We start from the raw sequence: 46,771 nt of genomic DNA, 5'->3' as shown, positions 1-46,771 counted from the left end.
AACGTTTATGTGTATGGACCGTTGCGTGTCTCACACACGAACCAATCCAAATATAGACAAACTTTGGGTTAATCCGATAATATTCCAAATAAAGCACAAACCCAGCAATGGTCTATACACGGTGTTAGCACACGGTTTATTCTTTCTTCGCTATTATTTTTCTCAAGACAGAATAAAGTCCGACATAATTTTGTTTAGAAATCCAGGTTAAAAATTGCCTCTTAAATTCCGCTGCCATTTTTCGCAATGAGTTTTAAAATAAACTTTTTTCAGATTTGGTAGGGAAGGGCAAAGTTTCGGTTTCGCACTTAAAAAACCAAAAAAAATTTCGGTTCCTTTTCGCGGTTTTTTCAGTTAGATTTGATTTCCGCGTATATCTAAAATAAAATTTTGCCCAAACTTTGGTCAAGCACAGGTTTTTCAAGTGATGCGACTTATTATTGGAAGGCCAAGAAATAAAATTGTTCACACGAGTGATAATTTCGCCGTTTTGGTTTTTCCGTATCTATTTCAATTTCGGTATGGTTTTTCAGTTTCAGCTCTTTAAAAATCAAAAAATTTTCTCGTTTATCTGTGTTATCTTGAGCAGACAACTGTGTGCTAACGTTTATGTATATGAGCTGTGGCGTGTTAAAGCACGAACCTCTCCAAATATAAACTAATTTTGGATATCCATAAATTTTCCAAATACGCATAGACCAAGCCATAGCTTATATACGGTGTTGTAAAACGTACTTTTATCAGACTTCAATTGAAATATTTACTTTTCCGCCAAGACCTTTTTCTACGATGTCAAATAATGTTTTTAAAGTCAGATTACTGCCATTATTTTCCACGCGCGAAATGTAAGTCCGCTTTTTGTCAATCAGTTCGCCAAGTTGTTCTTGAGTCAGATTTTTTTCTACTCGTGCATTTCGTAAGAGTAAACCGATTTTGAATGATTCAAAGTCTCTGTCAAGTTCATCTCTGCGTTCAGTTCCTTTTTTTCCGTAAACAGTGTTCTTTATTTCTTTCCAACTTTTAGTTTCCATTGCCTTTGTTTTTTTCTTCGTAATACTCTTTCATTAATCGGACTGCTTTATCGATTTCTTTTTGTGGTGTTTTCTGGGTCTTTTTAGTAAATCCGTTCAAGAGTATAACTAATTTACCTTTATCGAAGAAGCAAAACACTCGCCAAATATTAGAACCTAATTTTATTCGAGCTTCAAATAATCCTTTCTGGGTTTTCATTGGTGCCAAATATGTTTTCGGCACGTGCTGATAGGTTTCGATAATTTCAATGACCTTAAATATTTTGTCCTGAACCTTTTTCGGTTGAGCAAGCAAAAACTCCTCGAAATAATTTTTGTATTGTATTACTTGCCTAACTTTTTCCATTCGGACAAAGGTAACTTAAAAGTTACTATTTTCAAAATTCCCAATGTTTATTTTCAAGTTCGAGAGTTTCTTTGGGTATGTTTTACAACTTGTATATACAAGCACCAAACATACTAATTACCATCCAATCCGGAGGGATAGGCGTACCTTTTGGTGCTTATTTCACCGAATATAAATCATATATCCATATCATCAAACGGATTTTTTATGTTTTTTAAACTGTGCGTACTGACGTGTGTATAAATCATGGTGGTTTTAGGGCTGTTGTGTCCTAAAATATCTTGAATATATCTGATGTCTGTGCCATTTTCCAATAAATGCGTAGCGTAACTGTGCCTTAACGTGTGCAGTGTAACATGCTTTTTAATCACTGTACTTCTTACGGCCGTACGCAATACCTTTCGGCAGCTTTCTTGAGAATATACTTGGCCAGCAATTCCTTCAAATAGGTAAACCTTTGGTTTGTAGAGTTTATAATAGTGACGCAGTAACACTAAAGTTCTCTCACTTAATGGCACATATCTGTCCTTGGCGCCCTTGGCGTGTTTAATGTGTATAAAACCGCGTCTGCCGTCTATCGCGTCCATTTTTAAGGCCAGTGCCTCACCAATTCGCATCCCACAGGCGTAAACTAAACTCAACATGGTTTTGTGCTTGACGTTTTTGACATTGGTAAGTAATTGTTTCACTTCTTCTAGAGACAGGACTTCTGGCAGTCGTTTGTCTTTGTTTGGTCGTTCAATATGACTGATATCCAGATGGATGTTGCTGTGATGGCTATAAAATAGTTTGAGAGCACTTATAATTTGGTTTTGAAACGTTCTACCATACCCATTACCCAAAATATAATTTTGATTAAATTCCTCAATATCAATTTTTGTGATTGCAAGGATGTCTTTTGCAGTATAGTATCTGAAAAATATGGACAATAAGCCTACATAGTTTTCTATGGTGCTCTGGCTATAGCGTTTTTGGAGCATATAGTTATTAAAGCTGCTCAGAGCATCAAGATGCACTTTTTTGAGGGTTCCCAACGGTCCTGACTTTTTAGCGGGAGCTGTGCTTAACGGAACAAGTGCAGGTGCTTGCAGGGCACTATAATCTACAAAATGGTGCCGCTTGCGCAAGTAGGCATATATTCTTTTCTTATTGTCAGCAGTGTGTTTTAGGTAAAATGTGTTGTGGGTTTTACTCCAATTTACCCCCTCAAATGCAGTGATATAATGTTTTAAATCTTCATTGAATGCAAAGTCTATGGCAATTTGAGAAGTGTTTTTGTGGACAAGCGAAGAGAGGGTTATAGTGGCCATATCAAAAGTTTTTAATATCACTTTAAATATAGTATAATTCTTTGATAGTATCTCACATTCAGTGTGTTACTAATATTTATGAGGTTCGTATTTGTAATATAGAATGCAATCTATGTTTTTTAGAATGGGCGTGATTGCATTGGATCTGGTGAAAATTTAAGTTTTAGACCAAGTTTAGCGAACTAGTCGGAGCTTGGGCCATTTAGTCAACTGAAGAAATTTAATTACTAATTGTTATCTTTTTAAGCGCCTTGCATATTCAGTCTTTTTAGTGGTTCTAAGACCAATTTGATCCAGAATGTTTGATGATAAAATCACACACTTGAATGTGTCAACATAACTGTGATTGTCTTCTATGTCACAACCCATCGAGATCTGCATAAGATTGCCCAAATAGTTTATACTTTTACGTTGTTATTTGACAATGAATGTAACGCAGATGTATAACTTGCCCCATGGCCATAGGAAGGATTGCGTTCCCCATCTTAAGCAAAGGCCTCTAATACTGCGGTCTTAAAGTTTTTAGTTGTAATAGGATCGTTGTTAAAACTTTTAAACCAACTTTTCTTTAAAGAACGCAATGGTACGTGTCCACGCTAATTCGGCTGCATCTTTATCATAACGTGGCGTTGTATTATTGTGAAAGCCATGGTTAACACCATCATAAAAATGAACGGTATAGGCTACATTATTAGCCTTGAGCGCAGTTTCATAATCAGACCATCCTTCATTGACGCGAGTGTCCAGTCCTGCATAATGTATTAAAAGTGGTGCTTTTATTTGTGCTGTTTCTTCGGCTGAAGGTTGTCCGCCATAAAAAGGAATTGCTGCCATCAGATCAGGCACTTTTACAGCCATCATATTGGAAATCCAACCCCCAAAACAAAAACCAACAACGCCTATGTTACCATTACAATCTGGATGTGCTTTTAAATAGCGGTAGGCAGCAATAAAATCTTCAAGCATTTCATTACGATCACGCTTTTTTTGTAATTCTCTACCTTCATCATCGTTTCCTGGGTAACCGCCCAATGGGGTGAGCGCATCTGGAGCCAGACTTATAAATCCATCTAAAGCCGTTCGTCTACCAACATCTTCTATATAAGGGTTGAGCCCTCTGTTTTCATGAACTACAATAACTCCTGGCAATTTACCACTTGCGTCAGTTGGTTTTGAAAGTAATCCTTTTATTGAACCGCCACCCTGAGGAGAATCATAGGTGATATATTCTGAATCTAATCTTGGATGGTCTGCAGGCACCGTAATTGTGTCGATATAATTGGGAGACATAAAACTCATTAGCGATCCAATGGTAATACCACCAACGGCATAAAGCGATAGTTTTTCAACAAACTGGCGCCGCCCAATTTTATCATGCGCATAATCGTCATAAAGTTCAAAAACTTCCTGACTGATATCTTCTTTTTTGAGTGTTTTCATAATTCATTTTTTTCTTAACAAATTAAGAGATTAAAACACGCGCGCCAAAAATGCTTTTATACTTTCCTGATTCGCGCGGATCAATTCATTTCTAGCATTCTCAATATCTGATGGTTTTTTGTCTTGTGAGAGTTTGAACTTGCCTTCCCAATGCTCAATGTCAATCTCAAAACCTCTAACATAGCTTATAAATTGTGCCATTCTCGGATTGTCAGGTTCTAACGTGTAACGGTGTGCTGGGGCTTCCAAAAAGGAAGTCATGTCAATCATGGATGCTTTGATCACTTCAGGATCTGTAATTTCTTTGACCTTTCCGGTAATATGGACCATCACGTAATTCCAGGTCGGGAGTTGTGTGGTGCTATAAATACTGGGGGAAATATAACACTGCGGACCAGAAAATATAACGGTAACCTCGTTATTGTCTTTCAGCACTTCCGCCTGCGGATTGAATTTATCTAAATGTCCAATCAATTTTCCTTCAGAATAAATTAAAGGCAGATGGGAGATTAGCGGCTTGGTCTCCTTTACAGAAACAAGCATGGCTAAAGGATAGGTTTTAATTACGTCAATCATGTGTTCACGATTGTTGTCTTGATGTTGCTGCGGTGGGTAATGTGTCATAGTTGTAATACTGTCGAAATCAGGAATGCTATTAATTTAATTAAAACCTCTGTTAATGTTGCCTTTAGCTAGTATGGAAAACGGTGCCGAAATTTCGGAATCGCCTTGTTGATTTATGAAATTTTATGATATTAGAAGGTAGAAGCTAGAAGCTAGAAACTAGAACCTTCAAACGCCAAACTGTCTCAAATGATGATCCAAATGCTTGTATTGCATTTTGCCCCATTGGTCAGTACTGAATTTACCGAAAACAGGATGTTTAGGCCAATGCATATTTAAAGCTTTATTGTGGAAGTCATCAATGGTCAGTTTTAGTTGATTTCTTTGGGTTTCAAAAACTTGTGGATCAGTGACTTTAAAATCCTTGGTCGTGGCGATGTTCTCTGGCCAAGGTTTGTCATTGTACATGACCGGTTTGTAAAGCTTAAAAATCATTTTTTTTAGCAAGCCCACTTTTTCCGTCAGTTCCATTTTTCCGTTGGCAACCAGAAGCGGCAATTGGCAATGTCTAACCATTTGTGCCACGTCCATTTTTCCCCAGCTAGGCTTAGAGTTTTCCGTCAGGCTATCCACACGTCTCAAAACCTCCTGATGTACCTTTTGATCAAATAAAGTCTGCATACTATCGCAATTAGTTAATTGGTTCTGAAATTTACAATTTTTATCTTTTCTTTGATGATTATTACCTATTTTTTGTAACGAAAATGAAGTCCGTCTCCTTTTATCATTAACTTTATAACCACTTAAAATCTATGTGGCGCTTATGTCAGAAAAACACCCGTCGTTTTCCATAAAAAACTGGTCCCACCTTGACCAACCTCGCGAGAAATTAAGAGATAAAGGAAAATCTGCCTTGAGTGATGCTGAATTGTTGGCCATCCTAATAGGTTCTGGAAGTAGAAATGAAAGTGCTGTAGAACTGTGCAAACGCATTTTAGCAAGTACCAATAATAATTTAAATGCCCTAGGTAAATTATCACTCAAACAGTTAATGGAATTTAAGGGGATTGGTGAAGCCAAAGCACTTACTATTATAGCAGCATTAGAGTTGGGAAGAAGACGCAGGGGAGAAGAAGCCCTACAGTTATATAAAATAGAGTCCAGCCAATCAGTTTTTGAATTGATGCAACCTGTTATTGGTGAACTGCCGCACGAAGAATTTTGGATCATCTATTTAAACAATTCCAATAAAGTACTTCAAAAAATTCAACTGAGCAAAGGTGGGATTACGGGCACCTTGGTTGACGTGCGTTTGGCTCTCAAAACAGCAATAGAACTTGGTGCAGTTGGTATTATTTTGGCACATAACCATCCATCAGGAACGCTAAAACCTAGTGAAGCCGATAAACAAATCACACAAAAATTAAAAATTGCAGGAAACAGTTTGGACGTTAAAGTTTTGGACCATTTGATCATTACCGAAAATGCTTTTTATAGCTTTGCTGATGAAGGTATATTATAATTCAAAATTAAGATCCAATAATCAAGCACCAAATTCCAATCTTTTGGCTATTGATAAAGTGTCCGGATTTTATCAATCATTTTTCCCATATACAAATACATCAGTAAAGTGATTGATTTGGAATTTGGAATTTTTAAATTTGGAATTTACGACTGTTAATGTTACTAGTTTACACACATAAAATAACCCCCAGATTAATATATGCCTTTAAGCATATCAGTCTGCGTATATTAAATGTTCCCGTGAGTTTCACAACCACTGTGGAAGATTTTATAGCGCATGACAGTATGAAAATTTCATATGCCAAACAACCTTTGAGCAATGAATTGTTCGTTAGGAGCAATGAGCTGTTATTTGAGCAAGGTTTGTCTGATTTGGACATCAATGTGCAAGATTGGGGCAGTACCAAATGTTTCTTTTCAACCTCTGAAAAAAGCAGTTTGCCATTTGATATTTTTGCCGCCACGTTTTATTTGTTAAGCAGATATGAAGAATATTTACCGCATGTAAATGATGCCTATGGCCGATTTTTGGCAACGGAAAGTTTGGCGTTCAATAAAGGGTTTCTTCACCAACCTGTAGTAGATATTTGGGCCTATAAATTTAAAGAAATCCTGCAAGCACAGTTTCCTAATTTTGAATTCCCGGTTAGAACTTATAATATTCAGCCAGTGATTGATGTGCCAATGGCCTTTTATTTCAAAGATAAAGGTCTCATGAGAACTATTGGCGGTACTCTCAACGATTTGTTCAGTTTACAAATAAAACGTCTTTACCAACGGTATCAATCTTTGGCTGGTGTGAAAAGAGATCCTTATGATACGTTCAAATGGATTGTGACCAAGCAGAAGAAAACCTCCACTAAATTCATCGTGTTTTTCTTGATAGGCGAATATTCAACGTATGACAAGAATATCAATATCAATAAAAAGAAATTTGTCTCGCTCATAAAATCTGTTGGCGATTATTGCAAAATTGGATTAAAAGTGTCGTATTTGGCATTGGAAGATTTTAGCATGCTCAAGAAGGAGAAGTTAAAAATGGAAGCGACTACCAATTATCCGCTAGAAGCCTCCAGAAATTCGTTTTCTAAATTGAACCTGCCAGAAACTTACCGCAATCTGATAGAGTTGGAGATCAAACAAGATTTTACAATGGGCTACATCAACCATATGGGGTTTAGAGCGGGAACCTGTACACCATTTCAATTTTATGATCTGGACTTTGAAGTGCAAACGCCGTTACAAATTAATCCGTTCCATTGTGTAGATTATGCGTTGTTGAAAAGACAATCATTATTGGATAAAAAGGAAGATTTGCAACGCTTAATAGAATCTGTAAAAGGAGTAAATGGCACGTTTACTCCCGTATTTCATAATTATGCATTTAGCAACTTAGACCGTTGGAAAGGTTTTAAGGAGTTATTTCAACAAGTATTAGACTCAGTAGATGAAAAATAAAGCAATACAACACGTTTTTTTTGATTTAGATCATACCCTTTGGGATTTTGATAAGAACTCAGCATTGACTTTTGATAAGATTTTCAAATTGCATAAGGTTGGGGTCAATTTAGATTCTTTTTTAAAGGTTTATGAACCGGTTAATCTCCAATACTGGAAACGCTACAGAAATGAAGAGATTGATAAAATAGAATTGCGTTATGGGCGACTCCGTGACACTTTTGATGAGATAAATTTTAGTGTGGAAGATGGATTGATCCACAATCTTTCCACTGATTATATTGAACATTTATCCAGTTTTAGCCACCTTTTTGAAGGCACACTCGATGTATTGCAGTACTTGCAACCAAAATATCAATTGCACATTATCACCAATGGTTTTGAGGAAGCGCAGTTGAAGAAGATGGATTCTTCTGCAATTACCTCATTTTTTAAAACCATTACCAATGCAGAGGTAGCAGGCGTCAAGAAACCCAATCCTATCATTTTTGACTATGCCCTGAAAATAGCAAAGGCAGAACCCAATGAGAGCATTATGATAGGCGATAATTATGAAGCTGACATTCTTGGCGCACTAAACGTAGGCTATGATGCCATATTTTTCAATTATAGAAATGACGAGACAGAACCTCATATCAAACAAATCAAACACTTGTCGCAACTCAAACAGTACCTCTAAACATGAGTAGGTTTTTAAGTCTCAAAATTTTATCTTTAACTCAATAAATAATAATAATAATAATAATAATAATAATAAATTCAATGAAATCCATTCTCGCTATAGTTGCCTTTTTAATGTTGTTCAACATTAATGGGTTTGCCCAACAAAATATCAATGCTTACAAATATGTCATTGTACCCAACACGTTTAATTTTTTAAATGAACCTGATCAATACCAAATTAACTCTCTGACCAAGTTTCTATTTAAAAAGTACGGATTTACTGCACTTATGGCAGATGAGGAATATCCTCAAGACTTGACCAACAACCGTTGTTTGGCCTTATTTGCTGATGTAGAAAAACTCAAAGCATTTTTAAATACCAAATTACAAGTCCATTTAAGGGATTGTAATAATAAAATAGTGATCTCTTCAGAGGTTGGAGAATCAAGAGAAAAGGATTACGATAAGGTCTATAATTTGGCTTTGCGTGAGGCCTTCAACAGTTTTGATAAATTAAATTACACGTATCAACCCAATGAGGAAATTGTCTTTAAGGGCAATAAGACAACTACAGAAACGGTTGAAAACAACGACGCAAAAGAAGAAATTCAACGCTTGCAAAGGGAAGTAGAAGAACTCAAAGCAAAACGAGTGCGAGAAGAAATAGCGCTGAGAGCATCTGAAAAAAATAAAACACTTCAAGACATCCAACCAGAAGTCAAGCAAGAGGTAAAGAAAGTTCTAAAAACAGAAGCAAAATCTGATGAAACGCTTCAAACGTTATTCGCTAATCCGGTTGAAAACGGTTACACTATTTCAGATGCCTCTTCTAAAGTTTTGTATCATTTGGTGTTTTCCGGTAAAGAAGATGTGTTTATTGTTAAAGGTCAGGACGCTATTCTTTATAAAATGAACAACACATGGATTGTGGCAAAAGCCAATGACGCAGGCGTGTCCATGAAAACCCTTAATGTAAAGTTCAACTAATTTAATACCCGTATTTAGACTTCCATCGTTGCCTCAAAAACTCACGCTGAGACTGTTCCCTTGCATTGTTTCCAGGATTGTAAAGTGTTGTATTCTTGATGGCATCAGGAAGGAATTCTTGCGGGGCAAAATTGTTTTCGTAGCTATGGGCATATTGGTAATTGTCGCCATAACCTAGTTCTTTCATCAGTTTGGTTGGTGCATTTCTGACCGATAAAGGCACCGATAAATCACCTGTTTCCCTCACCAATTGTTGTGCTTTGCCGATGGCTTCATAAGCGGCATTGCTTTTTGCGGAAGTTGCCAGGTAAGTTGCACATTGGCTTAAAATAATGCGAGATTCTGGATGCCCAATCACGGATACAGCCTGAAACGTGGTGTTGGCCATCACTAAAGCGGTCGGGTTGGCATTGCCAATATCTTCACTGGCCAAAATCAATAACCGGCGGGCAATAAATTTAACATCTTCGCCACCTTCAATCATCCGGGCCAACCAATACACAGCCGCATTAGGATCACTGCCCCTAATTGATTTAATAAATGCTGATATAATATCATAATGCTGCTCCCCAGTTTTGTCATAACGCACCGTATTGCTTTGTACTTTTTGAAGCACGCCTTCATTGGTGATCACAATCTTATCATTTTCATCGTAAGAAGAAATAATGAGTTCAAAAATATTCAGGAGTTTACGGGCATCGCCGCCTGAGAGCCGCAATAAAGCTTCCGTTTCCTTGAGCTCTATGTGGCGTGTAGACAGAATTTCATCTTCAGTTAGGGCACGCTGCAATAAGGCCTCCAAATCTTTTTTGTCAAAAGAATTCAGCACATATACTTGAGCTCGGGAGAGTAGGGCAGGAATGACTTCAAAACTTGGGTTTTCAGTCGTGGCGCCAATGAGGGTGACCCAACCTTTTTCAACAGCTTCCAGCAACGAATCTTGCTGAGATTTGCTAAACCTATGAATTTCATCAATAAACAACAGCGGATTTTTAGCCGTGAACAAACCACCACTGTGTTTAGCCTTGTCAATAACTTCCCTGATATCTTTTACGCCAGAATTGATGGCACTCAGTTTATAGAATGGACGGTTCGATTCGTTTGCAATAATATTCGCCAAGGTCGTTTTTCCGGTTCCTGGAGGGCCCCAAAAAATCATGGAAGGAATCACGCCCTGTTTGATATGCTGCGTCAAAACCCCTTGATCACCAATCAAATGGGACTGGCTTAAATAATCTTTTAAGTATTTAGGACGTAAACGTTCGGCTAATGGTGCATTCATAATGCAAAATTACATGAATTCCTGTGAAATAATTTATTCACGAATACAAAATTGTAAATTAAGAATTTATGAGTAAAACAGAAACCCAACCGCGAAATTTCCACATAGATCTATTTTCAAACATTTTTCATTTTTACCTGCCCTTTGGGGAGGTCGGAATTGATTTTTTTCAATTCTGGGTGGGGCAAAAGTCGTGCTTTCGTAGCTCAATATTTTTGTTTATTTAAAAAAAAAGAGGGATTTCAAACAAACCGCTCCATCACGCATGCAGAAACGGGACAATTTTACATATTTGCAATTAATGGTAACTAATTTGATAAGAAACCTCTAAATTTAGGCATGAGCAATCAACAACATTTCAGGTATTCAACAGGCGTTGTGGCGTACCCCATCTTTTTTTTGATGCTCATTTGGGTGGTGTTCTGGCTACAGGTCCGGTTTTTTCCCGTCATCAAAACTTGGGGGATTATCCCAGATACATTGGTCGGTCTGCGTGGGGTAGTTTTAAGTCCGTTCATTCATGGAGATATTGAACACATTTACCACAACAGTGTTCCGTTAGTGGTGCTCAGCATGGCGTTGTTCTATTTTTATAGACCAATCGCGTGGAAAGTGTTGGTGTATGGTATTTTGTTATCAGGCTTGATCACCTGGTTTATCGGTAGGCCAGCAAACCATATTGGCGCCAGTGGCTTAATTTACGTATTGGTTAGTTTTATTTTTTTTAAAGGGATTTTTGCCAAACATTTTCGATTGATAGCATTATCCCTCATTATTATTTTTCTATACGGAAGCATGATCTGGTATGTCTTTCCTATTAAGGAAGGCATGTCTTGGGAAGGGCATTTGGGCGGACTCATCACGGGCTTTGTGTTTGCTATTATCTTTAGAAAGGCAATTGCCAAACCAGAGCGTTACCTTTGGCAAGAGCCACATTACAATGAAGATGATGACCCATTTTTAAGACATTTTGATGAACATGGAAACTTCATTGAGAATTTAGAACCTGAAGATGAAATTGAAATTGAAGTTGAAGATGAATTTGAAGATGAAGTTGAAGATGAACTTAAAGATGAAAATGACATAAAAGATGAAGTCCAAAAGAACACACCTAAATACAATTATATTTACAAGGAGAATCCTAAGAGTTAATTAAGAATTTTTGGGTACTTGTTCTTCGGGAAATTACAATTCTAAAAAAACTAGAATGAAGAGAATTCCTTAGGCATCATTCAAGATTAATCTTCAAATTCAACATCTGCTATCTCTGAGAAAAATAAGTCTTCGATTTTAAGTTAAATAGGTCGCAGACCTTAAAAATTAAACATGGAATTTTTACTTTTCTAGCATCTAGCATCTAGCATCTAGCATCTAGCATCTAGCATCTAGCATCTAGCATCTAGCATCTAGCATCTAGCATCTAACATCTAGCATCTAACATCTAACATCTAACATCTAGCATCTAACATCTCAAACCGACATCCTCTGTCTAACCGCTTCATACAAAAACGCACCACAAGCTACAGAAACATTCAAGGATTCAATCTCACCTAAAATTGGTAATTTGGCCTTGTCATCTACCACTTTCAAAATGGACGGATTGATGCCTTTCCCTTCAGACCCCATAATAATGGCGCAAGGCTCAGTAAAGGAAACATCGTAAAGATTTTGATCGGTTTTTTCAGTAGCAGCAATCACTTTAATGCCTGAAGCTTGCATATAAAAAACGGCATCCTTAATATGGTCCACTTTACAGATCGGGATTTTAAAAATGGCCCCAGCACTTGTTTTGATGGTATCTCCATTAACCGGAGCACCACCTTTTTTCTGAATTATAATTCCTGAAACACCAGTACATTCAGCAGTTCTAATGATCGCACCAAAATTACGCACGTCACTCAGCTGATCTAAAAGTAGGAAAAGAGGGGTTTTGCCAGATTCTATAGCGTTGGTTACCAATTCTTCTAAAGGATAGAAACTGATAGGTGCAATTTGTGCCACCACGCCTTGATGGTTCTTAGTGGTGAGTCGGTTAAGTTTTTCAACCGGAACATAAGACGAGTTTAAACGTTCTTTGTGCAAGAGTTGCTCCAGCTCAGTAAACAACTCGCCTCGTAATCCTTTTTGTAAAAATATTTTATCAATGTTTTCTCCAGATTTGATCGCTTCAATGACCGCTCTGATTCCGAAAATAGTAGTTTCGTTTTCCATGACGCAAAGGTATAAAATAAGCTCTTTACAAGAGATAAAATTTATGGTCTGTTTAGCTTTTGATTTATTTGAATAAAAAAACCTCTTAAGGTTTGAAACTTAAGAGGTCTCTTCTATTATGATGATTGAATTTCTAGTCGTTAATGTCCCAGAACAATTGGTTCTCTGCAGTATCTCCACCAATAGCATCAGAAGCCGCATTGTAGCTCGTACCATTTAAAGTTTGCTCTACAATAGGGTAGGTGTATCTGTTTGGATATCCTGATACGGCATCCACAGGTTCAGCCATAATAGGGAAATCTAAAAGGCGGATGGACGTCCAGGCTTCCATACCTCTATTAAATAAAGCCAACCATTTTTGTGTTCCGATGACTTCTTTCCAAGGCATTGTAGCTGTACTTAATGCAATTGCAGAAGCGTAAGCTACTTCAGGTTGCGCTAAATACGCGGTCGCATCTGCAGCAGTTCCGCCCCAGTATAGAATAGATGCCGTAACACCATTGTTATAATGATCTGCTGCCGTTCCTGGTACCGTAAAGTTTCTAGCGGCAGCTTCAGCCAAAATAAATTCAACCTCTGAATAGGAGAAGAGCACTCCTGGCAAGGTGGCACTTTCAAATTTTTCAGAAAAATGCGAGAAATTGGCATATGTTGATTCTTGGCCAATAACACCTCCTACATAAGCACCATTAATTTGTGTAAAGTATAATGGTCTTCTGGGGTCATCCAACGCATTCATAATGTCGATCACTGTCTTTCCTGCAACGTAATCCAATCTTCCACTTAAAACTAGTGAAGCGTAGACAGGGTTTGTATTTGGATCAGCACCATAATAGGTAAACGTTGCGTTATCAGCAGCACTTGTGATAACTCCACTTGTTAGCGCTTCTGTCATAGCTGTTTGAGCCAAAGCTGGTTCAATGTCAGAAAGTGTATTTGCCATTCTCAATTTAAGACTATTTGCAAATTTTTTCCATTGACTAACATCGCCTTGATAAAGGTTATCTGCCTTGCCATAGCTTTCTACAGATGTGTCTAAACCGTTTATGGCAGTTGTTAACCTTGAAAGCAAGTCTTTGTAAATAGTTAGGCCATCATCATATTTTGGTTGCAAATTGTCCTCAATGTTCAAAGCTTCAGTATAAGGCACATCACCAAAGGTTTCCACCAAATTACTGTAGGCATACACCGTTAAGATTTCATTGATTAACAACTTATTTGGTTTTAAAGCATTCAATGCGTCTGTTGTATAGGTAGTTGCCTCAATCACTTTGGTTGATTCATCCAAATCCTTTAAAACATCTTTATACATTGCATCCCAGTGACTTTGCGGAATGGTTCGTGTCACCTGATCGTAGTTGCTTTCATCAGTATAAGTGGCTTCCTGTAAAAATTGCGACCACAGTTGTGTATTGTTGAGGTTCACATTGATTTCTACAATTTGATCCACTAAGCTCTTTTGAGCACTAGTAAATAAGGATTCACCAGGAACTTCAGCAGGATCTTTTATATTCTGATTTAAATTCTCTAAATCAGTAGAGCAAGAATATATGGCGACTGCGCCTATTAATAGAATTATTATTTTTTTCATTTTCAGTAGTTTTTAAAATTTCAATTTAACATTAAAGGCAAAGTCTCTTGTTGTTGGAAGTGAACCTACAGAATATCCTTGCAGGTTTCCAGAACCTAATCCACTTTCAGGATCGGCATGCGGTAGACTTTTATCAATGATCCAAAGGTTTGAACCAATGACGCTAAATGTTACTTCTTTGAACAATGACTGACCGATCAATTTTTGGGGCAAACTATAAGATAAGGCCACCTCTCTCAATTTCACGAATCCTGCATCGTATACGAACGCTTTGTCTGGTAAACCTCTACGGTAACCAAATGCGCCAAATCTATCAGCTCTAATACGCGTTGTGTTTTCAGAACCATCGGCATTAACGCCTGGATTGATAAACCCGCCGCCATCGGCCAAAGTATTTCTTACCGGGTTGCCCAGGTCATTGATAAATGATGTTTCAGCATATAGTCCCGTTGCAAGACCGTAATAGTTATCCAAAGAGAAAATACTACCACCTTTCTGAACGTCAATCAAGACACTTAAGGCAAGGTTTTTGTAGGTAAGTTTATTTGAGAAACCTGCTGACCATTCTGGATTGATGTCCCCAATAACCTTGTCTGAGGTAGATGTTTTAATATATTCTCCAGAGGTTGCATCCACAACACGTTGACCGTCTACATACGTGTAATCAGTACCGTTGATCACGCCATATGGTTGGCCCACTCTTGCGTTAAGGGTGATTCCGCCTTGAAAATTACCCAATTGAAGGTTATCAATACCGTCAGCTAGAGCGATAACTTTATTCTCGTTTTTGGACCAGTTGATATTCATGTCCCAAGAAAAATTCTCATTTCTGATTGGGGCTGCGAAAATTGTGATCTCCACACCTTTATTTTCGATTTCACCTGCATTTAAGATTTTTGAAGAATATCCTGTTGCGGTTGAAACTGGCACACCATAAATTTGATCCACAGAGTTAGTTTTATAAACGGCAACGTCTAACCCTAATCTACTTTTAAGAAAACGCATTTCTAAACCAAGTTCTATACTTTCCGTATTTTCTGGTTTCAGGTTTGGGTTTTTCTTAACATTATCTACAGATGTGCTTGAAGATCCAGGAGGAATGTTAACGTTATAGGTGTCATAAAGAAAGTCAAATGGAGCACTGTTACCTACCTCTGCGTAACTGGCTCTTAATTTACCAAAAGAAATCACATCAGAGTCAATCAAATTTGAAAATACAAAACTGGTCGCAATAGAAGGGTAATAAAACGTACTGTTGTTTTTAGGTAATGTAGAAGAGTGATCTCTTCTTATAGTAGCATCCACAAATATGGTACTGTCAAAGCCAAGTGAAGCACTTGCATAAATACCATCAACGCCTACACGTTCATCCTGCTCATTAGGTAGAGGCAGAGGCCCTACACTGTTTTGTAAGGAATATAATTTTGGAACACTTAGCCCACCACTAGTAGCGGCATAGATAGATTGAAATTCATTTCTTCTAATATTGGCACCTAAAATTCCTTTAAGGTTGAATTTCTCTCCAAAATCCTTATCGAAATTTAACATCAAATCATAATTGGTTTCTGTATTGGCAATATTTCTTCTTCCATAACCAGAATCAACATTACCTCTGACACCATTACTATCAGGAACACCAAATGATGTTGGTACACTACCGTTTGCTCTACGTTCTTCTTGCAATTCAGAGTAGGTGTCAGTAGCAATTCTACCGGTAATATTTAACCAATCTGTCAATTCATAATTTAAGGACATATTACCAATAAAACGACTTCTTGAATCATTTTGATAATTTTCATAACGTTGAAAGTATGGGTTATCCCAGAATAAAGGCGCCGATCCGGGTGCCGTAGTCTGAGGATTCCAAGTTACATTTCTTCCTGTTGCAAAATAGATATCTTTTAATTCTTTTAGGTCAACATTGGTTTGCCACCATTGCTTAAAATTAGAAATGATATTGTCGTTATAACCTGTAGAGTTACGTCCTAATCCATCGGATTTGAGAAAATTGGCATACCCTGTCGCAGTTAATTTCTCGTTCAACTTATAAGTTCCACTGATAGAAAAATTATGTTTTGTGATATTACTGTTTGGCAAAAGTCCATCTTGTTCAAATCGCGTGTAACCTAATCTGTAAGATCCATTGTCCATACCATTTTCTATGGAAACAGAATTGGTGGTTGTAATAGGAGTCTCAAAAAATGTAATAGGACCGTTGGCAGCATTTTCCCAAGGTGTTGCTGTTAAATAATTTGGCGAATCTGGGTCAAATGAATTCCATTGATAAATTAATAAATTGGAATCAAAAGCTAGACCATAAGATCCGTCTTCAGTAAATGGCACAGAAATGTCATTTACACCATCACCGTCAACATCAATATTATCATTATAATATAGACATTCACATGCCCCATAATAAGGACCATAACCTGCACCATAATCTTTTTGATATTTTATGAAAGTGCTTTTGTCAACAGATCCGAAGGTGACACCCGAATTGATTGTAACGCCCAAACCTTTGCTCTTTTTGCCAGTTTTGGTTGTGATCATAATTACTCCATTTGCCGCTCTTGATCCATAGAGTGCGGATGCTGCAGCACCTTTTAAGATGTTTACAGATTCAATGTCATCAGGATTAATGTCAGACGCTGTGTTGCCGTAGTCATAATACCCACCAGATGCTTGTGCTTGCCCGGCAGAGTTGGTGTTTGTATTATTGATAGGCACACCATCAATAACAAATAAAGCCTGGTTGCTACCAGTTAAAGACGCATTTCCTCTAATGACTACGTTAGTAGATCCACCAAGGTTATTGTTTCTTTTAATTTGTACTCCTGATGCCCTACCAGACAGCGCGTTGACGAAGTTTCCACTTTTAACAGTGCTGAGTTCATCGCCTTCCACTTCTTGGGTCGAATACCCAAGCGATTTTTTCTCTCTCGAAATACCCAAAGCAGTTACCACAACTTCGTCAAGCACAGAAGCGTCTTCCGTCATGGTGACGTTGAGGGTATTTGAAGTTCCTACAGTAATTTCTTGAGCTTTGAGCCCAACATAGGTGAAGGAAAGAATATCACCTGTACTCGCGTCAATGGTATAATTTCCATCAAAGTCAGATTGGGTTCCGTTTGTGGTGCCCTTTACAATAATGTTAACTCCAGGAAGAGGCAAACCAGATTGGTCTGATATCGTACCAGAAATTACTTTGTCCTGCGCATACGACGTATGCACTACTAGCGCTAGTAATAGCGTTAGAATTACACTAAACTGTGTTTTCATATTTTAAATTAATTTGAATTAGCCTGGCGTAAAAGTGCTAATAAAAAGTTAAAAAAGCAACATTAATTGAAAAGAATTAGGTTTCTCAAACAAATAAATTTTTATTTCAACTAGAGTTTAAAGAGGTGTAAACTTTCAATATGCTGATGGTTAATGAGTTATTAAAATTTCTGCTTTTTGAGGTCTGTTTGTTGGGCTTCAGATAGAAAGACAGAGAGTGTTTGGAAGAAAAAGATGGGAAATGTTTTTTTTTGATTTGAAAAACTTGAGGTGGTGCTGTACATTAGAAATATATTTTTCAGAATCTGAGCCTTACCATGTTTATAACCCTGTTTAAAATGTCGCTGACAAACTTATATGGATTTTAGAATTGGATAGTTTGATAGTTTGGTTTTCTGAACTTCCATTGCTGTAATTTAATTTAAAAAGGCCCGCCTGTGTGAGCACTCCAAAACCAAAACCTAAGCCTAAAAGTTTGTTTTTGGTGGTGATGATTTGATTTTCATAGTAAGCCAAATCAATAATTGAGTTGATGTATAGGCCATTGGTTACCTTGTAGCGGTATTCTGTATTAAAAACTGCAAATACATTGGCTATTAAGCTATTTTCTTCAAAACCTCTAATGGAATTGATGCCCCCAAACCGAAACAATTCATTCTCTAGAAAATTTTCAGAATTCAAAATGGCGGCACTGACATTACCGTAAATGCTATTCCGGATATTTAAGTTTACTATTTTAAAAGTGTTCAGTTCAAATTTGCTTTGGAATTGATCATTTCTGTCAATTGTCTTCTTGCCCGAGCCTGCTGAAATATCGAACAGGAAATTAATAGGGAACAGCTTATCAAGCCGCTGCGGTTTAATATAATGATAACTTATGGTGTTAAACCTTGATTTAAAGTCATTAATAGTTGCGGTAGGGTTATCTAACAGATTTGACGAGTTTAAAATGTTTACGCCCAATGCTACACTATTTTGTGGATTGATCTGGTAGTCAACTTTGGCAAATTGTGAGGTGGTTACAAATGAGGAATCTTTTTTGAATATGTTGAGTCCTACTTGTGCGCCAATAGGGGTGCCAAATAAATAGGGCAGTTTTATTTTAACGTCAAATGTCTTTTGCTCACTTTCGTCACTTTTATAGAGTAGCCTAAAGGATTCTCCATAATTTAAATTATTGATGAGGTTGAGATTGAGGTACCCATCAAATTCAATTTTCCTTGTTTCAGTGTTAGACCCAAAACCCAAAAAGCCGTCAAAAGTGTTGCTTTTTTGTTTTTCTACATATATATATAGTAAAGTGGAGTCTTTGGTAAAAAGAACTTCCGGATTTTTTATTTGGGAGGCAAATTGTAAATTCTCAAGAGCTTCTGTTTTTTGGGTGATGGTTTTTAAGTTGAAGGGCCGCTTGGGTTTTATTTTTAGATAGCGTTTTATATAGGATTTTGGAAATTTGTCATAGCCCTTTACAATAATAGTGTCAATAGTTCTTTGTTGCGCTTCCTCAACATTTAGATCGGCATATAAAATAGCGTTGCTTTTTTTTATATTAATAAGTTGAAGCGTTGAAAAAGGATCGCCATTATTGGAGATCTCTGCGTTTAAAATGTCGAGTGCCGTTTCCAATTTAGACACGTCAACTTCAAAGTAATTGTCCGTAATGGTATTAGAAACCAATTTCAAAATTTTTCTATTCAACCCAGCGTTAAAATGGATTCGAGCTTTTTTGTAAAGTGTTCCTATTTTATATGTGGCGATAAAAGAGGAATCGTTATCTTTTTGAAGATTAATAAATTCACTTTCCAAATACCCTAGATGGGAGAGGGTTTTTTGGATATTTTCGGCTTCAGCTTCAAGCGACTTAAAATCCTCAAATAACATCTTATAAGCCAAGGAATCAAGAAGTCTGGTTTCATCTTCAGTTTCTCCAACAGCACTAAGATGCAACGATTGGGCTGATAGGGTTAGAGGTGAGACCCATCCAAAGCAAAACAGAAAGGAGAATATTTTTAAAGCCATGTAAAACTTAATGATGTTCAAAGCTAACGGAAAAAATTATCTAAAAACATGTGCAATGTTAAATAATATAGCAAAGATTTGAAAATTAATCCTTTTACTTTTGAAAAAGTAAATTTATTTTCTACCTTTGCAGCCCTCAAAAGCGAGGAGTAAAATAAATTTATATAGAAATATATGCCAACAATTTCACAATTAGTACGAAAAGGAAGAACCAAAATAACCAAGAAGAGTAAATCGGTTGCCCTTGATTCGTGTCCACAAAGACGTGGTGTGTGTACTCGTGTTTACACGACGACACCTAAGAAACCTAACTCAGCAATGCGTAAGGTAGCAAGGGTTCGTTTGACAAACGGAAACGAGGTTAATGCATACATTGGCGGCGAAGGTCACAATCTACAGGAGCACTCGATAGTATTGGTTAGAGGTGGAAGGGTAAAAGATTTGCCAGGAGTTAGATATCACATCGTTCGTGGGGCTTTAGACACCGCAGGTGTTTCAGGTAGAACACAACGTAGATCTAAGTATGGTACAAAACGCCCTAAGAAGTAAAACAAGTTATAAGTTAGGAGTTAGGAGTTAGGAGTTTGAAAAAAACAAATAGCAATTAACTAATGGCCAATAACAATTAACTCAAAAAGAAGACATGAGAAAAAGAGCAGCAAAAAAGAGACCGCTTTTACCAGATCCACGTTTCAACGATCAGTTAGTAACTCGTTTCGTTAACATGATGATGTGGGATGGAAAGAAGTCCGTAGCTTTTAAAGTATTCTATGATGCTATTGACATTGTTGAATCAAAGAAAACTGATGAAGAAAAATCAGCCTTGGAAACATGGAAAGATGCTTTATCTAACGTAATGCCTCACGTAGAAGTACGTAGTCGTCGTGTTGGAGGTGCAACCTTCCAAATCCCAATGCAAATTCGTCCAGACCGTAAAGTATCTACAGCCATGAAATGGTTGATCAGCTACTCACGTAAAAGAAATGAAAAATCCATGCCGGCAAAACTTGCTGCTGAAATTTTGGCTGCTGCCAAAGAAGAAGGTGCTGCGGTTAAGAAGCGTTTGGATACACATAAAATGGCAGAAGCCAATAAAGCATTCTCACACTTTAGATTTTAATTTAAGATGGCAAGAGATTTAAGATATACAAGAAATATAGGTATTGCTGCGCATATTGACGCAGGAAAAACAACGACCACAGAACGTATTTTGTTCTATACCGGTGTGTCTCACAAAATTGGTGAGGTTCATGACGGTGCAGCAACAATGGACTGGATGGAGCAAGAACAGGAAAGAGGTATTACAATTACGTCTGCCGCTACAACTTGTGAGTGGGTTTTTCCTCGTTTGAATGGAGAGCCAACACCTGAGTCTAAAGATTATCATTTCAATATTATTGATACTCCAGGCCACGTTGATTTTACGGTTGAAGTAAACCGTTCATTACGTGTATTGGATGGATTGGTATTCTTGTTTAGTGCTGTTGATGGTGTTGAGCCTCAATCAGAAACTAACTGGAGATTGGCTGATAATTACAAAGTGCCAAGAATTGGTTTCGTAAATAAAATGGACCGTCAAGGTTCTGACTTTATGATGGTCAACAAGCAGGTAAAAGAAATGTTAGGTTCTAATGCAGTGCCTATTGTTTTGCCTATTGGCGATGAAATCGATTTCAAAGGTGTCGTTGATTTAGTGAAAAATCGTGCTATTATATGGCATGAAGATACTTTAGGAGCAACTTTCGATATCGTTGAAATTCCTGAAGAATTAAAAGCTGAAGCCAAAGAATACAGAGCAAAATTGATCGAGGAAGTAGCAAGTTATGATGAAAATCTTCTTGAAAAATTCATGGAAGATGAAGAATCGATCACTGAAGATGAAATTCACACTGCATTAAGAGCTGCCGTTATGGATATGGCTATCATACCTATGATTTGTGGTTCTTCGTTCAAAAATAAAGGTGTTCAATTTTTATTGGATGCTGTTTGTAGATACTTACCTTCTCCAATGGATAGAGAAAGTGTTATAGGGTATAACCCAGATACAGACAAAGAAGAAAGACGTAAGCCAGATGTTAATGAGCCTTTTGCTGCATTGGCATTTAAGATTGCAACGGATCCTTTTGTTGGTCGTTTGGCATTCTTTAGAGTTTATTCAGGACGTTTGGACGCAGGTTCTTATATCTTGAACAACCGTTCAGCAAAAAAAGAGCGTATTTCACGTATCTATCAAATGCATGCTAATAAACAAAATGCTATCGATTTTATTGAGGCAGGTGATATTGGAGCGGCAGTTGGGTTTAAAGACATCAAGACTGGTGATACCATGTCTGACGAAAAACATCCGATTGTTTTAGAATCTATGAACTTCCCTGATCCTGTTATTGGTATTGCGGTTGAGCCTAAAACAAAAGCAGATGTTGATAAACTAGGTATGGCTTTGTCCAAGTTGGCAGAGGAAGATCCTACGTTTACAGCGCGTACAGATGAAGCTTCAGGACAGACTATCATTTCTGGAATGGGAGAGCTTCACTTGGATATCATTGTAGATCGTTTACGTCGTGAGTTCAAAGTTGAAGTCAATCAAGGTGCACCACAAGTAGAATATAAAGAATCTATCACTAGAGCAGCACAACATAGGGAAGTTTACAAAAAACAATCTGGTGGTCGTGGTAAATTTGCTGACATCCAATTTACATTGGAACCAGCTGAGGAAGGTAAAATTGGTTTAGAGTTCGTTTCCGCAATTAAAGGTGGTAACGTTCCTAAGGAATTTATTCCTTCAATTGAAAAAGGCTTTAAAATGGCTATGGTTAATGGTCCATTGGCTGGATATGAAGTTGATGCTATGAAAGTAACATTGACGGATGGTTCTTACCATGACGTGGATTCTGATGCTTTATCATTTGAATTAGCGGCTAAAATTGGATTTAAAAATGCTGCAAAAGCGGCCAAAGCTGTTATCATGGAGCCAATTATGAAAATTGAGGTGATCACACCAGAAGAAAACATGGGTGATATTGTTGGTGACCTTAACCGTCGTAGAGGACAAATGAGTGATATGGGTGACAGAGCTGGAGCAAAAACAGTAAAGGCTACAGTGCCGTTATCAGAAATGTTTGGTTATGTTACCACATTAAGAACGTTGTCTTCAGGTCGTGCAACATCAACTATGGAATTTTCACATTATGCTGAAACACCTTCTAATATATCTGAAGAAGTAATTAAGGCAGCTAAAGGCGTTGAAGCTTAAATTTTAAGAAAATGAGTCAAAAAATCAGAATAAAACTAAAATCTTACGATCATATGTTGGTGGACAAATCTGCGGACAAGATTGTTAAAACGGTAAAAAGTACTGGCGCAGTTGTAACTGGTCCGATCCCTTTACCAACAAATAAAAAAATCTTTACGGTTTTACGTTCTCCACACGTTAACAAGAAAGCTAGAGAGCAGTTCCAATTAAGTTCTTACAAAAGACTTTTGGATATCTATAGTTCTTCATCAAAAACTATTGATGCTTTGATGAAGCTTGAGTTGCCAAGTGGTGTAGAAGTAGAAATCAAGGTATAGAGCGCAAAATATTGCGTCTGCGCAAAATATTGCGTCTGCGCAAGATATTGCGTCTCATAGGGAGGCGATATCTTGCATCTCACAAAGACGCAATATCTTGCGTCTGTCCAACATGTCCTTAACGATGGTTAAGGAAAAACGGTAAAAATACATTCAGGGCTGAAGTATTTTCGGCCCTGAATATTTTAAATAGTGTAGGTAAGTCGCGAATTGCCTGTAAAAAAACAAAAGCGGACAAGTCGTGAATTGTCCATAACAAACAAATTAATATTTATGTCTGGGTTAATTGGAAAAAAAATCGGTATGACCAGTATCTACGACGAGAACGGAAAGAATATTCCGTGTACCGTTATTGAAGCAGGTCCATGTATCGTCACCCAAGTCAGAACCGAAGAGGTTGACGGGTATAGTGCTCTTCAACTTGGTTTCGATGACAAGACAGAGAAAAGTTCCACTAAAGCTGAGGCAGGTCATGCCAAGAAAGCCGGTACTTCTGTTAAAAGAAAAGTCGTTGAATTCCAAGGATTTGGAGAAGATTACAAATTAGGTGATGCCATCACTGTAGCACATTTCATCGAGGGTGAATTTGTGGATATTGCTGGTACATCTAAAGGAAAAGGATTTCAAGGGGTTGTAAAACGTCATGGTTTTGCTGGAGTTGGTCAAGCTACGCATGGTCAACATAACCGTTTAAGAGCTCCAGGTTCTATTGGTGCCGCTTCATATCCTGCAAGAGTATTTAAAGGAATGAAAATGGCCGGAAGAATGGGCGGCGAAAGAGTGAATGTTGAAAATTTAAGAGTTTACAAAGTAGTTCCTGAAAAGAACTTATTGGTGGTTAAAGGATGTGTTCCTGGTCATAAAAACTCTTATGTAATTATTCAGAAATAATGAAAGTAGCAGTTGTAGATATAAACGGAAAAAACACAGGTAGAGAGGTTGAACTTTCTGCAGATGTGTTTGCTATTGAGCCTAATAACCATGCAGTTTACTTAGATGTTAAGCAATATCTTGCTAACCAACGTCAAGGAACTCATAAGAGTAAGGAAAGAGCAGAAATCTCAGGAAGTACACGTAAGATCAAGAAACAAAAAGGTACCGGTACTGCACGTGCAGGAAGTATCAAATCTGGTATCTTTAAAGGAGGTGGACGTATGTTTGGTCCAAGACCAAGAAACTATAGTTTTAAATTGAACAAAGGCGTTAAACGTTTAGCACGTAAATCAGCCTTGACAATGAAAGCTAATGACTCAGCAATTGTGGTTATGGAAGACTTTAATTTTGATTCTCCAAAAACCAAAAACTTCACTAACGTCTTGAAAGCGTTGGGTGTTGAGAATAAAAAATCTTTGTTTGTGTTGGGTGCTACAAATAATAATGTATATTTGTCGTCACGTAATTTAAAGGGTTCTGATGTTATAATGAACTCAGAATTAAGCACTTACAAGATTTTAAACGCAAATAAATTAGTTCTTTTAGAGAGTTCTTTAGAAGGAATTGAATCGAATTTAAGTAAATAAGGAAACATGAGCATCTTAATTAAACCTATAATCACTGAAAAAGCGACAGCTAATAGCGAGTTGAACAACTGCTATAGCTTCCAAGTGAATACGAAGGCGAACAAGGTTGAAATAAAAAAAGCGGTGGAAGCTGCTTATGGCGTTTCCGTTGAAAAAGTTCGTACTATAAATGTCCGTCCAGATAGAAAAACCCGTCACACAAAGACTGGTATTCAGAATGGTAAAACAAATGCTGTCAAAAAAGCAATTGTACAACTGGCGGAAGGTGAATCTATTGATTTATACACTAACATGTAATTAAAGACAAATGTCAGTAAGAAAATTAAAACCGATCACATCAGCGCAGCGATTTAGAGTAGTAAATGGATTTGACGCCATTACTACTGATAAGCCGGAAAAGAGTTTACTCGTTCCGAACAAGCGATCTGGTGGTAGAAACAGTCAAGGAAAAATGACCATGCGCTATATTGGTGGTGGTCATAAAAGAAAGTATCGTATCATCGATTTCAAACGTAACAAAACTGGTATTCCAGCTGAGGTTGCGTCTATTGAGTACGATCCAAACAGAACAGCATTTATCGCTCTATTGAATTATCAGGATGGTGAAAAACGTTACATTATTGCTCCAAACGGTTTACAAGTTGGACAGAGTGTAGTTTCTGGTACAGAAGGTGTGGCTCCAGAAATTGGAAATTCAATGACCTTGGCTCAAGTGCCATTAGGTACTATCATCTCATGTATTGAGTTGCGTCCTGGTCAAGGAGCTATCATGGCAAGAAGTGCTGGTGCATTCGCTCAATTAATGGCGAGAGATGGCAAATTTGCATCCGTGAAATTGCCTTCTGGTGAAACACGTTTAATACTTGTAGAATGTATGGCGACTATTGGGGTTGTATCTAACTCTGATCACCAATTGACCGTATCCGGTAAAGCTGGTAGATCAAGATGGTTAGGAAGACGTCCACGTACAAGACCAGTAGTGATGAACCCTGTCGATCACCCAATGGGTGGTGGTGAAGGTAAATCTTCAGGTGGTCACCCACGTTCTAGAAATGGTATACCTGCAAAAGGTTATAGAACCCGTTCTAAAACAAAAGCGAGTAATAAATATATTGTAGAACGTAGAAAGAAATAATTGAGATAATATGGCACGTTCATTAAAAAAAGGACCTTACATCCATTATAAATTGAGTAAAAAAGTTGAAGAGAATGTTGCTTCAAACAAAAAAACGGTAATCAAAACGTGGTCTAGAGCCTCTATGATTTCACCTGATTTTGTTGGACAGACAATAGCTGTTCACAATGGTCGTCAATTTGTACCAGTTTATGTAACTGAAAATATGGTAGGTCACAAATTAGGAGAATTTTCACCAACACGATCTTTTAGAGGTCATTCCGGTGCTAAAAATAAAGGTAAAAAATAAGTAGAGCTATGGGAAGTCGTAAAAAACAAATGGCAGACGCTATTAAGGAAGAAAAGAAGCACATCGCTTTTGCAAAGCTTAATAACTGTCCTACATCACCTAGAAAAATGCGCTTGGTTGCGGATTTGGTTAGAGGACAAAAAGCTGAAATGGCTCTTAATATCTTAAGATTTAGCCCTAAAGAAGCATCTCGTCGTTTAGAGAAGTTGGTGCTTTCAGCAATTGCCAATTGGCAAGCAAAAAACGAAGATGCAAGCATTGAAGATGCTGACTTATTCGTAAAAGAGATCAGAGTAGATGGTGGCGCAATGTTGAAAAGATTACGTCCAGCACCTCAAGGTCGTGCACACAGAATAAGAAAACGTTCCAACCACGTTACTGTGGTTATTGGAGCTAACAATAACACACAAGCTTAAATAGAGATATGGGACAAAAGACAAATCCAATCGGAAATCGTTTAGGAATTATCAGAGGATGGGAATCTAACTGGTATGGTGGTAAAGATTATGGAGATAAACTTGCTGAAGACGATAAGATTAGAAAATATGTTCACGCTCGTTTATCTAAAGCAAGTGTGTCGAGAGTAATTATTGAGCGTACGCTTAAACTTGTAACCGTTACTATCACCACTGCAAGACCTGGTATCATTATTGGGAAAGGCGGTCAAGAGGTAGACAAGTTAAAAGAAGAGCTTAAGAAAATTACAGATAAGGAAGTTCAATTGAACATCTTCGAGATCAAGAGACCAGAATTGGATGCATTTTTAGTCGCATCTAGCGTTGCTCGTCAAATCGAGAATCGTATTTCTTACAGACGTGCCATCAAAATGGCTATTGCTGCAACAATGCGAATGAACGCTGAAGGTATCAAGATTCAAATTAGTGGTCGTTTAAACGGTGCTGAAATGGCACGTTCTGAGCACTACAAAGAAGGAAGAATTCCATTATCGACGTTTAGAGCCGATATTGACTATGCTTTAGTTGAGGCACATACTACTTATGGTAGATTGGGTGTTAAAGTGTGGATCATGAAGGGTGAAGTGTATGGTAAAAGAGACCTTTCGCCGTTGGTTGGTTTATCCAAAAAACAAGGAGGCAAAGGAGGATCTGATGCGCCAAGACGTGGTGGGAACGCTAATAAGCCTCGCCGTAGAAAGTAATTTTTAAAGGAAAAGAAAAATGTTACAACCTAGAAAGACAAAATTCCGTAAGCAGCAAAAAGGCCGCATGAAAGGAAATTCCGGTAGAGGACACGAACTTTCAAATGGAATGTTCGGTATAAAATCGGTACACGAAACGGGAATGTTTTTAACATCTCGTCAAATTGAGGCAGCTCGTATTGCAGCTACACGTTTTATGAAAAGAGAAGGGCAACTTTGGATCAAAGTATTTCCAGACAAGCCTATCACCAAGAAACCTCTTGAAGTACGTATGGGTAAAGGTAAGGGTGCTGTAGAATATTGGGTAGCTGTAGTAAAACCAGGTAGAATTATGTTTGAAGTAGGTGGTGTGCCATTAGACGTTGCAAAAGAAGCATTACGTTTGGCGGCTCAAAAATTGCCTGTAAAAACCAAATTCTTAATCGCTAGAGATTACCAAGCTTAACATATAGATATTATGAAGCAATCAGAAATTAAACAGCTTTCTACAGCTGAATTACAAGATAAGTTAGGTGAAACTAAAAAGAGTTATGCTGACCTGAAAATGGCTCACGCTATCTCTCCTTTAGAAAATCCAATTCAATTACGCAACGTAAGACGTTCTGTAGCAAGAATTGCAACCGAATTAACTAAAAGAGAAGTACAATAATTTGTATTCCGCGGAAAGATGGAAAAAAGAAATTTAAGAAAAGAACGTATAGGGATTGTTACAAGTAACAAAATGATGAAATCAATCGTGGTTTCTGAAGTTAAGAAAGTAAAGCACCCTATGTATGGAAAATTCGTGTTAAAAACGAAAAAATACGTTGCACACGATGAAACAAACGACTGTAACATTGGAGATACAGTAAAGATCATGGAAACACGACCTTTAAGTAAATCTAAATGTTGGAGATTAGTAGAAATAATTGAAAGAGCCAAGTAATTATGTTACAACAAGAATCAAGATTAAAAGTAGCTGATAACACTGGAGCTAAGGAAGTATTGACTATCCGTGTTCTAGGTGGTACTAAAAGAAGATATGCTTCTGTAGGTGACAAGATAGTTGTTTCTGTAAAAGATGCAACGCCTAACGGTAACATCAAAAAGGGAGCTGTTTCTACAGCTGTGGTTGTACGTACCAAAAAGGAAGTAAGACGTCCTGATGGATCTTATATCAGATTTGATGACAACGCCTGTGTCCTTTTAAATCCGCAAGGAGAAATGAGAGGCACCCGTGTTTTTGGACCTGTTGCAAGAGAACTTCGTGATAAACAATTCATGAAAATTGTATCATTGGCACCTGAAGTGCTGTAAAAACGCAGCCTATTGCGTTTCAACAGCTAAAGTTGCAAAATAAAATAAAGATGACGACAAAGTTTAAAATAAAATCGGGAGATACAGTACAAGTAATTGCTGGAGACCATAAAGGTACTGAAGGTAAGGTTGTAAAGATCTTAAAAGATAAAAACAAAGCAATCATTGAAGGTGTGAACATGGTTAAGAAACATACTAAACCAAGTGCACAAAGTCCTCAAGGTGGCATTGTAGAGAAAGAAGCGCCTATTCATATTTCCAACCTGTCACTTTTGAATAAAAAGGGTGAAACAACACGTATTGGGTATAGAATGGAAGGCGATAAAAAAGTGAGATTTTCTAAAAAATCAAATGAAGTAATTTAGTTATGGCTTATATTCCAAGATTAAAACAAGAGTACAAGGACAAAATAGTTTCTGCTCTTACAGAAGAATTCGGATATAACAACGTAATGCAAGTTCCTAAACTTCAAAAGATAGTAATATCTAAGGGTGTAGGTGCTGCAGTTGCCGATAAGAAATTAGTAGACCATGCTGTGGATGAGTTGACCAAAATTTCTGGTCAAAAAGCCGTAGCTACGTTGTCTAAAAAAGATATCGCAACGTTCAAGTTACGTAAAGGTATGCCAATTGGTGCAAGAGTTACATTACGCGGTGAGCAAATGTATGAGTTCTTAGACCGTTTGGTAACTTCAGCTTTACCACGTGTAAGAGATTTTAACGGTATTAAAGCCAAAGGCTTTGACGGTAGAGGTAATTACAACTTAGGTATTGTTGAACAAATTATCTTTCCGGAAATTGATATTGATAAAGTGAACAATATTTCAGGAATGGATATTACCTTTGTCACTTCGGCTGCTACAGATAAAGAAGCAAAATCGCTATTAACAGAATTAGGTTTACCTTTTCAAAAGAACTAAGATATGGCTAAAGAATCAATGAAAGCCCGTGAGGTGAAAAGACAAAAAATGGTGGATAAGTATGCTGACAAACGTAAAGCTTTGAAAGAGGCTGGAGATTACGAAGCATTACAAAAATTACCAAGAAATGCATCACCAGTACGTTTGCACAACCGTTGTAAATTAACCGGAAGACCAAGAGGATACGTACGTATCTTTGGAATCTCTCGTGTTATGTTGCGCGAAATGGCAAACCAAGGCTTGATCCCAGGAGTTAGAAAAGCATCCTGGTAAAAACGCAATACCTTGCGTCTCGTATGAAATGTGATTCATTACATTTTCATACAGAAGTAAGAGGATGCAACAAAAAGTATGAACTGGACATAGGTTTGGGGAGAACCAAAAACCACGTCCGCAATTTAATGTAAATGAATACAGATCCAATCGCAGATTATCTAACACGAGTTAGAAATGCAGTAAAGGCCAACCACAGAGTTGTTGAGATCCCTGCATCTAATCTAAAAAAAGAAATTACTAAAATATTATTCGACCAAGGATATATTTTAAGTTACAAGTTTGATGACTCTTCAGTACAAGGCACTATCAAGATAGCCCTTAAGTACAACAAAGAGACTAAAGAGCCTGTAATCAGAAAAATTCAGAGATTAAGTAAACCAGGTTTACGTAAATACGCAAGCTCTAGCGAGATGCCAAGAATCCTTAACGGGCTTGGAATTGCAATTGTTTCTACTTCTCACGGGGTAATGACAGGAAAGCAAGCGCATAGAGAAAATGTTGGTGGTGAATTATTGTGCTACGTTTACTAAAAAAGGAGAGATATGTCAAGAATAGGAAATAATCCAGTAGCAATCCCACAAGGGGTTACAATAGACGTCAAAGATAACGTAGTTACCGTAAAAGGTAAGTTAGGTGAACTGAGTCAAAAATTTGAAAGCGTTGAAATTACTGTAGGAGATGGTGAAGTGTCAGTGGCACGCCCATCAGATAGTAAAGAAGCAAGAACTAACCACGGTCTATACAGATCATTGGTAAAAAATATGGTAGAAGGAGTGTCTCAAGGCTGGACCAAACAATTAGAATTGGTTGGTGTAGGTTATAGAGCTTCAAACCAAGGACAAAAATTAGATTTGGCTTTAGGGTTTTCCCACAATATCGTGATGGACATCGCTCCTGAAGTTAAAGTGGAAACGATTTCTGAAAAAGGAAAGAATCCAGTCATAAAGCTAACTTCACATGACAAACAATTGGTAGGACAGGTTGCAGCGAAGATTCGCGGCTATAGAAAACCAGAGCCTTACAAAGGAAAAGGAGTTAAGTTTGTAGGAGAAGTATTAAGAAGAAAAGCAGGTAAATCAGCATAATCGTTTAGTTATGGCATTGACAAAAAATCAAAAAAGATTAAGAATAAAAAGCAGGATCCGTAAGGTTGTTTCTGGAACAGAAGCAAGACCTCGTTTAGCTGTATTTAGAAGCAATAAAGAAATTTATGCTCAAATTATTGACGATGTTACTGGTAAAACTATTAGTGCTGCATCTTCAAGAGACAAAGACATTAGTTCTACCAAAGGCACCAAAACAGATATTGCAACCTTGGTTGGTAAAGCTGTTGGTGAAAGAGCTTTGAAAGCTGGCGTTGAGACCATTTCTTTTGACAGAGGTGGGTATCAATATCACGGTAGAGTAAAATCATTAGCAGATGGTGCTAGAGAAGCAGGACTAAAATTTTAAGACATTATGTATCAAAAATATAAAAACGTAGAATTAGTAAAGCCAAGTGGTTTAGACCTTAAAGATCATCTTATAGGTGTACAAAGGGTTACTAAAGTTACTAAAGGTGGTAGAGCATTCGGTTTTTCTGCTATTGTAGTAGTTGGAGATGAAGCGGGTGTTGTAGGACATGGTTTAGGGAAATCTAAAGATGTTGCAACTGCAATTGCCAAAGGCATTGAAGACGCTAAGAAAAACTTAGTAAGAATTCCAATTCTTAAAAAAACATTGCCACACGAGCAAAAAGGTAAGTATGGTGGTGCAAGAGTAAATATCATTCCAGCTGCTGAAGGAACTGGAGTTATAGCCGGTGGTGCTGTTAGAACGGTTTTAGAGGCTGTTGGAGTACATGATGTATTGTCAAAATCTCAAGGCTCTTCAAATCCTCACAACGTAGTAAAAGCAACTTTTGATGCTTTGTTGCAATTAAGAGATGCAGGATCTGTGGCGAAAGACAGAGGAATTACACTTCAAAAAGTATTTAACGGTTAATCTATAGAATAATGGCAAAGATTAAAGTGAAAAAAGTAAAAAGTGCTATCAACCGTACGCAAACTCAAAAGAGAATATTAGAATCTCTAGGCTTGCGTAAAATGAATCAGGTTGTTGAGCATGATGACACGCCAAGTATCCTTGGAATGATTAATAAAGTTCAACATTTAGTTTCTGTAGAAGGAACAAAATAATACAGCAGAATAATGGATTTAAGTAATTTAAAACCGGCTGAAGGGTCAGTTAAAAATCAAGGCAAAAGAATAGGTCGTGGACAAGGTTCTGGAAAAGGTGGTACCGCAACTCGTGGTCACAAAGGAGCTAAGTCACGTTCAGGGTATTCTAAGAAAGTAGGATTTGAAGGTGGGCAAATGCCACTTCAAAGACGTGTGCCTAAGTTTGGATTTACAAATATCAATCGTGTAGAGTATCAAGGTGTCAATCTTGATAAATTACAAGAATTGGTAGATGATCAAGTCATTAAGGATACTGTTGATTTTGTGACGTTATTAGAGCTAGGCATTGTTAACAAGAATGATCTTGTTAAAATCTTAGGTCGTGGCGAATTGAAATCAAAACTAAAAGTGACTGCTCATAAATTTACTGCTTCAGCAAAAGCTGCTATTGAAGCCGCAGGAGGAGAAGCCGTAACTTTATAAGACCGTTTAGAGGATGAAATTTATAGAGACTTTAAAAAATGTTTGGAAAATAACAGAACTGAAGGATAGAATCATGCTTACGCTTGGTCTTCTTTTAGTTTATCGTTTTGGTGCTCAAGTGGTTTTACCAGGTATTGACGCAAGTCAATTAGGTGCTTTGGCTGATAACACAGATCAAGGTATTCTAGGACTTCTTAATGCTTTCACCGGCGGTGCTTTTGCAAACGCTTCAGTATTTGCTTTAGGGATCATGCCTTACATCTCCGCTTCCATTGTGGTACAATTAATGGGTATTGCAATTCCTTACCTTCAAAAGTTACAGAAGGATGGTGAGAGTGGACGTAAAAAGATAAACCAAATCACGCGTTGGTTGACTATTGGTATCTGTTTGGTGCAAGCACCAGGATATTTGGCAAGTTTACCAGCTTTAGGTATTCCATCATCAGCATTTTTATTGGGTACAGGAACTATGTTTTATGTGTCTTCAGTAATTATATTGGTAACAGGAACTGTATTTGCAATGTGGTTGGGTGAAAAGATTACAGATAAAGGTATCGGTAATGGTATTTCACTGTTGATCATGGTGGGTATTATTGCCCGTATGCCAGTATCTTTTATTCAAAACTATGCTTCTAGATTAGAAGGTGGTGGAAACGGTGGTTTAATGATGGTGCTTATTGAATTGGTCATTTGGTTTGTGATTATCTTACTATCAATCATGTTAGTCATGGGTGTCCGTAAGATTGCTGTGCAATATGCACGACGCACTGCTTCTGGTGGTTACGAAAAGAATGTGTTTGGATCAAGACAATTTTTACCTTTAAAGTTAAATGCCTCTGGTGTAATGCCTATCATCTTTGCTCAAGCAATTATGTTTGTACCAACGTTAATTGGTAAAGGTTTAGGTGAAGGTGCCGTTGGACAATGGTTACAGACTAATTTTGCTGATATTTTTGGTCTTTGGTATAATGTAGTGTTTGCGTTGTTGATAATCGTGTTTACGTACTTCTACACCGCTATTACAGTACCAACCAATAAGATGGCAGATGATTTAAAACGTAGTGGTGGTTTCATACCAGGCATTAGACCAGGAACTGAAACTTCGGAGTATTTAGACAGAATTATGTCTCAAATAACCTTACCAGGATCTATCTTTTTGGCAATGATTGCTGTGTTCCCAGCGGTTGTAGTTCAATTGATGGGCGTACAGCCAGGTTGGGCATTGTTTTTTGGAGGTACATCGTTACTGATTATGGTAGGTGTGGCAATTGATACCATGCAGCAGGTCAATTCATACTTGTTGAACAAACACTATGATGGCTTAATGAAAACCGGGAAAAATAGAAAAGCAGTAGCTTAATATTATTATGGCAAAACAAGCAGCAATAGAACAAGACGGATCAATTATTGAGGCATTATCCAATGCCATGTTCCGTGTTGAATTAGAGAATGGACACATTGTAACAGCGCACATTTCTGGTAAAATGCGCATGCACTACATTAAATTATTACCAGGAGACAAAGTAAAATTAGAAATGAGTCCTTATGATTTGTCTAAGGCTCGCATAACTTATAGGTACTAATTAGGGTAAAGTCAAAAGATTTTATCTATCAGTATAAAACTAATAACAAAAAAACAGATGAAAGTTAGAGCATCAGTTAAAAAAAGAAGCGCCGACTGTAAACTAGTGCGCAGAAAAGGTAGACTTTACGTCATTAACAAAAAGAATCCTAGATTCAAACAAAGACAAGGTTAATTATGGCAAGAATTGCAGGTGTTGATATACCAAAACAGAAAAGAGGAGTAATCTCCCTAACTTACATCTACGGGATAGGTGCAAGCAGAGCAAAAGAAATTTTAGCACAGGCTAAAGTTGATGAAAACACAAAAGTTCAAGACTGGACAGATGACGAAATAAGTAATATTCGTGAGGCTGTAGGTGCTTTTACTATTGAAGGTGAGTTGCGTTCAGAAATCCAATTAAGCATCAAACGTTTAATGGATATTGGATGTTACAGAGGTATTCGTCATAGAGCTGGACTTCCATTAAGAGGACAACGTACTAAAAACAACTCTAGAACGAGAAAAGGTAGAAGAAAAACTGTTGCTAACAAGAAAAAGGCAACTAAATAATAACAAGACATTAGTCATTAGTAATTAGAGCGTTAGATGAATCTGTCTGAAATGTAAAAGTCTAGGATTCTAACAACTAAAAGCTAACAACTAGAAACTAAAAATTATGGCAAAGTCAAGTACAAAGGTTAAAAAACGTAAAGTTATTGTTGAAGCTAATGGAGAAGCACACATTGCGGCTTCATTCAACAATATCATTATTTCTTTGACAAACAAAAAAGGTGATGTCGTTTCTTGGTCATCAGCTGGTAAGATGGGCTTTAGAGGTTCTAAAAAGAACACTCCGTATGCTGCCCAAATGGCCGCTGAAGATGCTGCTGGTGTAGCAAAAGAAGCAGGACTGAAAAAAGTGAAAGTATATGTTAAAGGACCAGGTAACGGTAGAGAATCTGCTATCCGTTCTATCCATAATGCAGGTATTGAAGTAACAGAAATTATTGATGTTACGCCATTGCCACATAATGGATGTCGTCCTCCAAAACGTAGACGTGTATAATTTACAAAACGTATAGAATTAATATCAACTGTTTTAAATGGTTGATATTAATTTTTTATGTGTAAATTTGCAAACTGAAAAAAATTAACAAACAAGTATTAACGGGAGATCAACGTTTATCGAAGGATAAGATTAAGACCTTAATTCATAAACACTCTCATAATTTAATTAAGAAATGGCAAGATATACTGGTCCTAAAACTAAAATAGCCCGAAAATTCGGTGAAGCTATTTTTGGAGATGATAAAGCTTTCGAGAAAAGAAACTATCCTCCAGGTCAACACGGTGCAAACAAGCGTCGTGGAAAAAAATCTGAATACGCTATCCAGTTAATGGAGAAGCAAAAAGCAAAATATACTTACGGTATATTAGAGAAGCAATTCAGAAACATGTTTAAAAAAGCAACTGCTGCCAAAGGAATTACTGGTGAAGTATTGTTACAATTGTGTGAGTCACGTTTAGATAATGTGGTTTTCAGATTAGGATTGTCTCCATCACGAAGTGGTGCACGTCAATTGGTTTCTCACAGACACATTACCGTCAATGGAGAAATCGTGAACATTCCTTCTTACCAGTTAAAAGCGGGTGATGTTGTTGCCGTTAGAGAAAAATCTAAATCTCTTGACGCTATTCAAAATTCATTGTCTAACTCTAACAACGTTTATGAGTGGATGACATGGAACAGCGAAACTAAACAAGGAACTTATGTTTCAATTCCTGCGAGAGTTCAAATTCCAGAAAATATCAACGAACAATTTATCGTTGAATTATACTCTAAATAATAAATTAATCATATTGGTATTTAGCCAAAGGGTTTATTGGTCTTCTTCAAACTTATATACCGCGCAACTAAATAACAATTAAAACGAAGAATTATATGGCAATATTAAATTTTCAGAAGCCCGACAAAGTCATCATGATTGATTCAACTCCTTTTGAAGGAAAGTTTGAATTCAGACCTTTAGAACCTGGCTATGGATTAACTGTAGGTAATGCTTTAAGAAGAGTTTTGTTGTCTTCTTTGGAAGGATTTGCTATTACATCTGTTAGAATTGAAGGTGTTGATCACGAATTTTCTACAATAGCTGGCGTAGTGGAAGATGTTACTGAAATTATATTGAACTTAAAGCAAGTTAACTTTAAGCGTCAAATTGATGAAATCGATAACGAAACTGTTACCATTTCTATCTCAGGACAAGACCAAATTACTGCTGGTGATTTCCAAAAGTTCATCTCAGGATTTCAAGTGCTTAACAAAGATTTGGTAATCTGTAATTTAGATTCCAAAGTGAGCATTAATATGGAGTTGACTATTGAAAAGGGTAGAGGATATGTTCCTGCTGAAGAAAACAAAAAAGCTTCTGCACCAATTGGCACTATCTTTACAGATTCAATTTATACGCCAATAAAAAATGTGAAGTACAGTATTGAAAACTTCCGTGTTGAGCAAAAAACAGATTACGAGAAACTGGTTTTTGAAATCATCACTGATGGTTCAATCAATCCTAAAGATGCGTTAACTGAAGCGGCCAAGATTTTAATCCACCATTTCATGTTATTCTCTGATGAGCGTATCACATTAGAAGCTGATGAAATTGCACAAACTGAGACTTATGATGAAGAATCACTTCACATGAGACAACTATTGAAGACCAAATTGGTTGATATGGATCTTTCCGTACGTGCACTTAATTGTTTAAAAGCTGCAGAGGTTGATACCTTAGGAGACTTGGTGTCTTTCAATAAAAATGATTTAATGAAATTCAGAAACTTCGGTAAAAAGTCATTAACAGAACTAGAAGAACTAGTAAACGTTAAAGGTTTGAACTTCGGAATGGATTTAAGCAAATACAAATTAGATAAAGATTAGAGTATTTACGATTGTAGATTTTAGATTTACGATTGACAAGTTCTGATTTTTTCAAAATAAAGATTATTAACGACTCATAATTTGCTCTCCGGATGGATATAGAAGCAAGATGATGTCAAATTTAAAATGTCATGAGACACGGAAAAAAAATAAACCATTTAGGTCGTAAAACCGCACACAGAAAATCAATGTTGGCAAACATGGCTTGTTCTCTAATTGAGCATAAGCGTATCAACACTACAGTTGCAAAAGCGAAAGCTTTAAAGCAATTTGTTGAGCCAATGATTACAAAGTCAAAAGAAGATACTACACATAACAGACGAATTGTGTATGCCAGATTGAGACAGAAAGAAGCGGTAGCTGAATTGTTTAGAGATGTTGCACCAAAAGTTGGCGATCGTCCAGGAGGATACACACGTATCATCAGATTAGGAAATCGTTTAGGTGATAACGCTGATATGGCAATGATCGAATTAGTTGATTTCAACGAAATTTACAATGTTGACAAGCAGCCTAAGAAAAAAACAACTCGTAGAGGTCGTTCTAAAAAATCTGATGCTACTGACGCAACTGTTGCAACTGCCGCTGCCGGTACTGCTGCTGCTGCTGCTGCACCAGTAGTTGATAAGAAAGCAACCAACGAGGAAGAAGAATAAATGGTTTTACATTTATAAATATAAAAAGGATAAACGTTTTAGTTTATCCTTTTTTTTATGCAATTTTGCGAAATTCATTCCGGCGTAGGCAGGAATCTCATTAAGCAGTATGCAACAACCTTTAGGAGCTTTGGTTCAGCCGAATAAACAATGGGGTGTTAAATCAGATCTTATGAAAAAACAAAACTAATCAGATGAAATACAACAAAAGACAAAAGGCCATCATTCTACTTTCAGATGGCACTATTTTCCACGGTAAATCAGTAGGTAAACAAGGTTCAGCCTTTGGAGAAGTTTGTTTTAATACGGGAACCACTGGGTATCAAGAGATTTTTACAGATCCTTCATATTACGGACAATTAATGGTCGCGACCAATGCACATATTGGTAACTATGGAACGCATGCAGAAGAAGTGGAATCTGATTCTATTAAGATTGCAGGCTTAATTTGCAAAAATTTTAGCTATAATTATTCCAGACCTGCAGCTGATGCCTCTCTTGAAGAGTTTTTTGAAAAGAATAATCTTTTGGCCATCTCAGATGTTGATACGCGAGCGCTTGTAACTTATATAAGAGAAAATGGCGCCATGAATGCGGTCATTTCAACGGAAGTGGAAAATATTGAAGGATTGAAGAAACAGTTGGCTGAAGTGCCTGATATGAACGGTCTTGAATTGGCATCAAAAGTCAGTACCAAGGAGCCCTATTTTGCAGGTGATGAAAATGCCACCTATCGCATTGCAGCACTCGATTTGGGCATCAAGAAAAATATTCTTAGAAATTTGGCCAAAAGAGATGCGTATATCAAGGTGTTTCCATATGATGCTACCTTTGAAGAAATGAATGCTTTTGAACCTGATGGATTTTTTCTTTCTAACGGACCTGGAGATCCAGAACCTTTAGAAAACGCCATTTCTTTGGCGCAAGAAATTATCAAGCGCAACTTGCCGCTCTTTGGGATCTGTCTTGGACATCAAATAATTGGTTTGGCCAATGGCATTTCAACCTATAAAATGCACAATGGCCATAGAGGGATCAACCATCCAGTAATGAATTTGCTGACTGGAAAAGGGGAAATTACCTCTCAAAACCACGGGTTCTCTATCAATAAGGAAGAAACGGAACAACATCCAGATGTTGAAATTACACACACACACTTAAACGATCATACAGTGGCAGGAATGCGCATGAAGTCGAAAAATTGTTTCTCGGTACAATACCATCCCGAAGCAAGTCCGGGTCCGCATGATGCGTCTTACTTGTTTGATCAATTTATAGAAAATATTCAAAACAAATAGTACTAAAACCTACAAAAAAACGTCAGATTTTTTGAGGTTTTCTTATAGCGCAATCATTATCGCTTATTTTAAATGGAATTCTCAAAGCGTGTTGGGACTTTGGGGCAACTATTTCGTAAATTAGCAATAACATGGCGGCACAGATTGGCTTCGGTTTTTCGGTGTCTCATCATATCAAATAAACAATAACACTAAATAATAGAACACAATGAGCATCATCATCAACATTCATGCAAGACAAATTTTTGATTCACGTGGTAATCCAACAGTAGAAGTAGATGTCGTAACAGAAAACGGAATCATGGGACGCGCTGCGGTACCTTCAGGAGCCTCAACAGGAGAACATGAAGCTGTGGAGCTGAGAGATGGTGGCAAAGCATACATGGGCAAAGGTGTCTTGAATGCTGTTGAAAATGTCAATACCGTAATTGCTCAGGAACTTTTGGGGACTTCGGTGTTCGAACAAAATAAAGTAGACCAGATGATGATTGATCTGGACGGTACCAAAAACAAATCAAAATTGGGTGCCAATGCTATTCTGGGAGTTTCCCTGGCAGTTGCCAAAGCAGCAGCAGGAGAGTTAGGCATGCCATTATATAGGTATGTTGGCGGTGTTTCAGCCAATACACTTCCAGTACCTATGATGAACATCATTAATGGTGGCTCACATTCTGACGCGCCTATTGCATTCCAGGAGTTTATGATTATGCCTGTCAAGGCTAAAAGTTTTACGCATGCCATGCAGATGGGGACTGAAATTTTTCATAATCTAAAAAGTGTATTGCACGATAGAGGTTTGAGTACAGCTGTAGGTGATGAAGGCGGATTTGCACCAACTCTGGAAGGTGGTACGGAAGATGCTTTGGATACCATCAAAAAAGCAGTTGACAAAGCGGGTTACACGTTAGGAGACGATGTTATGATTGCTTTAGATTGCGCTGCCGCAGAATTTTATGTGGATGGCAAGTATGATTATACCAAATTTGAAGGCACTTCAGGAAAAATAAGATCAAGTATAGAACAAGCCGATTATTTGGCTGAATTGGCCTCTAAATATCCAATCATCTCTATTGAAGATGGGATGGATGAAAACGATTGGGAAGGTTGGAAATATCTAACAGAAAAGATTGGTCATAAAGTTCAGTTGGTGGGTGACGATTTGTTTGTGACCAATGTAGAACGTTTGTCAAGAGGTATTGAAAATGGCATTGCCAATTCAATTTTGATCAAAGTGAACCAAATTGGAACCTTGACTGAAACTATTGCTGCTGTAAACATGGCACATAATGCAGGCTACACGTCGGTAATGTCTCATCGTTCAGGTGAAACGGAAGATAACACTATTGCTGATTTGGCAGTGGCTTTAAACACCGGTCAAATTAAAACGGGTTCAGCATCGCGTAGTGATCGTATGGCCAAATACAACCAATTGTTGCGTATTGAGGAAGAATTGGAGAATGTAGCCTACTTTCCACAAGACAAAGCCTTTAAACTAAAATAAACTTAAGGTTTAAAACGTAAATAAAAGCCCATTCGTTAATTCGTATTGGGCTTTTGGTATTGTAATCACGGGATAAGCATCAAAATTGTAGATGAAGGTGGTTTTGAAGGCAAGGTTCTCCCAAATTTTGAATAAGATGCTTGTGGTGCTAGAAAGTCGGTAATCTTTTAAGGCATCCACCCGTGGTTGGTAATAGCTGGTGCTGATGATTCCAATACTTTCTGTAGGATAAATACTGAAAGAGACATACGCACTTCCTCGGATATCTTTACGGGTTTTGTTGTCTTCAACTTCTGAAGCTTGTTCATACTCATACATGATAAGCGTCCCCAAATAAAAACGATAATCTTCGTTGGAGGATAGTTTAAAACGTGGTCCCGTGCCAATCAATCCCCTGAAATCTATTTCTGATATAGCATCATATTGGGCTTGTACAAAGGCTTCCATTTTTATGGTTTCCGTTACGCTATGGTTGTAGCGCAAGTGTTGGGTGCCTTTATTGACGAAAGATTCTCCCGCTGCTTTTTCAAACTTCAGGTCATTTATGAAAAGCCATAGCTCCTTTTTATTGTTATACTGCACATCAGCTGTATTGGCAATCTTGAAGATGCTATTTTTGTTTTTGATCAAGCTGGCGTCTAAACTCACAGACCCCGTCCATTTTGCGGAATCCGTTTTCTTCCGTAAGGTTTCAACGTTAATGACTTGTGATTGGGCATAACCATATATGAGTAAGAAAAACAAAAAAATAATTTGTTTCATGAAAAGAAATTCAAATTTAAATAATTGAGTTTTAACATTCCATAAGAAGAATGAAATTAATTTAAGGACAAAATTAAAAAACTTATGTGAAAAGAGGCCTTTGAGCGGTTGTTTTAAATAGATTTTGCAAATTTAAAAAGTGTTAAAATGCTTGTTAAGGTGCTTTAGAAATTGTGATAAATTTTGTAAATTCGTGATTATCTTTTCAGAAACACAAATTCAAAATAAACTTACAAATACATATGTCAGATAAAGCTACGTTAGAAATAAACGGTAAAAAATACGAATTCCCATTGGTTGTGGGAACTGAGAAAGAAGTTGCCATTGATATCAGCAGTTTAAGAAGTACTACAGATAGTGTTATTACACTAGACCCAGGTTACAAAAACACAGGTTCTTGTGAGAGTGCCATTACATTTTTGGACGGGGAAAAGGGAATCTTGAGATACCGAGGATATTCCATTGAAGAATTAGCCGAAAAGGCCGATTTTCTTGAAGTAGCCTTCTTGCTTATTTTTGGTGAATTGCCAACTACTGAGCAATTGCAAAAGTTCCATTCAGATATCAAGGCACAATCAGTTGTGGATGAAGATATTCGAAAAATAGTAGATGCATTTCCAAAATCTGCACATCCAATGGGTGTTCTTGCATCGCTTACGAGTGCATTAACAGCTTTCAACCCGTCTTCAGTCAATGTCAATTCTGAAGAAGATATGTATAAAGCCATCGTAAAAATTTTAGGTAAATTTCCTGTTTTGGTAGCTTGGACCTTCCGTAAGAAAAACGGATTGCCATTAGATTATGGCGATAAAAATTTGGGTTATGTAGAGAACATTTTGAAAATGATGTTCAAACAACCTAATGAGGATTATAAAATGAATCCAATTGTCTTAAATGCATTAGACAAATTATTGATCCTTCATGCTGATCATGAGCAAAACTGTTCTACCTCTACGGTAAGAATTGCAGGCTCATCTCATGTTGGTTTGTTCGCATCACTTTCTACAGGTATTTCCGCACTTTGGGGACCACTTCACGGTGGGGCCAATCAAGCCGTGTTGGAAATGTTGGAAAGTATTAATGCTGATGGTGGAGACACTGACAAATACATGGCAAAAGCTAAAGATAAAGAGGATCCGTTCCGATTGATGGGCTTTGGACATCGTGTTTACAAAAACTTTGATCCAAGAGCTAAAATCATCAAAAAAGCAGCTGATGAAGTATTGAACGACTTGGGTGTTGAGGACAAGATTTTGGAGATTGCCAAAGCTTTAGAAAAAGAGGCTTTACAAGATCCTTATTTCGTAGATCGTAAGCTGTATCCCAATGTTGATTTCTATTCAGGAATCATCTACAGAGCGATGGGCATCCCAACGGATATGTTTACCGTAATGTTTGCATTAGGCCGTTTACCAGGTTGGATTGCACAATGGCGTGAAATGAGATTAAATAAAGAACCAATAGGAAGACCGAGACAAGTTTATGTTGGTGAAACCTTAAGGTCATTTAGAGCGATAGATAAACGTTAGAATAAAACTATTAATGCTAAAAAGCTTCATTTTTATAGATGGGGCTTTTTTTTATACTTTAGAGCATGCTAAAATTAAATATTAAAAACGAAACTTCTCGGTTGAGAGCTGTCGTTTTGGGAACAGCTATTAGTAATGGACCAACGCCTAAGATGGAAGAGGCCTATGATCCAAAATCTTTAGAGCATATCAAAGCGGGCACGTATCCTGTAGAAACAGATATGGTGAAAGAAATGGAAGCTGTGGCCAAAGTTTTTGAAAAATATGATGTAAAGGTCTACCGGCCTGAACAAGTTGCTGACTATAATCAAATTTTTACAAGAGATATCGCTTTTGTTATTGATGATATTTTCGTTAAGGCCAATATCTTACCTGATAGAGAAAAAGAATTGGATGCCATTCAATATGTTATTGATCAAATCAACCCAGAAAAAGTGATCCGTCCTCCAGAAGAAGTCCATATTGAAGGTGGTGATGTGATGCTCTGGAATGACCATATTTTTATAGGCACCTATAAAGGCGGTGATTATAAAGATTATATTACAGCGCGCACTAATATTGAAGGTGTTGCTTACATCAAAGAGTTGTTCCCCAATAAAATCGTTAAGGAATTTGATCTCGTGAAATCAAGAATTGAACCACGGGATAATGCGCTGCATCTAGATTGTTGTTTTCAACCTGTAGGAAAAAATAAAGGGATTATTTATAAGAGTGGTTTTAGGGAAGAAAGTGACTATATGTACTTGGTCAATTTATTTGGAAACGAAAACCTCTTTCACATCACCCGTGAGGAGATGTACCATATGAACAGTAACGTGTTTTCCATATCAGAAGATGTTGTGATTTCAGAACGGAATTTTACACGTTTAAATACATGGCTTCGCACTAATGGTTTTACGGTGGAAGAAGTGCCTTACGCAGAAATCTCAAAGCAAGAAGGCTTGTTGCGTTGTAGTACGATGCCTTTGATAAGGGATTAAATAAAGATCTGGGGTAAGAAAGAATATTTATTCCAGTTTTTTATGGGTTTGAGTCAAGATTTAGAGACTACTTGCAGCAGAAATCAAAATAGTTGCACAACATGTCAATAGAAAATTGTAGCTCACATTTTCGGTAAAATAGAAATAAAATAAGAAGGCTAGATTTGTAAGCCCATAAATAAAAATTGCGGTGTGAAGAAATACCCAGTCATCCATGTACGCAGCTAGAGCTGTAAGTGCAATTACATTACTAACGATGTAATATGAAAGTGCAACCAGAATTTTCTTTTTAATGGGGAATTTTACAAAGTCATTTCCTATAAATTAATTTTATGGGAAAAAAATAAATGCTCACCATTAGAGCAATAATTAGGTTGACAAAAGGTGGAATTATATTTTTTATTGTGAAAAAATACATTACACTCATTAAAAGCACTAAAATATAATCCCTTTTAAAAATTCTTGTAGATGTCATATCAATGGTTAATGAGTTAGCTGTAATTAATACAAGATAAGCTGAGTTTTAACAACTTCTACTCTTATGATCCCAGACTTATTACTTCCCATACAAAAAATAGTTGTTTACCAAATCAATATAAATACGTTTGGCCTCATCAGGTGAGACACTGCTTACTTGAAATAGCGCATTGGTTTTAAAAGCATTGATCATTGGTTTTTTTCCTCTCGGGGTTGAATAGTCATTAGTGGCCTTTTTGTAATACGCATAAAGACGAAGTAACAAATCGGCAGGGAAAGGTTCACCATAGCTGTTGATGCGCTCTACAGCCTCTTCAAATTCAATATCTAAGCTATTTGAAGTCATTTTGTTTCGGCAATCACAGTAACACCACCTTTTACTTTCTGATTGAGCGCCACTTTTATATCTGAATCTAATGGTAAAAATAAATCAACTCGTGATCCAAATTTAATAAATCCTGAGTCTGCGCCTTGTTGCACCTTAGCGTCTACTTTGGCATAATTGATAATACGTTTGGCCAAAGCACCGGCAATTTGACGGTACAAAACCTGTCCGAAGGTATTATTTTCAACTACAACAGTGGTACGTTCATTTTCCTCACTCGATTTTGGATGCCACGCTACCAAAAATTTCCCGGGATGATACTTGCTAAAAATAACCTTACCACCAATTGGGTAGCGTGTGACATGTACGTTAATAGGCGACATAAAAACAGACACCTGTAGGCGCTTGTCTTTAAAAAATTCTTTCTCAAAAACTTCTTCAATCACCACAACTTTTCCGTCAACTGGCGATAAAACATGCTGGTCATGAAGGGCGCCTATACGTTTTGGGTTTCTAAAAAACTGAAGGATAATGATAAAAAATGCAACAATAATTAGCATTAACGTGGTTCTTAACCACGATAATGTGACAAAGTAATCAATGCTCATGATGGCAATTACTACTAGAGCAATAGAAATCATGACTATTTTATGGCCTTCTTTATGAAACATAGGGGAACAATCTTAAAAATAAATATAAAAATGGTGCTGCAAAAATAATACTATCTAACCGATCTAACAAACCGCCATGTCCTGGCATAATCACACCACTGTCTTTAACATCGGCTTGTCTTTTGAACTTAGACTCTATCAAGTCACCTAAAGTACCAAAAACGCTTGCAATAATACTCAATATTAACCAATTTGTAAAATCTAATGTGCCGGTGAGCCAAGCAATGAAATAACTGGCAATACAGGCAAAAAACAAACCGCCCAAAAAGCCTTCAACAGTTTTCTTTGGAGAGACACTCGGAAACAGTTTTTGTCTCCCAAAATTCTTTCCTACAATATAGGCACCTGTGTCATTGACCCAGATCAGTACAAACACACCCAATAATAATAGAGGTGTAAACTCTTTATTGTTATTGGCAATCAGTATTAAAAATATAAACGCACTAGTCAAATAAAAGGTAGTCAATATAAAGCGCTTGGACTCAAACAGCGGAATAGTTTTTTCTGAAAACAAATCCTTGATCAAGAATAACTGGACAAAAATGGTAATGACATGCAGTATTTTGATGGCTTCATTAAATCCGGCATCCGTTTCTGGGATAATGCACCAAACACTAAAACCAAGATACATCAATGTAAAGACGATATATGGAGCTTTACTTTCTAATTGGATGAGTTTTTTAAACTCGGCCATACAAATAAGTCCAAAGATTAGAAAGAGCAACACCAGAACGTATTGCCAATAAATTGACAGTATAAGCAATGAGATATAGATGGCGCCAGAAACGGCCCTTGTGCTAAGTTCTTTCATCTACATTTTAGGTTGTTATGAATGATAGATGGCACATTATAAATAAACTTTTGAATATAAAAAACGTAAAAAATTTCATTATAGATCTTCTAGCAGCAGCAAATATAGGTTTTTTGAGCTACTTCCATAAGTAAGAAAGTCTTTATCTTCTAAAGTCTTAAAATGTTTAATGGTTGTAATATTGGTAGGAATTTTATTTCTGTTCTTATTTTTAATGCCTCTCAATCCTTCTCCAATATTTTCAACAAACTGGCTTGTTGTGGCATAGATAATGAAATTTGGAGGCAAATCTCTCAGTTTTTTCTCCGCTATCTGGTTTGAAGAAATCAATAAAGAACCGTCATCTGCAATTAAATACTCACATGTAGAAAAGAAGTATTCACTTTCTGATGACTTTTTTGTGGCTTTGAGGTTAAAATCCTTGAACAGGTCATTAAGCTTGGAATCAAATAAAAATACATTTTTGTCCTCCCAATTGTTTTCTTGAAGAATATTATTTAAGGATTTGTAAATTTCTTCCATATTCTCACAATACAGAAACTTCCCACCGTTGGCCTTGAAATTTATAGTGAATTTTTCGTCTATAGGCAACTTGATTTCAGGCATATATTTGCCTCTCTCTTCGCTTTTTATGTTATCTTCTGGCGTGTTTTTTAGGCCGAAAATTTTACGAAATAGACTCATGTAAGGGTTGCTATTAACCTGATTTTACTAATGGTTACCTCAAATATAAAAAAACTTAAATTAACAT

Annotated in this window: 57 protein-coding genes; 41 read left to right on the top strand and 16 right to left on the bottom strand. The window is 37.1% G+C overall.

The window, feature by feature from the left end; translation table 11 throughout:
- Positions 1–740: 740 nt before the first annotated feature.
- The 6 genes from A9996_RS14240 to A9996_RS14215 form a co-directional block, all read right to left on the bottom strand.
- A complete protein-coding gene (locus A9996_RS14240; RefSeq protein WP_066436432.1) occupies positions 741–1,031 on the bottom strand; it encodes a helix-turn-helix domain-containing protein in 291 nt (96 codons plus the stop codon).
- Positions 1,021–1,377, bottom strand: a complete 357-nt coding sequence (locus A9996_RS14235) for a type II toxin-antitoxin system RelE/ParE family toxin (RefSeq protein WP_066436429.1) — start codon at positions 1,375–1,377, stop codon at positions 1,021–1,023. Before A9996_RS14235 ends, A9996_RS14240 begins: the two co-directional genes overlap by 11 nt.
- Positions 1,378–1,553: 176 nt before the next feature.
- Positions 1,554–2,687, bottom strand: a complete 1,134-nt coding sequence (locus tag A9996_RS14230) for a tyrosine-type recombinase/integrase (protein ID WP_066436426.1) — start codon at positions 2,685–2,687, stop codon at positions 1,554–1,556.
- 552 nt (positions 2,688–3,239) lie between these two features.
- Positions 3,240–4,127 (bottom strand): dienelactone hydrolase family protein, encoded by an 888-nt coding sequence (locus tag A9996_RS14225; protein WP_066436422.1) that lies wholly within the window; start codon positions 4,125–4,127, stop codon positions 3,240–3,242.
- Between the two features lie 30 nt (positions 4,128–4,157).
- The gene (locus A9996_RS14220) at positions 4,158–4,751 is read right to left on the bottom strand and encodes an FMN-binding negative transcriptional regulator (protein WP_066436413.1); all 594 of its coding nucleotides are present in this window, start codon (positions 4,749–4,751) and stop codon (positions 4,158–4,160) included.
- Between the two features lie 168 nt (positions 4,752–4,919).
- Positions 4,920–5,372, bottom strand: a complete 453-nt coding sequence (locus A9996_RS14215; RefSeq protein ID WP_066436408.1) for a DUF1569 domain-containing protein — start codon at positions 5,370–5,372, stop codon at positions 4,920–4,922.
- A 142-nt stretch (positions 5,373–5,514) separates the two neighbouring features.
- On the opposite strand from A9996_RS14215, the gene radC reads away from it, so the two are divergent.
- The 4 genes from radC to A9996_RS14195 all read left to right on the top strand — a co-directional run bounded on the left by radC (position 5,515) and on the right by A9996_RS14195 (position 9,323).
- Positions 5,515–6,213, top strand: coding sequence for a RadC family protein (gene radC / locus A9996_RS14210; protein ID WP_066436405.1), 699 nt, complete (start codon positions 5,515–5,517; stop codon positions 6,211–6,213).
- 158 nt (positions 6,214–6,371) lie between these two features.
- A complete protein-coding gene (locus A9996_RS14205) occupies positions 6,372–7,673 on the top strand; it encodes a polysaccharide deacetylase family protein (RefSeq protein WP_066436403.1) in 1,302 nt (433 codons plus the stop codon).
- The gene (locus tag A9996_RS14200; RefSeq protein WP_066436400.1) at positions 7,663–8,352 is read left to right on the top strand and encodes a YjjG family noncanonical pyrimidine nucleotidase; all 690 of its coding nucleotides are present in this window, start codon (positions 7,663–7,665) and stop codon (positions 8,350–8,352) included. The genes A9996_RS14205 and A9996_RS14200 overlap by 11 nt, the downstream gene beginning before the upstream one ends.
- A gap of 83 nt (positions 8,353–8,435) precedes the next feature.
- A complete protein-coding gene (locus A9996_RS14195; protein WP_146608959.1) occupies positions 8,436–9,323 on the top strand; it encodes a hypothetical protein in 888 nt (295 codons plus the stop codon).
- Between the two features lies 1 nt (position 9,324).
- Here A9996_RS14195 and A9996_RS14190 read toward each other — a convergent pair whose 3' ends face one another.
- Entirely contained in the window at positions 9,325–10,605 is a 1,281-nt protein-coding gene (locus A9996_RS14190; RefSeq protein WP_066436395.1) for a replication-associated recombination protein A, read from the bottom strand.
- Between the two features lie 339 nt (positions 10,606–10,944).
- On the opposite strand from A9996_RS14190, the gene A9996_RS14185 reads away from it, so the two are divergent.
- Complete coding sequence (locus A9996_RS14185) at positions 10,945–11,757, top strand: rhomboid family intramembrane serine protease (protein WP_066436393.1); 813 nt, start codon at positions 10,945–10,947, stop codon at positions 11,755–11,757.
- A 318-nt stretch (positions 11,758–12,075) separates the two neighbouring features.
- On the opposite strand, the gene rlmB is transcribed toward A9996_RS14185, so the two are convergent.
- From rlmB to A9996_RS14165, 4 genes are all read right to left on the bottom strand, one after another.
- A complete protein-coding gene (gene rlmB, locus A9996_RS14180; RefSeq protein ID WP_066436388.1) occupies positions 12,076–12,816 on the bottom strand; it encodes a 23S rRNA (guanosine(2251)-2'-O)-methyltransferase RlmB in 741 nt (246 codons plus the stop codon).
- A gap of 133 nt (positions 12,817–12,949) precedes the next feature.
- Positions 12,950–14,407 (bottom strand): SusD/RagB family nutrient-binding outer membrane lipoprotein, encoded by a 1,458-nt coding sequence (locus A9996_RS14175; RefSeq protein ID WP_066436378.1) that lies wholly within the window; start codon positions 14,405–14,407, stop codon positions 12,950–12,952.
- A 12-nt stretch (positions 14,408–14,419) separates the two neighbouring features.
- On the bottom strand, positions 14,420–17,686 hold the full coding sequence (locus tag A9996_RS14170; RefSeq protein WP_066436376.1) for a SusC/RagA family TonB-linked outer membrane protein: 3,267 nt from the start codon (positions 17,684–17,686) through the stop codon (positions 14,420–14,422).
- 333 nt (positions 17,687–18,019) lie between these two features.
- Positions 18,020–19,705 carry a POTRA domain-containing protein gene (locus A9996_RS14165; RefSeq protein WP_083993967.1) on the bottom strand — a complete coding sequence of 562 codons (1,686 nt, stop codon included), beginning with the start codon at positions 19,703–19,705 and terminating at the stop codon, positions 18,020–18,022.
- Between the two features lie 174 nt (positions 19,706–19,879).
- Here A9996_RS14165 and rpsL point away from each other — a divergent pair, with 174 nt between their 5' ends.
- The 34 genes from rpsL (at position 19,880) to eno (ending at position 40,465) form a co-directional block, all read left to right on the top strand.
- On the top strand, positions 19,880–20,254 hold the full coding sequence (rpsL, locus tag A9996_RS14160) for a 30S ribosomal protein S12 (RefSeq protein WP_066436375.1): 375 nt from the start codon (positions 19,880–19,882) through the stop codon (positions 20,252–20,254).
- Positions 20,255–20,348: 94 nt separating this feature from the next.
- Positions 20,349–20,825: a 30S ribosomal protein S7 gene (gene rpsG / locus A9996_RS14155; RefSeq protein ID WP_066436373.1), complete on the top strand. Its 477-nt coding sequence runs from the start codon at positions 20,349–20,351 to the stop codon at positions 20,823–20,825.
- A gap of 6 nt (positions 20,826–20,831) precedes the next feature.
- Positions 20,832–22,958 carry an elongation factor G gene (fusA, locus tag A9996_RS14150; protein WP_066436370.1) on the top strand — a complete coding sequence of 709 codons (2,127 nt, stop codon included), beginning with the start codon at positions 20,832–20,834 and terminating at the stop codon, positions 22,956–22,958.
- An 11-nt stretch (positions 22,959–22,969) separates the two neighbouring features.
- Positions 22,970–23,275 (top strand): 30S ribosomal protein S10, encoded by a 306-nt coding sequence (rpsJ, locus tag A9996_RS14145; RefSeq protein WP_066436369.1) that lies wholly within the window; start codon positions 22,970–22,972, stop codon positions 23,273–23,275.
- A gap of 273 nt (positions 23,276–23,548) precedes the next feature.
- Complete coding sequence (rplC, locus tag A9996_RS14140; protein WP_066436438.1) at positions 23,549–24,166, top strand: 50S ribosomal protein L3; 618 nt, start codon at positions 23,549–23,551, stop codon at positions 24,164–24,166.
- Positions 24,166–24,795 carry a 50S ribosomal protein L4 gene (gene rplD, locus A9996_RS14135; protein WP_066436366.1) on the top strand — a complete coding sequence of 210 codons (630 nt, stop codon included), beginning with the start codon at positions 24,166–24,168 and terminating at the stop codon, positions 24,793–24,795. The genes rplC and rplD overlap by 1 nt, the downstream gene beginning before the upstream one ends.
- 6 nt (positions 24,796–24,801) lie before the next feature.
- Positions 24,802–25,092, top strand: coding sequence for a 50S ribosomal protein L23 (rplW, locus tag A9996_RS14130; protein WP_066436363.1), 291 nt, complete (start codon positions 24,802–24,804; stop codon positions 25,090–25,092).
- Positions 25,093–25,102: 10 nt separating this feature from the next.
- Positions 25,103–25,930: a 50S ribosomal protein L2 gene (rplB, locus tag A9996_RS14125; RefSeq protein ID WP_066436360.1), complete on the top strand. Its 828-nt coding sequence runs from the start codon at positions 25,103–25,105 to the stop codon at positions 25,928–25,930.
- A 10-nt stretch (positions 25,931–25,940) separates the two neighbouring features.
- Entirely contained in the window at positions 25,941–26,219 is a 279-nt protein-coding gene (gene rpsS / locus A9996_RS14120) for a 30S ribosomal protein S19 (RefSeq protein ID WP_066436357.1), read from the top strand.
- A gap of 8 nt (positions 26,220–26,227) precedes the next feature.
- Positions 26,228–26,635 carry a 50S ribosomal protein L22 gene (gene rplV / locus A9996_RS14115; RefSeq protein WP_027126036.1) on the top strand — a complete coding sequence of 136 codons (408 nt, stop codon included), beginning with the start codon at positions 26,228–26,230 and terminating at the stop codon, positions 26,633–26,635.
- Between the two features lie 8 nt (positions 26,636–26,643).
- The gene (gene rpsC / locus A9996_RS14110; RefSeq protein ID WP_066436355.1) at positions 26,644–27,378 is read left to right on the top strand and encodes a 30S ribosomal protein S3; all 735 of its coding nucleotides are present in this window, start codon (positions 26,644–26,646) and stop codon (positions 27,376–27,378) included.
- Positions 27,379–27,397: 19 nt separating this feature from the next.
- Positions 27,398–27,823 (top strand): 50S ribosomal protein L16, encoded by a 426-nt coding sequence (rplP, locus tag A9996_RS14105; RefSeq protein WP_066436352.1) that lies wholly within the window; start codon positions 27,398–27,400, stop codon positions 27,821–27,823.
- 12 nt (positions 27,824–27,835) lie between these two features.
- Positions 27,836–28,027 (top strand): 50S ribosomal protein L29, encoded by a 192-nt coding sequence (gene rpmC, locus A9996_RS14100; RefSeq protein WP_066436349.1) that lies wholly within the window; start codon positions 27,836–27,838, stop codon positions 28,025–28,027.
- An 18-nt stretch (positions 28,028–28,045) separates the two neighbouring features.
- A complete protein-coding gene (rpsQ, locus tag A9996_RS14095; protein WP_066436347.1) occupies positions 28,046–28,303 on the top strand; it encodes a 30S ribosomal protein S17 in 258 nt (85 codons plus the stop codon).
- Positions 28,304–28,305: 2 nt separating this feature from the next.
- A complete protein-coding gene (rplN, locus tag A9996_RS14090; protein ID WP_027126041.1) occupies positions 28,306–28,674 on the top strand; it encodes a 50S ribosomal protein L14 in 369 nt (122 codons plus the stop codon).
- A gap of 50 nt (positions 28,675–28,724) precedes the next feature.
- Positions 28,725–29,039, top strand: coding sequence for a 50S ribosomal protein L24 (gene rplX / locus A9996_RS14085; protein ID WP_066436344.1), 315 nt, complete (start codon positions 28,725–28,727; stop codon positions 29,037–29,039).
- Positions 29,040–29,041: 2 nt separating this feature from the next.
- Positions 29,042–29,593: a 50S ribosomal protein L5 gene (gene rplE / locus A9996_RS14080; protein WP_066436341.1), complete on the top strand. Its 552-nt coding sequence runs from the start codon at positions 29,042–29,044 to the stop codon at positions 29,591–29,593.
- Between the two features lie 3 nt (positions 29,594–29,596).
- Positions 29,597–29,866, top strand: a complete 270-nt coding sequence (rpsN, locus tag A9996_RS14075) for a 30S ribosomal protein S14 (RefSeq protein WP_027126044.1) — start codon at positions 29,597–29,599, stop codon at positions 29,864–29,866.
- Between the two features lie 134 nt (positions 29,867–30,000).
- On the top strand, positions 30,001–30,399 hold the full coding sequence (rpsH, locus tag A9996_RS14070) for a 30S ribosomal protein S8 (RefSeq protein WP_066436339.1): 399 nt from the start codon (positions 30,001–30,003) through the stop codon (positions 30,397–30,399).
- A 12-nt stretch (positions 30,400–30,411) separates the two neighbouring features.
- On the top strand, positions 30,412–30,954 hold the full coding sequence (gene rplF / locus A9996_RS14065; RefSeq protein WP_066436337.1) for a 50S ribosomal protein L6: 543 nt from the start codon (positions 30,412–30,414) through the stop codon (positions 30,952–30,954).
- 10 nt (positions 30,955–30,964) lie between these two features.
- Positions 30,965–31,321 (top strand): 50S ribosomal protein L18, encoded by a 357-nt coding sequence (rplR, locus tag A9996_RS14060; RefSeq protein ID WP_066436329.1) that lies wholly within the window; start codon positions 30,965–30,967, stop codon positions 31,319–31,321.
- Between the two features lie 6 nt (positions 31,322–31,327).
- Positions 31,328–31,852, top strand: coding sequence for a 30S ribosomal protein S5 (rpsE, locus tag A9996_RS14055; protein WP_066436326.1), 525 nt, complete (start codon positions 31,328–31,330; stop codon positions 31,850–31,852).
- Between the two features lie 11 nt (positions 31,853–31,863).
- A complete protein-coding gene (gene rpmD, locus A9996_RS14050; protein WP_066436325.1) occupies positions 31,864–32,046 on the top strand; it encodes a 50S ribosomal protein L30 in 183 nt (60 codons plus the stop codon).
- A 12-nt stretch (positions 32,047–32,058) separates the two neighbouring features.
- Positions 32,059–32,511, top strand: a complete 453-nt coding sequence (rplO, locus tag A9996_RS14045; RefSeq protein WP_066436319.1) for a 50S ribosomal protein L15 — start codon at positions 32,059–32,061, stop codon at positions 32,509–32,511.
- Between the two features lie 13 nt (positions 32,512–32,524).
- Entirely contained in the window at positions 32,525–33,871 is a 1,347-nt protein-coding gene (gene secY / locus A9996_RS14040) for a preprotein translocase subunit SecY (RefSeq protein WP_066436315.1), read from the top strand.
- A gap of 7 nt (positions 33,872–33,878) precedes the next feature.
- Positions 33,879–34,094, top strand: coding sequence for a translation initiation factor IF-1 (gene infA, locus A9996_RS14035; RefSeq protein WP_027126052.1), 216 nt, complete (start codon positions 33,879–33,881; stop codon positions 34,092–34,094).
- A 57-nt stretch (positions 34,095–34,151) separates the two neighbouring features.
- Positions 34,152–34,268, top strand: coding sequence for a type B 50S ribosomal protein L36 (ykgO, locus tag A9996_RS19675; protein ID WP_008269159.1), 117 nt, complete (start codon positions 34,152–34,154; stop codon positions 34,266–34,268).
- A gap of 2 nt (positions 34,269–34,270) precedes the next feature.
- Positions 34,271–34,645, top strand: coding sequence for a 30S ribosomal protein S13 (gene rpsM, locus A9996_RS14030; protein ID WP_066436309.1), 375 nt, complete (start codon positions 34,271–34,273; stop codon positions 34,643–34,645).
- Positions 34,646–34,751: 106 nt separating this feature from the next.
- The gene (gene rpsK / locus A9996_RS14025) at positions 34,752–35,141 is read left to right on the top strand and encodes a 30S ribosomal protein S11 (RefSeq protein WP_066436307.1); all 390 of its coding nucleotides are present in this window, start codon (positions 34,752–34,754) and stop codon (positions 35,139–35,141) included.
- A 175-nt stretch (positions 35,142–35,316) separates the two neighbouring features.
- Complete coding sequence (gene rpsD / locus A9996_RS14020) at positions 35,317–35,922, top strand: 30S ribosomal protein S4 (RefSeq protein ID WP_066436304.1); 606 nt, start codon at positions 35,317–35,319, stop codon at positions 35,920–35,922.
- 95 nt (positions 35,923–36,017) lie between these two features.
- On the top strand, positions 36,018–37,010 hold the full coding sequence (locus A9996_RS14015) for a DNA-directed RNA polymerase subunit alpha (protein ID WP_066436302.1): 993 nt from the start codon (positions 36,018–36,020) through the stop codon (positions 37,008–37,010).
- A 131-nt stretch (positions 37,011–37,141) separates the two neighbouring features.
- A complete protein-coding gene (gene rplQ / locus A9996_RS14010) occupies positions 37,142–37,666 on the top strand; it encodes a 50S ribosomal protein L17 (RefSeq protein WP_066436299.1) in 525 nt (174 codons plus the stop codon).
- A 194-nt stretch (positions 37,667–37,860) separates the two neighbouring features.
- Positions 37,861–38,964 carry a glutamine-hydrolyzing carbamoyl-phosphate synthase small subunit gene (gene carA / locus A9996_RS14005; RefSeq protein ID WP_066436297.1) on the top strand — a complete coding sequence of 368 codons (1,104 nt, stop codon included), beginning with the start codon at positions 37,861–37,863 and terminating at the stop codon, positions 38,962–38,964.
- 208 nt (positions 38,965–39,172) lie between these two features.
- Entirely contained in the window at positions 39,173–40,465 is a 1,293-nt protein-coding gene (gene eno / locus A9996_RS14000) for a phosphopyruvate hydratase (protein WP_066436295.1), read from the top strand.
- A gap of 9 nt (positions 40,466–40,474) precedes the next feature.
- Here eno and A9996_RS13995 read toward each other — a convergent pair whose 3' ends face one another.
- Positions 40,475–41,227: a DUF481 domain-containing protein gene (locus A9996_RS13995; RefSeq protein ID WP_066436292.1), complete on the bottom strand. Its 753-nt coding sequence runs from the start codon at positions 41,225–41,227 to the stop codon at positions 40,475–40,477.
- Between the two features lie 242 nt (positions 41,228–41,469).
- On the opposite strand from A9996_RS13995, the gene A9996_RS13990 reads away from it, so the two are divergent.
- Together A9996_RS13990 and A9996_RS13985 are read left to right on the top strand one after the other, a co-directional pair.
- Positions 41,470–42,756, top strand: coding sequence for a citrate synthase (locus A9996_RS13990; RefSeq protein ID WP_066436289.1), 1,287 nt, complete (start codon positions 41,470–41,472; stop codon positions 42,754–42,756).
- A gap of 65 nt (positions 42,757–42,821) precedes the next feature.
- Positions 42,822–43,736 carry a dimethylarginine dimethylaminohydrolase family protein gene (locus A9996_RS13985; protein WP_066436288.1) on the top strand — a complete coding sequence of 305 codons (915 nt, stop codon included), beginning with the start codon at positions 42,822–42,824 and terminating at the stop codon, positions 43,734–43,736.
- Positions 43,737–44,292: 556 nt separating this feature from the next.
- Here A9996_RS13985 and A9996_RS13980 read toward each other — a convergent pair.
- The 4 genes from A9996_RS13980 to A9996_RS13965 all read right to left on the bottom strand — a co-directional run bounded on the left by A9996_RS13980 (position 44,293) and on the right by A9996_RS13965 (position 46,704).
- The gene (locus A9996_RS13980) at positions 44,293–44,559 is read right to left on the bottom strand and encodes an acyl-CoA-binding protein (protein WP_066436286.1); all 267 of its coding nucleotides are present in this window, start codon (positions 44,557–44,559) and stop codon (positions 44,293–44,295) included.
- Positions 44,556–45,209: a phosphatidylserine decarboxylase family protein gene (locus A9996_RS13975; protein WP_066436284.1), complete on the bottom strand. Its 654-nt coding sequence runs from the start codon at positions 45,207–45,209 to the stop codon at positions 44,556–44,558. Before A9996_RS13975 ends, A9996_RS13980 begins: the two co-directional genes overlap by 4 nt.
- Positions 45,199–46,020 (bottom strand): phosphatidate cytidylyltransferase, encoded by an 822-nt coding sequence (locus A9996_RS13970; protein ID WP_066436277.1) that lies wholly within the window; start codon positions 46,018–46,020, stop codon positions 45,199–45,201. Before A9996_RS13970 ends, A9996_RS13975 begins: the two co-directional genes overlap by 11 nt.
- A gap of 78 nt (positions 46,021–46,098) precedes the next feature.
- Entirely contained in the window at positions 46,099–46,704 is a 606-nt protein-coding gene (locus tag A9996_RS13965) for an LUD domain-containing protein (RefSeq protein ID WP_066436274.1), read from the bottom strand.
- Positions 46,705–46,771 lie beyond the last annotated feature (67 nt).

The organism is Gelidibacter algens, from assembly GCF_001678675.1.
In the GTDB taxonomy this organism is placed as follows: Bacteria; Bacteroidota; Bacteroidia; order Flavobacteriales; family Flavobacteriaceae; genus Gelidibacter; species Gelidibacter algens.
This window is presented reverse-complemented; position numbering and strand designations above follow the sequence as displayed.

Bases quoted from the DNA above. Each gene is read 5' to 3' on its own strand.
- rpmD (WP_066436325.1), top strand. From the start codon at position 31,864: ATGGCAAAGATTAAAGTGAAAAAAGTAAAAAGTGCTATCAACCGTACG.
- rplB (WP_066436360.1), top strand. From the start codon at position 25,103: ATGTCAGTAAGAAAATTAAAACCGATCACATCAGCGCAGCGATTTAGA.
- rpsJ (WP_066436369.1), top strand. From the start codon at position 22,970: ATGAGTCAAAAAATCAGAATAAAACTAAAATCTTACGATCATATGTTG.
- rplR (WP_066436329.1), top strand. From the start codon at position 30,965: ATGGCATTGACAAAAAATCAAAAAAGATTAAGAATAAAAAGCAGGATC.
- A9996_RS13970 (WP_066436277.1), bottom strand. From the start codon at position 46,020: ATGAAAGAACTTAGCACAAGGGCCGTTTCTGGCGCCATCTATATCTCA.
- A9996_RS13975 (WP_066436284.1), bottom strand. From the start codon at position 45,209: ATGTTTCATAAAGAAGGCCATAAAATAGTCATGATTTCTATTGCTCTA.
- A9996_RS14200 (WP_066436400.1), top strand. From the start codon at position 7,663: ATGAAAAATAAAGCAATACAACACGTTTTTTTTGATTTAGATCATACC.
- rpsM (WP_066436309.1), top strand. From the start codon at position 34,271: ATGGCAAGAATTGCAGGTGTTGATATACCAAAACAGAAAAGAGGAGTA.
- A9996_RS14175 (WP_066436378.1), bottom strand. From the start codon at position 14,407: ATGAAAAAAATAATAATTCTATTAATAGGCGCAGTCGCCATATATTCT.
- rpsQ (WP_066436347.1), top strand. From the start codon at position 28,046: ATGGAAAAAAGAAATTTAAGAAAAGAACGTATAGGGATTGTTACAAGT.
- A9996_RS14215 (WP_066436408.1), bottom strand. From the start codon at position 5,372: ATGCAGACTTTATTTGATCAAAAGGTACATCAGGAGGTTTTGAGACGT.
- A9996_RS14195 (WP_146608959.1), top strand. From the start codon at position 8,436: ATGAAATCCATTCTCGCTATAGTTGCCTTTTTAATGTTGTTCAACATT.
- A9996_RS14230 (WP_066436426.1), bottom strand. From the start codon at position 2,687: ATGGCCACTATAACCCTCTCTTCGCTTGTCCACAAAAACACTTCTCAA.
- rpmC (WP_066436349.1), top strand. From the start codon at position 27,836: ATGAAGCAATCAGAAATTAAACAGCTTTCTACAGCTGAATTACAAGAT.
- rplN (WP_027126041.1), top strand. From the start codon at position 28,306: ATGTTACAACAAGAATCAAGATTAAAAGTAGCTGATAACACTGGAGCT.
- A9996_RS14165 (WP_083993967.1), bottom strand. From the start codon at position 19,705: ATGGCTTTAAAAATATTCTCCTTTCTGTTTTGCTTTGGATGGGTCTCA.
- A9996_RS14220 (WP_066436413.1), bottom strand. From the start codon at position 4,751: ATGACACATTACCCACCGCAGCAACATCAAGACAACAATCGTGAACAC.
- rplF (WP_066436337.1), top strand. From the start codon at position 30,412: ATGTCAAGAATAGGAAATAATCCAGTAGCAATCCCACAAGGGGTTACA.
- rpsC (WP_066436355.1), top strand. From the start codon at position 26,644: ATGGGACAAAAGACAAATCCAATCGGAAATCGTTTAGGAATTATCAGA.
- A9996_RS13965 (WP_066436274.1), bottom strand. From the start codon at position 46,704: ATGAGTCTATTTCGTAAAATTTTCGGCCTAAAAAACACGCCAGAAGAT.
- rplX (WP_066436344.1), top strand. From the start codon at position 28,725: ATGACGACAAAGTTTAAAATAAAATCGGGAGATACAGTACAAGTAATT.
- rplQ (WP_066436299.1), top strand. From the start codon at position 37,142: ATGAGACACGGAAAAAAAATAAACCATTTAGGTCGTAAAACCGCACAC.
- rpsE (WP_066436326.1), top strand. From the start codon at position 31,328: ATGTATCAAAAATATAAAAACGTAGAATTAGTAAAGCCAAGTGGTTTA.
- A9996_RS14235 (WP_066436429.1), bottom strand. From the start codon at position 1,377: ATGGAAAAAGTTAGGCAAGTAATACAATACAAAAATTATTTCGAGGAG.
- A9996_RS14015 (WP_066436302.1), top strand. From the start codon at position 36,018: ATGGCAATATTAAATTTTCAGAAGCCCGACAAAGTCATCATGATTGAT.
- A9996_RS13980 (WP_066436286.1), bottom strand. From the start codon at position 44,559: ATGACTTCAAATAGCTTAGATATTGAATTTGAAGAGGCTGTAGAGCGC.
- rpsG (WP_066436373.1), top strand. From the start codon at position 20,349: ATGAGAAAAAGAGCAGCAAAAAAGAGACCGCTTTTACCAGATCCACGT.
- rplD (WP_066436366.1), top strand. From the start codon at position 24,166: ATGAAAGTAGCAGTTGTAGATATAAACGGAAAAAACACAGGTAGAGAG.
- radC (WP_066436405.1), top strand. From the start codon at position 5,515: ATGTCAGAAAAACACCCGTCGTTTTCCATAAAAAACTGGTCCCACCTT.
- A9996_RS13985 (WP_066436288.1), top strand. From the start codon at position 42,822: ATGCTAAAATTAAATATTAAAAACGAAACTTCTCGGTTGAGAGCTGTC.
- rpsK (WP_066436307.1), top strand. From the start codon at position 34,752: ATGGCAAAGTCAAGTACAAAGGTTAAAAAACGTAAAGTTATTGTTGAA.
- A9996_RS13990 (WP_066436289.1), top strand. From the start codon at position 41,470: ATGTCAGATAAAGCTACGTTAGAAATAAACGGTAAAAAATACGAATTC.
- infA (WP_027126052.1), top strand. From the start codon at position 33,879: ATGGCAAAACAAGCAGCAATAGAACAAGACGGATCAATTATTGAGGCA.
- rplO (WP_066436319.1), top strand. From the start codon at position 32,059: ATGGATTTAAGTAATTTAAAACCGGCTGAAGGGTCAGTTAAAAATCAA.
- carA (WP_066436297.1), top strand. From the start codon at position 37,861: ATGAAATACAACAAAAGACAAAAGGCCATCATTCTACTTTCAGATGGC.
- rpsS (WP_066436357.1), top strand. From the start codon at position 25,941: ATGGCACGTTCATTAAAAAAAGGACCTTACATCCATTATAAATTGAGT.
- A9996_RS14190 (WP_066436395.1), bottom strand. From the start codon at position 10,605: ATGAATGCACCATTAGCCGAACGTTTACGTCCTAAATACTTAAAAGAT.
- eno (WP_066436295.1), top strand. From the start codon at position 39,173: ATGAGCATCATCATCAACATTCATGCAAGACAAATTTTTGATTCACGT.
- rpsH (WP_066436339.1), top strand. From the start codon at position 30,001: ATGAATACAGATCCAATCGCAGATTATCTAACACGAGTTAGAAATGCA.
- rplW (WP_066436363.1), top strand. From the start codon at position 24,802: ATGAGCATCTTAATTAAACCTATAATCACTGAAAAAGCGACAGCTAAT.
- rpsL (WP_066436375.1), top strand. From the start codon at position 19,880: ATGCCAACAATTTCACAATTAGTACGAAAAGGAAGAACCAAAATAACC.
- rplE (WP_066436341.1), top strand. From the start codon at position 29,042: ATGGCTTATATTCCAAGATTAAAACAAGAGTACAAGGACAAAATAGTT.
- rpsN (WP_027126044.1), top strand. From the start codon at position 29,597: ATGGCTAAAGAATCAATGAAAGCCCGTGAGGTGAAAAGACAAAAAATG.
- rpsD (WP_066436304.1), top strand. From the start codon at position 35,317: ATGGCAAGATATACTGGTCCTAAAACTAAAATAGCCCGAAAATTCGGT.
- rlmB (WP_066436388.1), bottom strand. From the start codon at position 12,816: ATGGAAAACGAAACTACTATTTTCGGAATCAGAGCGGTCATTGAAGCG.
- A9996_RS14185 (WP_066436393.1), top strand. From the start codon at position 10,945: ATGAGCAATCAACAACATTTCAGGTATTCAACAGGCGTTGTGGCGTAC.
- A9996_RS13995 (WP_066436292.1), bottom strand. From the start codon at position 41,227: ATGAAACAAATTATTTTTTTGTTTTTCTTACTCATATATGGTTATGCC.
- A9996_RS14225 (WP_066436422.1), bottom strand. From the start codon at position 4,127: ATGAAAACACTCAAAAAAGAAGATATCAGTCAGGAAGTTTTTGAACTT.
- rplP (WP_066436352.1), top strand. From the start codon at position 27,398: ATGTTACAACCTAGAAAGACAAAATTCCGTAAGCAGCAAAAAGGCCGC.
- fusA (WP_066436370.1), top strand. From the start codon at position 20,832: ATGGCAAGAGATTTAAGATATACAAGAAATATAGGTATTGCTGCGCAT.
- ykgO (WP_008269159.1), top strand. From the start codon at position 34,152: ATGAAAGTTAGAGCATCAGTTAAAAAAAGAAGCGCCGACTGTAAACTA.
- A9996_RS14240 (WP_066436432.1), bottom strand. From the start codon at position 1,031: ATGGAAACTAAAAGTTGGAAAGAAATAAAGAACACTGTTTACGGAAAA.
- rplC (WP_066436438.1), top strand. From the start codon at position 23,549: ATGTCTGGGTTAATTGGAAAAAAAATCGGTATGACCAGTATCTACGAC.
- rplV (WP_027126036.1), top strand. From the start codon at position 26,228: ATGGGAAGTCGTAAAAAACAAATGGCAGACGCTATTAAGGAAGAAAAG.
- A9996_RS14205 (WP_066436403.1), top strand. From the start codon at position 6,372: ATGTTACTAGTTTACACACATAAAATAACCCCCAGATTAATATATGCC.
- secY (WP_066436315.1), top strand. From the start codon at position 32,525: ATGAAATTTATAGAGACTTTAAAAAATGTTTGGAAAATAACAGAACTG.
- A9996_RS14170 (WP_066436376.1), bottom strand. From the start codon at position 17,686: ATGAAAACACAGTTTAGTGTAATTCTAACGCTATTACTAGCGCTAGTA.